At 71.9% G+C, this 56,705-nt stretch carries 49 protein-coding genes (1 of these 49 only partly in view); 22 read left to right on the top strand and 27 right to left on the bottom strand.

Annotated elements, in window-relative coordinates; translation table 11 throughout:
- On the top strand, positions 1 to 161 hold the 3' end of the coding sequence (locus ACFZCY_RS26270; RefSeq protein WP_391178033.1) for an AEC family transporter. Its footprint begins 895 nt before the window's first position; 161 of the gene's 1,056 nt are visible here — the last part of the coding sequence; its start codon lies off the left edge, out of view; its stop codon occupies positions 159 to 161.
- A gap of 122 nt (positions 162 to 283) precedes the next feature.
- Complete coding sequence (locus ACFZCY_RS26265; RefSeq protein WP_391178031.1) at positions 284 to 1,120, top strand: undecaprenyl-diphosphate phosphatase; 837 nt, start codon at positions 284 to 286, stop codon at positions 1,118 to 1,120.
- Positions 1,121 to 1,170: 50 nt separating this feature from the next.
- On the opposite strand, the gene ACFZCY_RS26260 is transcribed toward ACFZCY_RS26265, so the two are convergent.
- Both ACFZCY_RS26260 and ACFZCY_RS26255 read right to left on the bottom strand, forming a co-directional pair.
- A complete protein-coding gene (locus tag ACFZCY_RS26260) occupies positions 1,171 to 2,742 on the bottom strand; it encodes an AbgT family transporter (RefSeq protein ID WP_391178027.1) in 1,572 nt (523 codons plus the stop codon).
- A 5-nt stretch (positions 2,743 to 2,747) separates the two neighbouring features.
- Positions 2,748 to 4,037: an amidohydrolase family protein gene (locus ACFZCY_RS26255; RefSeq protein ID WP_391178024.1), complete on the bottom strand. Its 1,290-nt coding sequence runs from the start codon at positions 4,035 to 4,037 to the stop codon at positions 2,748 to 2,750.
- Between the two features lie 126 nt (positions 4,038 to 4,163).
- Between ACFZCY_RS26255 and ACFZCY_RS26250 the strand changes: the two genes are divergently transcribed.
- From ACFZCY_RS26250 to ACFZCY_RS26230, 5 genes are all read left to right on the top strand, one after another.
- Positions 4,164 to 5,237 (top strand): AsnC family transcriptional regulator, encoded by a 1,074-nt coding sequence (locus ACFZCY_RS26250; protein ID WP_391178021.1) that lies wholly within the window; start codon positions 4,164 to 4,166, stop codon positions 5,235 to 5,237.
- Positions 5,238 to 5,707: 470 nt separating this feature from the next.
- Positions 5,708 to 6,145 carry a hypothetical protein gene (locus ACFZCY_RS26245; RefSeq protein ID WP_391178018.1) on the top strand — a complete coding sequence of 146 codons (438 nt, stop codon included), beginning with the start codon at positions 5,708 to 5,710 and terminating at the stop codon, positions 6,143 to 6,145.
- Positions 6,145 to 6,915 carry a transcriptional regulator gene (locus tag ACFZCY_RS26240; RefSeq protein ID WP_391178015.1) on the top strand — a complete coding sequence of 257 codons (771 nt, stop codon included), beginning with the start codon at positions 6,145 to 6,147 and terminating at the stop codon, positions 6,913 to 6,915. The genes ACFZCY_RS26245 and ACFZCY_RS26240 overlap by 1 nt, the downstream gene beginning before the upstream one ends.
- 130 nt (positions 6,916 to 7,045) lie before the next feature.
- The gene (locus ACFZCY_RS26235; RefSeq protein WP_391178321.1) at positions 7,046 to 7,453 is read left to right on the top strand and encodes a roadblock/LC7 domain-containing protein; all 408 of its coding nucleotides are present in this window, start codon (positions 7,046 to 7,048) and stop codon (positions 7,451 to 7,453) included.
- A gap of 42 nt (positions 7,454 to 7,495) precedes the next feature.
- Complete coding sequence (locus ACFZCY_RS26230) at positions 7,496 to 7,870, top strand: hypothetical protein (RefSeq protein WP_391178012.1); 375 nt, start codon at positions 7,496 to 7,498, stop codon at positions 7,868 to 7,870.
- Positions 7,871 to 7,982: 112 nt separating this feature from the next.
- Here the strand turns inward: ACFZCY_RS26230 and ACFZCY_RS26225 are convergent, their stop codons facing one another.
- Positions 7,983 to 9,110 (bottom strand): DUF5954 family protein, encoded by a 1,128-nt coding sequence (locus ACFZCY_RS26225; RefSeq protein ID WP_391178009.1) that lies wholly within the window; start codon positions 9,108 to 9,110, stop codon positions 7,983 to 7,985.
- Positions 9,111 to 9,297: 187 nt separating this feature from the next.
- On the opposite strand from ACFZCY_RS26225, the gene ACFZCY_RS26220 reads away from it, so the two are divergent.
- From ACFZCY_RS26220 to ACFZCY_RS26205, 4 genes are all read left to right on the top strand, one after another.
- On the top strand, positions 9,298 to 10,635 hold the full coding sequence (locus ACFZCY_RS26220) for a gluconate:H+ symporter (RefSeq protein WP_391178007.1): 1,338 nt from the start codon (positions 9,298 to 9,300) through the stop codon (positions 10,633 to 10,635).
- Positions 10,636 to 10,748: 113 nt separating this feature from the next.
- A complete protein-coding gene (locus ACFZCY_RS26215) occupies positions 10,749 to 11,969 on the top strand; it encodes a cytochrome P450 (protein WP_391178004.1) in 1,221 nt (406 codons plus the stop codon).
- A gap of 5 nt (positions 11,970 to 11,974) precedes the next feature.
- A complete protein-coding gene (locus ACFZCY_RS26210; protein ID WP_391178002.1) occupies positions 11,975 to 12,187 on the top strand; it encodes a ferredoxin in 213 nt (70 codons plus the stop codon).
- 33 nt (positions 12,188 to 12,220) lie between these two features.
- Positions 12,221 to 13,339, top strand: a complete 1,119-nt coding sequence (locus tag ACFZCY_RS26205; RefSeq protein WP_391177999.1) for a SpoIIE family protein phosphatase — start codon at positions 12,221 to 12,223, stop codon at positions 13,337 to 13,339.
- Positions 13,340 to 13,362: 23 nt separating this feature from the next.
- On the opposite strand, the gene ACFZCY_RS26200 is transcribed toward ACFZCY_RS26205, so the two are convergent.
- A complete protein-coding gene (locus ACFZCY_RS26200) occupies positions 13,363 to 13,797 on the bottom strand; it encodes an ATP-binding protein (RefSeq protein ID WP_391177996.1) in 435 nt (144 codons plus the stop codon).
- A 153-nt stretch (positions 13,798 to 13,950) separates the two neighbouring features.
- Here ACFZCY_RS26200 and ACFZCY_RS26195 point away from each other — a divergent pair, with 153 nt between their 5' ends.
- Together ACFZCY_RS26195 and glpK are read left to right on the top strand one after the other, a co-directional pair.
- The gene (locus ACFZCY_RS26195; protein WP_391177993.1) at positions 13,951 to 14,718 is read left to right on the top strand and encodes an IclR family transcriptional regulator C-terminal domain-containing protein; all 768 of its coding nucleotides are present in this window, start codon (positions 13,951 to 13,953) and stop codon (positions 14,716 to 14,718) included.
- 42 nt (positions 14,719 to 14,760) lie between these two features.
- Entirely contained in the window at positions 14,761 to 16,260 is a 1,500-nt protein-coding gene (gene glpK / locus ACFZCY_RS26190; protein WP_391177990.1) for a glycerol kinase GlpK, read from the top strand.
- Between the two features lie 16 nt (positions 16,261 to 16,276).
- Here glpK and ACFZCY_RS26185 read toward each other — a convergent pair whose 3' ends face one another.
- From ACFZCY_RS26185 to ACFZCY_RS26135, 11 genes are read right to left on the bottom strand one after another with little or no spacing between them, the layout of a single operon-like run.
- Positions 16,277 to 17,110, bottom strand: a complete 834-nt coding sequence (locus tag ACFZCY_RS26185; protein WP_391177987.1) for a methyltransferase domain-containing protein — start codon at positions 17,108 to 17,110, stop codon at positions 16,277 to 16,279.
- A gap of 46 nt (positions 17,111 to 17,156) precedes the next feature.
- Positions 17,157 to 17,666 (bottom strand): hypothetical protein, encoded by a 510-nt coding sequence (locus ACFZCY_RS26180; RefSeq protein ID WP_391177984.1) that lies wholly within the window; start codon positions 17,664 to 17,666, stop codon positions 17,157 to 17,159.
- A 5-nt stretch (positions 17,667 to 17,671) separates the two neighbouring features.
- On the bottom strand, positions 17,672 to 18,919 hold the full coding sequence (locus ACFZCY_RS26175; RefSeq protein WP_391177980.1) for an ATP-grasp domain-containing protein: 1,248 nt from the start codon (positions 18,917 to 18,919) through the stop codon (positions 17,672 to 17,674).
- Positions 18,916 to 19,926 (bottom strand): EamA family transporter, encoded by a 1,011-nt coding sequence (locus ACFZCY_RS26170; RefSeq protein WP_391177978.1) that lies wholly within the window; start codon positions 19,924 to 19,926, stop codon positions 18,916 to 18,918. Before ACFZCY_RS26170 ends, ACFZCY_RS26175 begins: the two co-directional genes overlap by 4 nt.
- Positions 19,923 to 21,290, bottom strand: coding sequence for a TrpB-like pyridoxal phosphate-dependent enzyme (locus ACFZCY_RS26165; protein WP_391177975.1), 1,368 nt, complete (start codon positions 21,288 to 21,290; stop codon positions 19,923 to 19,925). Before ACFZCY_RS26165 ends, ACFZCY_RS26170 begins: the two co-directional genes overlap by 4 nt.
- Positions 21,277 to 22,026 carry a transglutaminase domain-containing protein gene (locus ACFZCY_RS26160; protein ID WP_391177972.1) on the bottom strand — a complete coding sequence of 250 codons (750 nt, stop codon included), beginning with the start codon at positions 22,024 to 22,026 and terminating at the stop codon, positions 21,277 to 21,279. The genes ACFZCY_RS26165 and ACFZCY_RS26160 overlap by 14 nt, the downstream gene beginning before the upstream one ends.
- On the bottom strand, positions 22,016 to 23,176 hold the full coding sequence (locus ACFZCY_RS26155; protein ID WP_391177969.1) for an acyl-CoA dehydrogenase family protein: 1,161 nt from the start codon (positions 23,174 to 23,176) through the stop codon (positions 22,016 to 22,018). The genes ACFZCY_RS26160 and ACFZCY_RS26155 overlap by 11 nt, the downstream gene beginning before the upstream one ends.
- Before the next feature lie 12 nt (positions 23,177 to 23,188).
- A complete protein-coding gene (locus ACFZCY_RS26150) occupies positions 23,189 to 23,566 on the bottom strand; it encodes an ectoine synthase (protein WP_391177966.1) in 378 nt (125 codons plus the stop codon).
- Positions 23,563 to 23,832, bottom strand: a complete 270-nt coding sequence (locus ACFZCY_RS26145; protein WP_391177963.1) for a phosphopantetheine-binding protein — start codon at positions 23,830 to 23,832, stop codon at positions 23,563 to 23,565. The genes ACFZCY_RS26150 and ACFZCY_RS26145 overlap by 4 nt, the downstream gene beginning before the upstream one ends.
- Positions 23,829 to 25,184 (bottom strand): AMP-binding protein, encoded by a 1,356-nt coding sequence (locus tag ACFZCY_RS26140; RefSeq protein WP_391177960.1) that lies wholly within the window; start codon positions 25,182 to 25,184, stop codon positions 23,829 to 23,831. The genes ACFZCY_RS26145 and ACFZCY_RS26140 overlap by 4 nt, the downstream gene beginning before the upstream one ends.
- A gap of 1 nt (position 25,185) precedes the next feature.
- The gene (locus ACFZCY_RS26135) at positions 25,186 to 26,541 is read right to left on the bottom strand and encodes an FAD-binding protein (RefSeq protein WP_391177957.1); all 1,356 of its coding nucleotides are present in this window, start codon (positions 26,539 to 26,541) and stop codon (positions 25,186 to 25,188) included.
- A 339-nt stretch (positions 26,542 to 26,880) separates the two neighbouring features.
- On the opposite strand from ACFZCY_RS26135, the gene ACFZCY_RS26130 reads away from it, so the two are divergent.
- Positions 26,881 to 27,891 (top strand): LuxR C-terminal-related transcriptional regulator, encoded by a 1,011-nt coding sequence (locus ACFZCY_RS26130; protein WP_391177955.1) that lies wholly within the window; start codon positions 26,881 to 26,883, stop codon positions 27,889 to 27,891.
- Positions 27,892 to 27,921: 30 nt separating this feature from the next.
- Here ACFZCY_RS26130 and menC read toward each other — a convergent pair whose 3' ends face one another.
- Both menC and ACFZCY_RS26120 read right to left on the bottom strand, forming a co-directional pair.
- A complete protein-coding gene (gene menC, locus ACFZCY_RS26125; RefSeq protein WP_391177953.1) occupies positions 27,922 to 29,043 on the bottom strand; it encodes an o-succinylbenzoate synthase in 1,122 nt (373 codons plus the stop codon).
- Complete coding sequence (locus tag ACFZCY_RS26120) at positions 29,040 to 29,900, bottom strand: chorismate synthase (RefSeq protein WP_391177951.1); 861 nt, start codon at positions 29,898 to 29,900, stop codon at positions 29,040 to 29,042. The genes menC and ACFZCY_RS26120 overlap by 4 nt, the downstream gene beginning before the upstream one ends.
- A gap of 109 nt (positions 29,901 to 30,009) precedes the next feature.
- Between ACFZCY_RS26120 and ACFZCY_RS26115 the strand changes: the two genes are divergently transcribed.
- Positions 30,010 to 31,593 (top strand): helix-turn-helix domain-containing protein, encoded by a 1,584-nt coding sequence (locus ACFZCY_RS26115; RefSeq protein ID WP_391177948.1) that lies wholly within the window; start codon positions 30,010 to 30,012, stop codon positions 31,591 to 31,593.
- On the opposite strand, the gene dapE is transcribed toward ACFZCY_RS26115, so the two are convergent.
- Together dapE and ACFZCY_RS26105 are read right to left on the bottom strand one after the other, a co-directional pair.
- Positions 31,590 to 32,663 (bottom strand): succinyl-diaminopimelate desuccinylase, encoded by a 1,074-nt coding sequence (dapE, locus tag ACFZCY_RS26110; protein WP_391177945.1) that lies wholly within the window; start codon positions 32,661 to 32,663, stop codon positions 31,590 to 31,592. The genes ACFZCY_RS26115 and dapE overlap by 4 nt on opposite strands.
- A complete protein-coding gene (locus ACFZCY_RS26105; protein ID WP_391177942.1) occupies positions 32,660 to 34,174 on the bottom strand; it encodes an amino acid permease in 1,515 nt (504 codons plus the stop codon). The genes dapE and ACFZCY_RS26105 overlap by 4 nt, the downstream gene beginning before the upstream one ends.
- A 534-nt stretch (positions 34,175 to 34,708) precedes the next feature.
- Here ACFZCY_RS26105 and ACFZCY_RS26100 point away from each other — a divergent pair.
- The 3 genes from ACFZCY_RS26100 (at position 34,709) to ACFZCY_RS26090 (ending at position 41,079) form a co-directional block, all read left to right on the top strand.
- Positions 34,709 to 38,659 carry a Pls/PosA family non-ribosomal peptide synthetase gene (locus ACFZCY_RS26100; protein ID WP_391177940.1) on the top strand — a complete coding sequence of 1,317 codons (3,951 nt, stop codon included), beginning with the start codon at positions 34,709 to 34,711 and terminating at the stop codon, positions 38,657 to 38,659.
- A complete protein-coding gene (locus ACFZCY_RS26095) occupies positions 38,656 to 40,044 on the top strand; it encodes a M1 family aminopeptidase (protein WP_391177937.1) in 1,389 nt (462 codons plus the stop codon). Before ACFZCY_RS26100 ends, ACFZCY_RS26095 begins: the two co-directional genes overlap by 4 nt.
- Before the next feature lie 123 nt (positions 40,045 to 40,167).
- Positions 40,168 to 41,079 carry an endonuclease/exonuclease/phosphatase family protein gene (locus tag ACFZCY_RS26090; protein WP_391177934.1) on the top strand — a complete coding sequence of 304 codons (912 nt, stop codon included), beginning with the start codon at positions 40,168 to 40,170 and terminating at the stop codon, positions 41,077 to 41,079.
- A 48-nt stretch (positions 41,080 to 41,127) separates the two neighbouring features.
- Here the strand turns inward: ACFZCY_RS26090 and ACFZCY_RS26085 are convergent, their stop codons facing one another.
- From ACFZCY_RS26085 to ACFZCY_RS26060, 6 genes are all read right to left on the bottom strand, one after another.
- The gene (locus ACFZCY_RS26085) at positions 41,128 to 42,414 is read right to left on the bottom strand and encodes an alpha-L-fucosidase (protein WP_391177931.1); all 1,287 of its coding nucleotides are present in this window, start codon (positions 42,412 to 42,414) and stop codon (positions 41,128 to 41,130) included.
- Between the two features lie 33 nt (positions 42,415 to 42,447).
- A complete protein-coding gene (locus tag ACFZCY_RS26080) occupies positions 42,448 to 43,326 on the bottom strand; it encodes an ABC transporter permease subunit (RefSeq protein WP_391177929.1) in 879 nt (292 codons plus the stop codon).
- A 46-nt stretch (positions 43,327 to 43,372) separates the two neighbouring features.
- Positions 43,373 to 44,299, bottom strand: a complete 927-nt coding sequence (locus tag ACFZCY_RS26075) for an ABC transporter permease subunit (RefSeq protein ID WP_391177927.1) — start codon at positions 44,297 to 44,299, stop codon at positions 43,373 to 43,375.
- A 143-nt stretch (positions 44,300 to 44,442) separates the two neighbouring features.
- Complete coding sequence (locus ACFZCY_RS26070) at positions 44,443 to 45,729, bottom strand: extracellular solute-binding protein (RefSeq protein WP_391177924.1); 1,287 nt, start codon at positions 45,727 to 45,729, stop codon at positions 44,443 to 44,445.
- A 400-nt stretch (positions 45,730 to 46,129) separates the two neighbouring features.
- Positions 46,130 to 46,822, bottom strand: coding sequence for a response regulator (locus ACFZCY_RS26065; protein WP_391177921.1), 693 nt, complete (start codon positions 46,820 to 46,822; stop codon positions 46,130 to 46,132).
- 36 nt (positions 46,823 to 46,858) lie between these two features.
- Positions 46,859 to 48,082 carry a histidine kinase gene (locus ACFZCY_RS26060; RefSeq protein ID WP_391177919.1) on the bottom strand — a complete coding sequence of 408 codons (1,224 nt, stop codon included), beginning with the start codon at positions 48,080 to 48,082 and terminating at the stop codon, positions 46,859 to 46,861.
- Positions 48,083 to 48,284: 202 nt separating this feature from the next.
- Here ACFZCY_RS26060 and ACFZCY_RS26055 point away from each other — a divergent pair, with 202 nt between their 5' ends.
- Positions 48,285 to 49,061 (top strand): methyltransferase, encoded by a 777-nt coding sequence (locus ACFZCY_RS26055; RefSeq protein ID WP_391177916.1) that lies wholly within the window; start codon positions 48,285 to 48,287, stop codon positions 49,059 to 49,061.
- 12 nt (positions 49,062 to 49,073) lie between these two features.
- On the opposite strand, the gene ACFZCY_RS26050 is transcribed toward ACFZCY_RS26055, so the two are convergent.
- Positions 49,074 to 52,604: a CHAT domain-containing protein gene (locus tag ACFZCY_RS26050; RefSeq protein ID WP_391177913.1), complete on the bottom strand. Its 3,531-nt coding sequence runs from the start codon at positions 52,602 to 52,604 to the stop codon at positions 49,074 to 49,076.
- Positions 52,605 to 52,771: 167 nt separating this feature from the next.
- On the opposite strand from ACFZCY_RS26050, the gene ACFZCY_RS26045 reads away from it, so the two are divergent.
- Both ACFZCY_RS26045 and ACFZCY_RS26040 read left to right on the top strand, forming a co-directional pair.
- Positions 52,772 to 53,140, top strand: a complete 369-nt coding sequence (locus ACFZCY_RS26045; protein ID WP_391177910.1) for a CATRA system-associated protein — start codon at positions 52,772 to 52,774, stop codon at positions 53,138 to 53,140.
- Entirely contained in the window at positions 53,124 to 54,695 is a 1,572-nt protein-coding gene (locus ACFZCY_RS26040; RefSeq protein ID WP_391177907.1) for a CATRA conflict system CASPASE/TPR repeat-associated protein, read from the top strand. Before ACFZCY_RS26045 ends, ACFZCY_RS26040 begins: the two co-directional genes overlap by 17 nt.
- Positions 54,696 to 54,699: 4 nt before the next feature.
- Here the strand turns inward: ACFZCY_RS26040 and ACFZCY_RS26035 are convergent, their stop codons facing one another.
- Positions 54,700 to 55,806, bottom strand: a complete 1,107-nt coding sequence (locus tag ACFZCY_RS26035) for a DUF3533 domain-containing protein (RefSeq protein ID WP_391177904.1) — start codon at positions 55,804 to 55,806, stop codon at positions 54,700 to 54,702.
- 82 nt (positions 55,807 to 55,888) lie between these two features.
- Here ACFZCY_RS26035 and ACFZCY_RS26030 point away from each other — a divergent pair, with 82 nt between their 5' ends.
- Positions 55,889 to 56,554, top strand: coding sequence for a TetR family transcriptional regulator (locus ACFZCY_RS26030; RefSeq protein ID WP_391177900.1), 666 nt, complete (start codon positions 55,889 to 55,891; stop codon positions 56,552 to 56,554).
- Positions 56,555 to 56,705 lie beyond the last annotated feature (151 nt).

Genomic DNA, 56,705 nt, shown 5'->3' with positions numbered 1-56,705 from the left:
CGCAGACGGCCCTGATCCTGGCGTTCCCCGTCTCCCCGGTGCCGATGATGCTCGCGTCACAGCACGTCAAGGACGAGGAGCACCGCATCGCCTCCTCCGTGATCATCAGCATCGTGCTGGCGTTCGCCTCACTGCCGCTGATGATCAACCTCACCGGCTAGCGGGGGCGGACCCCGGTCCATGGCCCGTCGGTGCGCACTCAGACCGCGCCCCGGCGGGCCATCTGCCTGAGAGGTGGCCGTGCTACAAAGAGGGGCACTTCGTCAGCACAGGGATGGCACCATTGAGCGCGATCAGTACCGGTCAGGCCGTGATCCTCGGCGTCGTCGAGGGGGTGACCGAGTTCCTGCCCGTCTCCTCCACCGGCCACCTCAAGATCACCGAGGGGCTGATGCACATCCCGGTGGACGACAAGGCCGTCGTCGCCTTCACGGCCGTCATCCAGGTCGGCGCCATCGCCGCGGTGCTGCTCTACTTCTCCAAGGACATCGTCCGCTTCGTGAGCGCTTGGGCCCGGGGCATCGCCAACCGGGAGCTGCGCGACCGGCACGACTACAAGTTCACCTGGTGGGTCATCTATGCCACCCTCCCCGTGGTGGCCGTCGGCCTCGCCGCCAAGCCGCTGATCGAGGGGCCGCTGGCGTCCCTGTGGGTGGTGGCCGGATCGCTGATCGTGGGCAGCGGGCTGATGTGGGCGGCCGACCAGATGGGCCGCCACAAGCGCGGCGAGGACGACACCTCGCTCAAGGACGCCATGCTGGTCGGCGGCTCGCAGATCCTCGCGCTGCTCTTCCCCGGCTTCTCCCGCTCCGGCGCGACGATGTCCACCGGGCTGATCCTGGACTTGGACCGGGTGGCCGCCACCCGGCTGTCGTTCTTCCTCGGCCTGCCCGCCCTCACGGGTGCGGGGCTGTACGAGTTGAAGGACGCGCTCGGCGGCGGGGTCGCCGCGACGCCACTGGTGGTGGGCACGGTCGTGTCGTTCGTCGTGGCGTACGCCTCGATCGCCTGGCTGCTGAAGTTCGTCGCCAAGCACTCCTTCAACGCCTTCGTGATCTACCGCGTCGTCGTGGGCGTCCTGCTGTTCGGCCTGCTGGGGACGCACGTCCTTACGCCCTGACCATGCGCGAGGCCCCGGGCGGGTCGCCCGGGGCCGTTCGCGAGGATCGATTACTTCAGGCCGATGGCCGCGCCCGGGCCCAGCGGCAGGTCGAATCCGTAGAAGATCCCCAGGATCGCCAGCCACACCGCCAGGAACGGCACCACGAAGATCGCGAGCCGGGAGATGAGGGTGCCGAGCCGGGCCTCCGGCTCGTACTGGCGGACCATCGCCAGGATGAGCAGCAGGTAGGGGTTCATCGGGGTGAGGGCGCCGGTGGCCGAGTCGCCGATGCGGAAGGCGGCCTGGCTGAGCGCCGGGCTCATGCCCATCAGCATGAACGCGGGGATGAAGACGGGCCCCACCAGGGACCACAGCGCGGAGCCGGAGACCACGACGAGGTTGAGGCAGGAGGCCATCAGGACGAACGCGATGATGGCCCAGAAGCCCGTGACGCCCGTGGAGTTGAGCAGCGCGGCGGCCTTCACCGCCAGCAGCACCCCGACGTTGGACCAGTTGAAGAGCGCGATGACCTGGGCGGCCACGAACATCATGACGATGTAGCCGGACATGTTCTTCACCGAGTCGGTCATCGCGGTGACCACGTCCTCGGTGCCGGTGAGCTTCTTCACCGTGAAGCCGTAGGTCAGTCCGGCCAGCAAGAAGGCGCCGAACAGTACCGGGACGATGCCGTTGAGGACGGGCGAGGGGACGAACGCCCCGCCGTCCCCGCGCAGCGGGGCCCCGGGCGGCAGCCACAGGGCGAGGACCGCCGCCAGATAGGCGCCCACCACGAGCGCGGTGGCCAGCAGGCCCTTGCGCTGCACCGGGGTGAGGGCCAGATCGTCCGCCTCGGGCGCGCCGTCGGCGGGCTCGTACGGCGTCAGGCGCGGTTCGAGGACGCGGTCGATGAGGAATCCGCCGAGCAGTCCGAGCACGATGCTGCTGGAGGCGGTGAAGAAGTAGTTGATGAGCAGGTGGATGTGGAGCCCGTCGGCGGCAGACAGCACCGAGGCCGCCTGCTGGGTGATGCCGACGTAGAGGGCGTCGAGCGAGCCGATGGTGAATCCGGCGGCGTAGCCCGCGGTGACACAGGCGAAGCCGCCGATGAGGCCCGCGACGGGATGGCGTCCGGCGCTTCTGAACACCATGGCCGCCAGCGGCGGGAGCACGATGGCGCCGACATCGCTCATCATGTGGGCCTGGCTGGCGACGATGGCCACCGCGTACGGGAGCACGGCGCGCGGGACCCGGGCCAGGGTGGCCCGCATGACCGTCTCCAGCAGGCCGGTCCGCTCCGCGAGCCCGACCACCATGATCAGCACCAGTACGGCGCCGATCGGCGGGAAGGTCGCGAAGTTGGGGATCAGGTTCTCCAGCAGCCAGCGCAGCCCCTCGCCGGTGAACAGCCCGCCGATCTGCTTGGTGGTGTCGGTGCCGGGGACGGTGACGGAGACGCCGCCGAGGGCGAGGCCGGAGGAGACGACGGCCAGGAGCGCGAAGAGCCCGCTGAACAGGACGATGGGGTTGGGGAGGGCGTTGCCGGCGCGCTCGATGAGGGAGAGCACACGGTCGAAGGGGCCTTGGGGCGGGGGACTGGGAGTGGCGCTGTCCGGTGCCGGGAGACCGGTGAGTGAGCGCATGGGGGCTACCTTCCGGTTGGAGCCGCCGGGAGCAGCTGGTCCTTGCGGACGATGCCGTCCTGGATGACGCACGAAATGTTGGCGGGGTCGCCGAGGACGCCGATGTCGGTGAGCGGATCGCCGTCGCACAGGATCAGGTCGGCGGTGCGGCCCGCGGTCAGGGTGCCGAGCCGGTCGTCCACACCGAGGAGTTCGGCGGCGGTGCGGGTGCCGGCGACGATGGCGGCCATGGGGTCCATGCCCAGGTCCACCAGGTAGCTCAGCTCCATCAGGTTCTGGCCGTGCGGGCAGACGGCGGCATCGGTGCCGAGCGCGATGCGGGCACCCCGCTCGATGGCGCGGGCGATGTTCTCCTTGGTGATGCCGGACCAGCGGACCTTCTTCTGGTAGTGGAACGGCGCCATGGTGTCCTTGTTGATGCCCGCGTACACGGTGGAGAGGGTCGGGACGACGAAGGTGCCGCGCTCCCCCGCCATCTCCAGGGCCTGGTCGTTCAGGCCGTAGCCGTGCTCGATGCTGGTGACGCCGCCGCGGATGGCGTTGAGGATGCCCTCGGTGCCCTGGGCGTGGGCGGCGACCGGCTTGCCACCGTGGCGGCGGCACTCGTCCACCACGGCCCGGATCTCCTCCTCCAGCAGCCCTTCGTCCTCCGGCTGGTCGTAGGGGCTGCCCATGCCGCCGGTGGCGCAGATCTTGACCAGGTCGGCGCCCGCGCGCAGCACCTTGCGGACGGCGAGACGGGATTCGTCCACGGTGTCGGCGATCTCGGACATCGCGCCGCCGCTGAGGTCGGTGCCGTCGGGCAGGCGTACGTCGGCGTGGCCGCCGGTGTGGCTGATGATCCGTACGGCGGTGTGCAGCCGGGGGCCGGTGATCCGACGGCTCTCCACCGCGGTGCGGTAGCCCGCGGAGAGTCCGCCCAGGTCGCGGGCGCTGGTGATGCCCGCGTCGAGGGTCTGCCGCATGCGTGTGGCGGTGTCGAACGTGACCAGCACCGGGTCGAGTTCGCCACGGCGGCCGGGCGGGGAGGCGTGCGCGTAGGCGAGATGGGTGTGGCAGTCGAAGAAGCCGGGGAGGACGGTGCGGCCCCCGGCGTCGATGACGCGGTACCGGGCGGTGTCGCCGCCGGGCGCGGGGGGCGCGGCCGCGGCGGGTCCGGCGTAGGTGAGGGTGCCCTCGGCGTCGCTGATCACGACGGCGTCGGTCACGGGGGACGCTCCGGTGCCGTCGATGAGGGTCGCGTTCTCGATGCGCAACGCGGTCCGGACGGTTTCGGGGGCCAGCTGATCCTTCATGGGATCGGGTTCACTCCTCGCATGCGGAAAACAGGTAAGGAGCAGTGTTGGGTCGGCGCGTTTTCCGCGTGTTACGGTGCAGCATTCCATCGAGAATCGGCCACCGAGCGCAGGAATCAGCCACCCATGGACACGCAGTTTTCCGCCGGGCACCCGCCGGACGAGCTGGACGAACTGGACCGGGGGGTGGTGCACGCCCTGCAGATCCACCCCAGGGCCCCGTGGACACTGGTCGGCGATGTCCTCGGTGTGAACCCGGTGACGGCCGCGCGGCGCTGGCACCGGCTGGAGGACGCGGGCCTGGCCTGGGTGACCGCCTATCCGCGGCTGTCCGACGCGCGCATCGTGGTGACCGCCGTGGTGGAGATCGACACCGATCCCGGGGTGGGCGAGGAGGTGGCCGAGGCGCTGGCCGCCGACCCGGCGGTGGCGAACCTCAAGCTCACGGCGGGCAGCCGGGACCTGGTGGCCTCCGTGCAGACCGCGGACCTCGGGGAGCTGGCGCGCCTCGGCACGGTGCTGTTCCGGGGGCAGCCAGGGGTGCGGGCGACCCGTACCCATGTGGCGACGGCCGTACCGACCGAGGGCAGCCGGTGGCGGCTGCGCAGCCTGGACGCGGCGCAGTGCGCCCGGCTGGAGGCCGCGGCGGCCTGTCCCGCGCCCGAACCGGCCCAGGGCTCGCCGGGCCGGGACGCGCTGGACGCGCGGCTGCTGGAGTTGCTGAGCACCGACGGCCGGATGTCCCTGCGGGACCTGGCGGCGGGCGCCCACGCGCGCCCCACCACGGTGCGCCGCCGGCTGGGCGTGCTGCTGGCCTCCTGGGTGAGCCTGCGCTGCGATCTGGCCCGGCCGCTGTCCGGCTGGCCGCTGTCCGCGGTGTACTTCGCGTCCGTACCGGCGCGGCATCTGCGGGAGACCACCCGGGTGCTGGCCGGGATGCGGGAGGTGCGGTCGTGCTCGATCACCGCCGGTCCGCACAACGTGGTGATCGATGTCTGGCTGCGCGCGATGAGCGATGTGCACGGGTTCGAGGCGCATGTGGCGCGGCAGGTGCCCCATCTGGCCATCGACGACCGCTCGGTGGTGCTGCGCACGGTGAAGCACATGGGGCGGCTGCTGGACCGGGACGGACGCTGTGTGGGCGTCGTCCCGCTGCGCCAGCTGCAGGAAACGCGGCGCGTGGCGGACGACGAGAACTGAGCGTCGGGATTCGGTCAGCTCAGCGCGCGGGAAGCGCCCGGCGCCTATCCACCTGTCATATGCCTACGTAGGACAATCACATGATGCGTCTCCCCCGCAGTAACCCAGAAGAGCCTGTTCCCGCTACGCCCGGCCCGGCCCGGCGATGACCCTGCGCGGTCGCGCCACGGGCGGTGCGGCGACCGCGTAGGCCCGGGCCCCCCGCGTACGGACGGCCGCGGCGTGGCAGCGAACGGCCTGGTCCGGCCGGTGCGCCGGGCGGTGACCGCCGCACCGGCCGCTCCCCCGCCGCGCCGCCGCCGAGGCCCGGCGGGACGCGAGCACCCACAAGGGCAGCGGACCTTACTACACGGCGTACGCGGTTTCGGCCCATCGACAGATTTCACCCCCATCCGCTGAACCGTGCGTAACCTCTCCGTCACTGGCGAAGCCCCCGGGTGCGCCACGGGCAACGCAGGAGGGGAGACCGCATGCCCGGAATCGACGAATGCCTGCTCGACGCCATGACGGTGAACGGCGCGCGCGGCGCCGCCGTGATCGAGTGGACCAGCGGGCTCGCGCTCGGCATGGTCGGCGAGACACGCGACGGCGACCCCGAGGCCACCGCGGCGGAGACGGCCGAATTGGCCCGCATGGCCGCCGAACAGTCCGCGTTCGCGGCGCTCGAGCCGCGCGGCGAGGGCGACGGCGCCGGCGAGGGCGGGGAGTACGATGACGGCGGGGCGCCCGGGGATGCGCCCGTGGAAGACCTGATCGTCACCACCCGCACCTGCTACCACCTGCTGCGCTTCGTCGACACCGCCTTCGACAGCGGTGTCTTCTTCTACCTGTGGCTCGACCGGCGCGAGGGGAACCTGGCGCTCGCCCGGCTGCGGCTGCGCGATCTGGCGCAGCGGCTGGCGCTCTGATGAGACCCGGTCCCGCACCCCGTCTCACCGAACTGGCCGCCGAGCGGGCCAGCGGCGCCCTGCTGTGCGACGCGGGCACCGTTTATCTGGCGGACGGGGAGGTCGTGCACGCGGAGAGCCCGCTGGCCCCGGGCCTGGAGGTGCTGCTCACCACCGGCGGGCGGCTGACCGCCGACAGCTGGCGGGAGGCGGCCGGCCACCCGGCCGCCGCCGGGCGGGTCGGCCGGTTCCTCGTGGACAGCGGGCGGCTGACCGACGCGGAGCTGGAGATCTGCCATCTGGGCGCGCTGTTCGACGCGGCCTGGTTCGCGCTCGGACCGGGCAGCGGACCGCGCGGCTTCCAGCGGGGCGCGGCGCACTGGCTCGGCCCGGTGCGCCCGGTGGACGCGGTCGCCGTCGAGCGGGAGATCCGGCGGCGCGGCGAGCTGCTCGACAGCCTGTGGCCGTACCCGCGGGTGGACACCGAGCCGGTGGTGCTGCGCCGCCCGGACGGTCACCTCCCGCCAGTCACCCGCCGCCGGCGCGCGGTGCTGGCGCTCGTCGACGGGGTCCGTACCCCCGTCGGGATCGCCCGGGCGCTGGGCCGTCCCGCCTTCCACACGCTGCTCGACGTACGGCGGCTGGCGGCCGCCGGATACGTCGAGACGCCCCGAGCACCCCGCACCCCCATGCCGCGGGCCCCGGAACCCGGTCCGGCCGCGGTCGACTTCGCCGAACCCGACGCCCCCCTGCTGCGTCGGCTCCGTGACGCCCTGGAGGCACACCTGTGATTCCCCCGACCGCCCCCGCCGCCTCATGCCTCCCGTCGTGAGACGCGCCCTGCGGCAGCGCCCGGACCCGCGGCAGCGCACGGATCCGCGCCGGCGCGCCGACCCGCGACAGCGTGCGGAGAGGAGAGAGCTGTTGGCCGCCGAACCCGAAGTCCTGGACGAGTTGCGCCGATTGCGGGCCCGCGTCATCCATGTGACCGGCGCCCTGGTCGCCACCAGCGACGGTCTGGTGCTGGCCCACGACACGGCCACCATCGAGCCCGAGGGCGTCGCCGCGCTGACCGCCGCGGCCCTCGGGGTGACGCAGTCGCTGGCCGACGCCACCGGCCGGGGCGCCTTCCGTGAACTGCTGGTCCGCGGCGAGGAGGGCTATGTCGCCACGTACGCCGCGGGACCGGCGGCCGTCCTGACCGTGCTGGCGGACGGGCGCGCCAACGTGGGCCGTCTCCATATGGAGGCCCGCCGGTGCGGCGCCCGCGTCGCCGAGCTGGTGGGCGACGCGCTCGGCAAGGCCGAGCAGAGCCGGCCTTCCCTGTAAACACCACTCGAAGAACCATCCATGGAAAGGAACTGCCAGATCATGGCGAACACCCAGACCGCCCTCAAAGAGGCGATGACGTCCATCGAGGGCACCCTCGGCGTCGCGCTGGTCGACTACTCCAGCGGCATGGCCCTGGGCACCCTGGGCGGGGGCAAGGAACTCGACCTGACGGTGGCGGCCGCGGGCAACACCGACGTGGTCCGCGCCAAGGTGCGCACCATGGAACAGCTCGGCCTCAAGGACTCCATAGAGGACATCCTGATCACCCTCGGCACCCAGTACCACCTGATCCGGCTGCTGAAGGGCCGGAACAGCCAGGGGCTCTTCCTGTACCTGGCGCTGGACAAGAACCGGGCCAACCTGGCGATGGCCCGCCACCAGTTGCGCAGGATCGAGGGCGACCTGGAGGTCTGACCTCCGTCCCGGGCGCGGGGCGACAGACGGATGACGGCATCCCCTGTCGCCCCGCTCGACGACTGTCCGCCCGCGGTCCAGGAGCGCCGCTGCCACCTGACACCGCCGGTGCTCAGCGGCCCTCCTGGCGCGCCTTGCGGCGGGCCTCCTCCTCGTTGAACAGCTCGGCCAGCTTCCGGGTGTGCGCGTCGAGTTCGATGTGGTTGTCTTCGTCTTCGTCGTCGTCCTCGTCGTCGGTGAGCAGGCCCTGTTCGCGGAGCTGCTGGTCGTGGAGTTTGATCGGCGGCTGCGGATCCCAGTCGGAGGGCCGGGGGCCCTCGGGGCCGTCCGGTCCGATCCGTACCAGGCGCTCGACGCGCACGATCCTGAACAGCCGCCCGAGCACCCGCAGTTCATCGCCCCGGTCGGCGTCCAGCCGGTCCGCCGCGGCCGTGTAGGGTGCGCGCTCGGCGGGTTCGAGGCCGAGCTTCCACGGGATGAGGACACGCATCTCCAGCGCCAGGGTGTCCCGTGCGCCCTGGGGCGTGGTGGACGTCCCCGTACAGTCGGACCGCCACTCCCCGGCCGCCTTCTCGACCGTCATGAACGTCGGCGGCAGCAGTACGCCTCCCGGGTGGGTGTCCGCCGCCCGCAGGCAGTCGTCGCGCACCTCCTGGGGGACGCTGCCCCGCTTGGGCAGCATCGACAGCAGTTCGAGCTTCAGGATGCCGTCGGACACACCGGTGGCGGTCACCGGGTCGATCACGAACCCCGAGGTGGGGTCGGGTGCCTTGTGGGCCTCCCCCGGCGGCGCCGGATCCAGGTCGGTGATCCGCGGCGGCTCGGGCCCCTGCGGGCCGGAGCGGAGGAAGCGCTCGGCCCGGACCACCCGGAACCGGCTGCCCAGGACCGTCATCTCGTCGATGACCTCCCAGTCCATCCGCTCCGCGGCCGCCATGCACTCCTCGTGGGCCGCCCGGTCACCGGTGGCCTCCGCCTCCTGCGCCATCTTGCGGAACTGACAGCCCATGCCCTCCCGGGCGTCCTGCGGCGCCAGCCCCGAGAAGGGCGACACCAGCTCCCAGCCGCCCTGTTCACACTCCCGCACCACCCCGAACACCGGGCCGCCGGCCGAAAGGATCTCCGGATACACCTCCCGCGACCGCCATGCCTCCACATCCGCCACCGCCGCCACCGGCGCCTCCGGCGCGGCCACCCGGACCGTCCGATAGGCGGGGACGTTCTCGCCCTCTTCCGTCATGGGGCCAGCATGAGCACATACAAGCCGCTAGCGCGACAGAACGGCTGAAAGTCCATCCGACCGTGGGACGAGCCCTTGCGACCCCCTCAACAACAAGGTGGCGCACGCTTATTGACCTGCCGTCCGGCGCCAACCTAGCCTCCATCTCCATACGTAGACCGAGTACACATACGTGGAGCGGGGTCGCATGCCACTTGTCATCGTCGGGATCAGCGTCCTGAGCCTGCTGTTCCTCATGACAAAGCTGAAGCTCAACGGCTTTATCGCGCTGCTCCTGGTGGCGGTCGGCGTCGCGCTGGTGCAGGGGGTGTCGCTGGAGAAGATCCCGGATGTCCTCGCGGGCGGCATCGGCGACCAGATCGGCGACACGATGATCGTCATCGGGCTGGGCGCCATGGTCGGCCGGGTCATGGGCGACTGCGGCGCCGCGCAGCGGATCGCGGGCAAGCTGGTCGACACCTTCGGGCTGCGCTGGGTGCAGGTGGCCATGGTGGTGACCGCGATGCTGATCGGCGTGACGATGTTCTACGAGGTGGCCTTCGTCATCATCGTGCCCATCGCGTTCACCATCGTCCGCGTCACCCGGGCGAACCTGCTGTGGGTCGGGCTGCCGATGTCCATCGCCCTGTCGACCATGCACAGCTTCCTGCCGCCGCACCCGGGACCCACCGCGGTGGCCGCGACGTTCGACGCGTCGGTCGGACTGACCCTGTTCTACGGCCTGTTCTTCGCCGTACCGTTCGGCGCGCTGATCGCCCTGGTGTGGCCGCGGCTTCCGTTCGTCCGCCGGATGAACCCCGAGATCCCCCAGGGCCTGGTCACCGAGCGCACCTTCAGCGACGAGGAGATGCCCGGCATGGGCTGGTCGCTGTCGGTGGCGCTCTTCCCGGTGGTCCTGATCGCCGGGGCGGCGGTGTACGACATGGCCGTGCCCGACTCCAACCCGGCCCTGCCGCTGGTCACCTTCATCGGCTCGGCGCCGATCGCCCTGCTGCTCACCCTGCTGCTGGCGCTGTGGGCGTTCGGCCCGCGCATCGGACGGGGGCTCGCGGAGGTCAGCAAGTCGTGCAACTCGGCGGCCCAGGCGATGGCGATGATCCTGCTGGTGATCGGGGCGGGCGGCGCCTTCAAGGGCGTCCTGGTGGAGGGCGGGATATCCGACTACATCAAGGACCTCACGGACGGCTGGCCGGTATCCCCGATCTTCCTGGCGTGGCTCGTCGCGGTCATCCTCCGGATCGCCCTCGGCTCGGCGACGGTCGCCGTCGTCACGGCCGCCGGGGTGGTTCAGCCGATGCTCGACGGCAGCGGGGTCCATCCCGAACTCATGGTGCTCGCGGTGTCCTGCGGCTCCATCGCCTTCTCCCATGTGAACGACCCGGGCTTCTGGATGTTCAAGGAGTACTTCAACCTCTCCGTCATCGATGCCATCAAGGCGCGCACCACGTACACCACGGCGCTCGCGGTGCTCGGCCTCGGCGGTGTCCTGGCGGTCGAGGCGAGCCTGGACGCGCTCGGCCTGTGACACCTTCGGCCCGTGACGCCCTCAGGCCGGTGACACCCTCGGGCCACGCCGAGTAGTTCCGCTTTATACCGATTACGCTCGAATAGGAAGGGCTGGTGGAAGGGAGCGCATCCGTGTCCGTCACCTCATCGGGACCGTCCCCGGTCTCCTTGCCCAGACATCGCGGCTGCCCGTTCGACCCGCCCGGTGCGTACGGGGCGCTCCGCGAGCGGCGGAAGGCCGCGCGGCTGGCCTTTCCGGACGGAAAGGCGGGCTGGCTGCTCACCGGCTACGAGGACGTGCGCGAGCTGCTGGCGGACGACCGGTTCAGCTCGGACCGTGTCCGGGCCTCGTCGCCGGTCCGGGCGTTTCCGGTCCGGGAGGACGATCCGCGCCGGCTGGGCTCGTTCATCGGCATGGACCCGCCCGAGCACACCCGCTACCGGCGGCTGCTCTCCCGGTGGTTCACGGTGCGGCGGATGCGGGAGCTGCTGCCGCGCATCGAGGGGATCGTCACGGACCATCTGGACGCGATGGAGCGCACCGGCCCGCCCGCCGATCTGGTGCGGGCGTTCGCCCAGCCCATCCCGTCCCTGGTGATCTGCGAGCTGCTGGGGGTGCCGTACGCCGACCGGGCCGCCTTCCAGGCGTGGTCGGCCACCCTGTTCCGGATCGACGAGGACGAGGAGAAGATCTTCGCCGCCCGGGACGCGGTGTGGGACTACATGCGGGATCTGGTGGCGGCCAAACGGCGGCGGCCGGACGGGGCGCTGCTGTCCCGGCTGGTCCACGACGCGGACCCGGCGGCGGCGTTCTCCGACGCGGAGCTGACCGGGGTGGGCCTGCTGCTGCTCATCGCCGGGCATGAGACGACGGCGAACATGCTGGCCCTGGGCACCTTCGCCCTGCTGTGCCACCCCGAGCAGGCGCGGCTGGTGCGCGAGCGGCCCGAGCGGACCGATGACGCGGTCGAGGAGCTGCTGCGCTATCTGACCATCGTCCAGTTCGGCACGGTCCGGGTCGCCCGGGAGGACGTGGAGATCGCCGGGGCGCGGGTGCGGGCCGGGGAGACCGTGGTCGCCTCGATCGCCGCCGCCAACCGGGACCCGGCCCGGTTCCCCGCCCCCGACGGCCTGGACATCACCCGCGACGCCACCGAGCACATCGCCTTCGGCCACGGTGTCCACCAGTGCCTGGGCCAGCACCTGGCCCGGATGGAGATGCGGACCGGCTACCCGGCGCTGCTCCGGCGGTTTCCCACCCTGCGGCTGGCGGTGCCGGTCGAGGAGGTGCCGCTGCGGGACGACATGCTCGTCTACGGAGTCCACCGGCTCCCCGTCACCTGGGAAGGGTGAGCGTGATGCGCGTCGAGGTGGACCGCGCCCGGTGCCGGGGCGCCGGGCAGTGCGCCCTGCACGCACCGGAGCTGTTCGACCAGTCCGAGGACGACGGCATGGTCGTGGTCCTGGACGACCGCCCCGCGCCCACGCTGCGCGCGAAGGCCCGGCTGGCCGCGCGGCTCTGCCCGAACAGCGTCATCCGTGTCGTGGGCGACGAGCCGGACGAGGGCTAACGCACCGTGCGCTCCAAGGAGCCCAGGAGCGTGATGGCGCAGACCCGGAACACGCTGCCGGGCGTGCCCGCTCCCCCGGCCTGGCTGCGCTGGCTGCCGGTCCTCTATGTGGCGGCGATCCTGGCGATCGAGCCCGTGACCCCCGTCCAGTGGCCGGTGAGCTTCCTGCTCATCGCCCTGCCGGTGGTGGCCGCGTTCACGCTCGGCCCGGCCGGGGTCGCCGGTGTCACGCTGTTCACCGTGGTCTTCGAGGGGGTACTGGCCGGGACCCCGTGCTGCGCGGGCCGCAGCGTCGGCTATCTGTGGGACCGCCACTACGTCGCCTCGTACCTCTCCACCGCCCTGGTCGGCGCCCTCGGCACCGCGCTGGCCGCCCACCGCGAGCGCCAGGAGAAGCAGCTGGTGCACGCGGCCTCGGTGACCGAGGCCCTGATGCGCACCCTGCTGCGGCCGCTGCCGCACGAGGTCGGCCATGTGCTGACCGCCGGGCTCTACCGCCCTGCCGAGGCCGGGACCATGATCGGCGGTGATCTCTTCGACATCCGCGCCACCCGGACCGGGGAACGGGCCATCATCGGCGATGTCCGGGGCAAAGGACTGCAGGCGGTCCGGACCGTCGCCGATGTGCTCGGCGGCTTCCGCCAGGCCGTCTACGAACCCGGGGATCTGCGGCAGGTCTCTGCCCGGCTGGAGAGCCGGATGGCGCGGGAGGCCGCGGAGATCCCGGACGACGAGCTGTTCGTCACCGCCGCGCTGATCGAGTACGACCCGCTCGCGCACCGGCTGACGGTGATCAACCACGGGCACATCGAGCCCATCCTGATCTCCCGGGGCGAGGTGATGACGCTGAGCGGGCCGCCGTCCCTGCCACTGGGCCTGGGCTCACTGGCGAACGAAAGCCCGGTGCCCGTGCACCACCGCTTCCTGCGCGGCGATGTGCTGCTGCTGTGCACCGACGGGCTGATCGAGGCCCGCGATGTGACGGGGGCCTTCTACCCCCTCCTGGACCGGCTGCGCACCCGGTTCGCCGAGACCCCGCCCCCGGAGCCCATCGACGTCATCGAGTTCCTCAACACGGATCTGCCGGCCCACGCCCGGGCGCTCAACGACGACGTCGCCGCCCTCGCCATCTCCCCGCACGAGCGCCAGTGAACCGGGCCGCCGCCGCGCACCGGTCAGCCGACGGGCAGCTCCGCCCACCGGGTGACGACTCCCCCGCGGCCCGGGTGGGTGCCGTGGCGGGCCGAGAGCGCGGTGACGATGCCGAGCCCGCGCCCGTGTTCATCGGGCTCGATCTCCTCCGCCGAGCCGGGCCCGCTGGGCACCGGCCCGCCGTCGGTGACCGCGATGTGCAGGGTGCCGCACTCCTCGGCCTCGCTCCAGCGCAGCCGCAGAACGGCCGGGGGCAGGGCGTGCAGAACCGCGTTGGTGATCAGCTCCGAGACCACCAGCAGCGCATCCTCCAGGGTGTCGGCAGCCAGCCCCCAGTCGGCCAGCAGCGCGTGTGCCCGCCGCCGCACGGTGGCGACGGCCTCATGGAGATGCGGCACCGGAAAGTGATGATCGACGTATGCGCCGCCGGTCCAGGGAACGGTCAGCTGATCCGTCATATCTCCTCCTTCCGGATGGTCCGCCGGTCCTGTTCCTCATGTCCTGGTACGGACGCTATGGGCGACGACCGGCGGGGTCAACGAATCCTGGTCGGCATTACCGAACGTTCCCGCCCGGGGGTGAACGCATGCCCGAAGAGCTACGATCACGTCATGGCCGGCCCGGTGCAGTCCATCGAGCGGGCGGCGGCGATCCTGCGGCTGCTCGCCCAGGGCTCCGGTCGGCTCGGACTGGGCGAAGTGGCCGCCTCACTGGGCCTGGCGAAGGGCACCGCCCACGGCATTCTGCGCACCCTGCAGAGCGTCGACTTCGTCGAACAGGACAGGGCCACCGGAAAGTACCAGCTCGGCGCGGCGCTGCTGCACCTGGGGACCAGCTACCTCGACATCAACGAGCTGCGGTCCCGCTCCCTCAACTGGGCCGACGCCCTGGCCGCCCGCAGCGGGGAGGCGGTCCGCCTCGGGGTGCCGCTGGAGGGCAAGGTGCTCATCGTCCACCATGTCTTCCGGCCCGACGACACCTTCCAGACCCTGGACGTCGGCTCGCTGCTGCCGCTGCACGCCAGCGCCCTGGGCAAGGTACTGCTGGCGTTCGGGGCGACGCCGGTGGAGCCGCTGCTGGAGGCGGAGCCGGAAACCTACACGCGGCACACGCTGGTCTCCCCGCAGGCGCTGAACCAGGCGCTGGGCGAGATCCGGGAGGCGGGCTGGGCCGCCGCGGTCCAGGAAACCGTCATGGGTGAGGCGGACATCGCGGCACCGATACGCGGCCAGGGCGGCCTGGTCGTCGGCGCCGTCGGGGTGTCCGGCACCGTGGAACGCGTCTGCGACAGCAAGGGCCGGCCCCAGCCGTCACTGGTCGGCCTGACCCGGGACGCCGCACGGGCCATCTCCCGCGACCTCGGCGCGGCCCGCTGGTGACCCCCATGTCCTGCTCGTATCCGCCCGAAGGCAGGCAAGGCCATGGTTGAACGCTATGTGATGTCCATCGACCAGGGCACCATGTCCACCCGGTGCATCCTCTTCGACCACCAGGGACGGCTGGCGTCCGTCGCCCAGCGGGAACACCGGCAGCACTACGCCAGGCCCGGCTGGGTGGAGCACGACCCCACCGAGATCTGGTCCAATCTGCGGCGGGTGGTGCCGCAGGCGCTGCGCGACACGGGTGCCGGTCCCGAACAGATCGCGGCGATCGGCATCGCCAATCAGCGCGAGACCACCGTGGTATGGGACCGCCGTACGGGCCGTCCCGTGGGCAACGCGATCATCTGGCAGGACACCCGCACCGACGCGCTCGTGCAGGAGCTGCGGCGGAGCACCGGTGACGACTTCTTCCTCGACCGCTGCGGGCTCTCCCCCGCCACCTACTTCTCCGCGCCCCGCATCCGCTGGCTGTTCGACCACGTCGAGGGGTTGCGGGAGCGCGCGGAGCGCGGCGAGGTGCTGTTCGGCACGATGGAGAGCTGGCTGATCTGGAACCTCACCGGCGGTCCCTCCGGCGGCCTGCACATCACCGACGCCACCAACGCCAGCCGCACCATGCTGATGAACATCCGCACCCTCACCTGGGACGACGAGCTGCTGTCGTACTTCGGCGTGCCGCGGGCGATGCTGCCCGACATCCGCCCATCGGCCGAGGGCTACGGAGTGGCGAAGACGGTGCTGCCGGGCGTGCGGATCGGCGCCGCCCTCGGCGACCAGCAGGCGGCGTTGTTCGGGCAGACCTGCTTCGCGCCCGGCGAGGCCAAGTGCACGTACGGCACCGGCAGCTTCCTGCTGCTCAACACCGGCACCCGCCTGGTCCGCTCCCGGCACGGGCTGCTCACCACCGTGGGCTACAAGGTCGGCGACGAGCCGCCCGTCTACGCCCTGGAGGGGCCGATCGCCGTCACCGGCTCGCTGGTGCAGTGGTTCCGCGACCGGCTGGGTCTGATCCACAGCGCGCCGGAGATCGAGACCCTGGCCCGCAGCGTCGAGGACAACGGCGGCTGCTACATCGTGCCCGCCTTCTCGGGCCTGTTCGCCCCGCACTGGCGCAGCGACGCGCGCGGTGTCATCGTCGGGCTCACCTCGTACATCACCAAGGGCCATCTCGCCCGCGCGGTGCTGGAGGCCACCGGCTGGCAGACCCGGGAGGTCGTCGACGCCATGAACGCCGACTCGCCCGAGCCGCTGAAGGCGCTGAAGGTCGACGGCGGCATGACGGCGAACAATCTGCTGATGCAGTTCCTGGCCGATGTGCTCGACGTGCCGGTGGTGCGGCCGATGGTGTCGGAGACCGTGTCCCTGGGCGCCGCGTACGCCGCGGGGCTCGCCGTCGGCTACTGGCCGGACCTGGAGGGGCTGCGCCGCAACTGGCACCGGGCCGGGCAGTGGATGCCCGCGATGGATCCGGGGCGGCGGCAGACCGAGTACGAGAACTGGCAGCGGGCCGTGCGGCTGTCGTTCGGCTGGCTGAGATAGACGGGGTTACGGGGTCTCAGGGGCGGCGCGCCCAGGCGGAGACCATGGGGGCGGTGGCCAGGTCGAGGCGTCCGGTGGCGACATGTTCCAGGTGCCGGTCGATCTCCTCGTCGGTGGCCAGGCCCGCGGCCACCAGCCGGTCGCGGATCTGCCGCACGGTGGCGGCCTCCAGGACCGCGCAGGCCGGTGAGGCGATGGGGAAGTACGCGTCGGCGCCCACGTCTTCGAGACCGGCCTCGCGCAGCAGCCGGGGCAGGGTGCGCCCGTACGCCAGGTCCGCGCCGCGCGCCGCCATCAGCTCGCGGAAACCGGACCGCAGCCGGTTGGCGAGGCGCTGTTCGGGGCCGGACTCGTCCGGGCACAGCAGTGGCTGGAGCCCCGGGTCGGCATCCTCCAGGAGCAGCCATCCGCCGGGCCGCAGCGCCTGGATCATGCGGCGCAGGGCCTCGGCCCGGTCGGGGACGTGCACCAGCACCAGGCGGGCGTGCACCAGGTCGAAGGGGCCGGGCGGCGGCGGGTCGACGGCCACGTCATGGCGCAGCACCTCGATCACCCGGTCAGGGCCGGTGGCCGTGGTGCGGGTCCAGGACACGTCGATGTCGGTGGCGATCACCTGCCCGGTGGGCCCGACCCGTTCCGCCAGCCCCTCGGGGACGGAGGGGCCGCCCGCGCCGACCTCCCAGCAGCGCATGCCGGGGCCGATGCCGAGCCGGTCGACGTGGCGGAAGGTGCCGGGGTCGAACAGCTCGGCCAGGGCACCGAACCGGGTGCCCGCCTCGGTCTGCCGGTTGTCCAGCAGATAGCCCCGCTCCCCGTCGGCCCCGTCGTTCACGCCGTGCATGTCGTCCATGCCGTAGATCGTGACAGACGGGAAGCGGGAGGGCCGCTTCGAGGGGTCAGACGAGGATGCCGGTGCAGCGGTCCTCGATGTACGCGCGCTTGGCGGCCTCGTCGCGGGCGGAGGTCAGATAGCGGGACCAGGCGCGCCGCTCGTGGGAGGTGGCGTCCAGCTCGACGACCTCCTGGGTGGGGCGGGGCGCGCCGTCGGGGACGGGGTAGGGCTGGAAGCCCGCGTCGTCCTTGAAGTAGAGCGTCTGCCAGAACTCGTTGTTGTTGCGCCAGACGCCGACGAGCACGAAGTACTTGTCGCCGGCTCGGTGGTTGAGGATGAAGCCCAGCTCCCCGCGGAGCCCCAGCCGGCCGGCCGCGGCCTCGTCACGGAGGTATTCGCGGGCCTCATCCCGGACGTCCTTCGCCACTTCCTGGCCGTCGCGGTGGACGTCGTACCACTTGAAGAGGCCGCCGGGCACGGCGAGTTCGTCGCCCGGCACGATGTTCTTCTGGACGTGCTCGTAGTCCGCGGGGATGTCGCCGAGGCCGTCCAGGTGCGGAAGCGCTTGCGTCATGTGTTTCATCCACCCAATCTCGCGTTGTCGGACTGGTACAGGCCGTTCTCTTCGAGCTCGCGCAGTCGGCGGTAGTCCGCCTCCACCTGCGCCTCGTCGTCGGAGCTGAGGTAGAGATAGCCGGGTGAGGTGGCCAGGTCGAGGGTGCGGGTGACCGGTTTGCCCTCCGGGGTGGTGAGCACCATGTCGAGGAACGACGGCAGCGCCCGGACCGGTGCGAAGCCCTCGGCGGTGGGCACGAAGCCGTCGCCGTGGCTGATGAGGTTCACGTAGCGCAGATGTGTCAGCAGCCGGTACGGGGGCAGCCGGTGGCCGGTGATCTCCTCGGGGTGTGCGATGGCCAGGGCGAGCCGTTCGATCTGGTCGGTGCCGATGCAGCGGTTGACGACCTCGGGGAGGTGCGAGCCGCCGAGCCGGGCTCCGGACTCGACCAGCACCGGGCCGTCCGGGGTCATCATGACCTCGGTGTGGGCGGACCCGTTGTGGATCTCCAGGGCGTCCAGGACCTTCAGGACGTAGTCGCCCAGGCGGCGGGCGGTGGGGTCGTCGGGTGGCAGCGGGTGCTCGTAGTCGTTGATGGAGCGGCCGTCGCCCGCCGGGCGCTTGTGGTAGCGCCAGATCTCCACGATGTGGTGAACGCCGTCGCGGCTGACGGTGTTGACGAAGTGCTCGTCACCGTCGAGGAACGCCTGGGCCACCACGGTCCGGTTGCGGCGGCCGTAGCGGTCGGTCTCCGCCAGGATGGTGGCGTGGGCGGCGCGGATCTCGTCTTCCGAGCGGCAGAAGATGACATTGTCCGTGCCGGCGCTGGCGACCGGTTTGAGGACCACCGGCCACTGCCCCAGCGCGCCCGCCCAGCCGACCACCTCGTCGGGGTCCGGGGAGGCGATGGTGTCGGCGGCGGCCAGCCCCGCGTCCCGTACGGCGCGCGCCATCTCGTACTTGTCGCGGCGCGCGGTGGGCCGGGACATGCCGTGGCCGGGGGTGCCGAGGGCGGCAGAGAGGGCGTCGGCGAGCAGCACCCCGGACTCGGCCCCGGCGACCACGAAGGCGACGTCCAGCTCGCGCAGCCGGGCGGCGGTGGCCGCCGTGTCGCCGTCGTGCGCGATGTCGACGGAGAAGTCCTCGGGCCGGTATGCGAGGTGGATGTCCGGGTGTTCGGAGCGTACGTGCACGGATTCCACTCCGTGCCGGGCCAGGGCCTCCGGCAGGAAGCGCCCGATGCCGTAGGCGTCCACGACGGCGCATTTCACTGGCTGTCACCTTCCTTCAGGGGTGTGGTGGCGGCGTGTTCCGCCTCCGGTGGGGCGGCCGCCGCCGCGGTCTGCTGCACGCGCCGGTCGTGGCGGCCGCGCGCGAGGGTGCCGACGCCGACGAGGGCGGTGATGGCGATGATGCTGACCAGAGTGAGGAGGGAGGTGTGGAGCCGCTGGTCGGGCAGTTGCAGCAGGAACGCGAAGAGCGGGGAGAGGGTGCACAGCAGCGAGGCCGTGATCGGCTCGGTGTGTCTGATGCCGACCTGGATCAGATAGAGCGGCAGGCCCACGCCGATGACCGCGATGATGGCCGCGGGCAGAAAGACCTCGCCGACCTGCGGATTGTCGCTGATCGCGGTCATCGCCCAGGTCACGGCGATGGTCAGGAAGAAGCGGACCGACAGGACGGACTGCGGGACCAGACCGGCCTCGCTGAGCCGCTTGGAGTAGATGACGTTGGCGGTCGAACCGATCCCGGTGAGCAGGGTCAGCCCGATGCCGAGGAACGCGTCCGCGGCGCCGACCGAGCCGACGCCGGTCCGGCCGGTCACCGAGCCCCAGACCAGGACGGCGATGACGGCGGTGATGCCCAGCGAGACGGCGGTCTCGGAGCGCAGCACCGCGCTCTGCTTGCGTAAGAGCGGGTTGAGCAGCACGGTGAACACCGGCCCGATGGCCAGGCCCACCACGTTGACCACGGCCGGCTCCAGGTACTTGAGCGCGTACAGCATGGACAGCCAGGTCACCGCGGTCGAGACGTTGATCGCGACGACATCGGCCGAGTGGGTGGTCAGCGGCCGGAAGGTGGCGGCCGCGCCCTGGCGGACCACGTCCAGGCCGATGAAGAACGCGGCGGTCAGGGTGAAGGAGACCGCGGCCATGCTGAGCGGGCTGAGCGACTGGAGCCGGTTTCCGGCGTAGACGTCGACCAGGGCGGTCAGGGCCGCGAAAGCGATCAGGGGGGCGGCCCCCTGGTGGAAGCTGGTGGTGTGACGTTGGGTCATGCATTCCTCAGTTCGGGGATACTCTCCGCTGCGCGTGCGAGTACATCGTCGTCGAGAACGTCGTCCTCGAGGGTCCCCGCGAAGTACTTGTCGTAGGCGACGAGGTCGAAGTGACCGTGTCCGGAGAGGCCGAAGAGGATCGCCCGGGACTGTCCCTCCTCGCGGCAGCGGATCGCCTCGTCGATGGCGACCCGGATCGCGTGGGTGGACTCGGGGGCGGGCAGGATGCCCTCGTTGCGCGCGAAGGTCACCCCGGCCTCGAAGCAGCCGGTCTGCCCCACGGCGACGGGCTCGATCAGCTTGTCCTCGACGGTACGGCTGATCAGCGGGCCGATGCCGTGCGCCCGCAGGCCCCCGGCGTGCACGGGCGGGGGTACGAACGCGTGGCCGAGGGTGTGCATCCGGAACAGCGGGCCGACCTCGCCGGTGTCGGAGAAGTCGTACGCGATCCGGCCGCGGGTGAGGGTGGGGCAGGAGGCGGGCTCGACCGCGATGATCCGTACGTCCGGGCCGCCGCGCAGCTGGGCGCCGAGGAAGGGGAAGGTGAGGCCGGCGAGGTTGCTGCCGCCGCCCGCGCAGCCGACCACGATGTCGGGGTAGTCGTCGGCCAGTTCCATCTGCCGCACGGCCTCCTGGCCGATCACGGTCTGATGGGCGAGGACGTGGTTGGCGGCGCTGCCGAGGACATAGCCGAGGTCCGGGTTGGCCAGCGCGGTCTCCAGCGCCTCGGAGGTGGCGATGCCCAGGCTTCCCGGGGAGTCGGGGTCGGCGGCGAGGACGGCCCGCCCGGCGGCGGTCTCGGGGCTGGGGCTGGGCACGCACACCGCGCCGTAGGCTTCCATCAGCGCCCGCCGGTAGGGCTTCTGCTGGAAGCTGACCTTGACCATGTAGACCTTGGCGGTCATGTCGAAGAAGGCGGCGCTGAGGGCGGTGGCGCTGCCCCACTGGCCGGCGCCGGTCTCGGTGATGAGCCCGGTCTTCCCGGCCTGCTTGTTGTAGTACGCCTGGGCGATACCGGTGTTGGGCTTGTGGCTGCCCGCCGGGGAGACGCCCTCGTACTTGTAGTAGATGCGGGCGGGGGTGCCGAGCGCCTTCTCCAGCCGACGGGCCCGGTACAGCGGCGAGGGCCGCCACATGGCGTAGATCTGGCGGACCGGCTCGGGGATCTCGAACTCGCGCTCGGTGCCGGTCTCCTGCTCGATGAGCGGCTCCGGCATGGTCTGCGTCATCTCGTCGGGAGTGAGCGGCTCGCCGGTGGCGGGGTTGCGGGCCGGAGCGAGGGGTTCACCCGGCAGGTCCGCGGCCAGGTTGTACCAGGTGGTGGGGATGTCCTTCTCGTCCAGCTGGAACTTAACCCTGTCCACGGTGGGATCCTCCGGTCGTGTGGTCTGCGATGGGGTCGGCTGTGGGGGCGGCTGTGGGATCGGCATCCGCCTCGTTGACGAGCGAGCCCGCGGCGGTGGTGTGCGACCCGGCGAACAACCGCGGGTGGGCCTCGCGGATCCCGCCCACGACGGTGTCGTAGGGAACGTCGTCGAACTCGCCGCGCAGCTGGAGGAACTCCATATGGCGACGGCCCGCCTCGTCGAACGGGTGGTAGACGCTGTCGGACCGGCCGTCGAACTCCAGCGGCTTGATCCGGTACAGCCGGCACAGCAGCTTGTTGAAGACCGGGGTGGCCTTCAGCCACTGACCGTCCAGGTGGACGGAGGACCAGCTGTGGAAGCGGAAGATGTCGCCGCCGACCAGCTGCCGCAGCCGTTCGGAGGCCAGATGGTTGCGTACGTCGCCGTAGACGATCCGGCTGGGGATGCCGACGGAGCGCACCGCCGCGGCGTACACGATCGACTTGTGCACACAGAAGCCGAAGCCCCGCTCGATGATGGAGCTGGCGCGCAGTCCGGTGCGGGAGAGGTCGGCGCCGTAGACCTCGTAGCGGATGCCGTCGCGGACCGCGTAGTAGAGCGCGACGGCACGCTCGATGTCGGTCAGGGCATCGGGGCCGTCGGGCAGCGCGGTCTCGACGAACTTGGCGACCACCGGGGACTGGTGGTCGAGGAATTCCGTCGGTTCGATCAGTCGGTCCAGGTCATTTCCCACGGTTCAGCCCCATCAGGGTCGCGATGCGCTGCTGCTGGATTTCGGTCGTACCGGAGTAGATGGTGCCGGCGACCGCGTTGCGCACTTCCTTTTCGAGGCCGGTCTCGGTCATGTAGCCGTATCCGCCGAAGATCTGGACGGCGTGGAGCGCGGAGCGCACATTGGCCTCGCTGGTGACCAGTTTGCTGATGGCGATGTCGACCGAGACGTTCTGTTTGGCCAGGAGCTTTTCCGCGGTGTCGTAGAGCCATTTGCGTGCGGTCTCGACGTCGATCCGCATCTCGACGAGCTTGTTGGACACGGACTGGTACGCGCCGATGTGCTGCCCGAACTGGGTGCGGCCGCGGGCGTATTCCACACACTGGGCGAGCCGGTGCCGCATTTCCCCGGCGTTGATGACGAAGGAGCAGAGGATCTCCCACTTCATCACATGGTCGAGGATGAGGAATCCGGAGCCCGCCCGGCCGATGATCCGGTCGGACCCCACGCGGACGTCGTCGAGGAAGACTTCACACAGCGGGGACGTGCGCAGCCCCATCTTTCCCATGGGGTTGCCGATGGTGAGGCCCGGGGTGTCCCGGTCCAGCAGGAAGGCGGTGATGGCTGCCGGGTTGCCGGGCGGCCCGGTGCGCGCGTAGACCACGATCAGATCGGCGATGGGGCCGTTGCTGATGAACGCCTTGCTGCCGTTCAGCACGAAGCCGTCCGCGCCTGGGGCGGGGTCGGGGACGGCCGAGGTGCGCATGCCCATCACGTCCGAGCCGCCCCCGGGTTCGGTGATGGCATGGGCGCCGATGGCCGTCCCGGCGGCGATCCTGGGCAGGTAGCGCTCCTTGAGCGCGGCCGAGCCGAACCGCTGCAGCGGGACTCCGGCGCTGACGATCTGGGTGGACGCGGAGAAGTTGAGCCCGGCGTCCCGGCAGCTCTCGCCCAGGCCCTCCAGGACGTACATGGTGGTCAGCAGGGACTGGCCGAGGCCGCCGTGCTCGGGCGCGAAGGGCAGGGCGAACAGGCCGGTGTCGGCCAGCCGTTTCCAGCCGTCGCGGGGGAAGGTACCGGTGCCGTCGCGTTCGATGTGGCCGTCGCTCAGAACGGGGCCCAGGGCGACGACGGCGGCGCGCAGGGCGCGCTGTTCGTCGTTCCACTCCATGGGGATCCCGTTCTAGTAGTGGGAGAACTTGTCGCCGTCCAGGGTGTGGCGCTCGTCCCCGCTGAGCGGCGGGTTGAACACGCTGATCAGCTCGAGGTCGGTGTGCGGGGCGGCGATCAGGAAGTGCGCGTCGTGCTGGTCGAGGGCGTACATCATGCCGGGGCGGATCTCGAAGCTCGCGGCGCCGTCGGCGGTCATCACCTGCCCCTCGCCGGAGACGCAGTAGCACGCCTCCAGATGGCGGCGGTATTCCAGACGCGATTTCGTGCCCGCCTCGACCACCGTGCGGCAGACGGTGAATCCCATTCCGTCGCTCGCCAGCAGGTAGCGGTGACTGGTGCCGTTTCCCCAGTCGACGACCTTTACTTCATCCATGGCGCGGACGATCACTGTACCAATCCCCCGTTCTTGGCTTTCTCGATAAATGCGCTGATCGCGTTCACCGAACGGAAGTCGTCCGGTGCGATCTCGACGTCGTCGATGTCGATGTCATAGCGGTCACCGACCCAGCTGATGAGCTGGAGCAGGCCGAGACTGTCCACCAGACCGTTGTCCAGCAGGTCGTAGGACGGGTCGAGTTCTTCGGCGGAGACATCGGGTGCGTAGGTGGTGACGATGAATTCCCTGATGGCTTTGGACGATGCGGTGCTGATCACTCGTTCCCCTTCTGCGGGTTCCGCAGGTCTTCCTTGATCCGGTTACGGCTGACCTTTCCGGTGGACGTCAGGGGCAGCGGTTCATCGGTGATCCGGAAGGCCGACGGGACAGCCGCCCGCGTCAGCCGCTCGGAACAGTGCTTGCGCAACTCCAGGCCGCCCAGAGGCCCCGGATGGCGGTGGACGACGGCGTGCAGCCGCTGCCCGGCCTCGGGGTCGGGAAGGGCGATGACCGCGGCCTCGGCGACGCGGTCGTGTTCGAGGAGGACCCGCTCGACCTCCTCGATGTTGACCCGTACGCCCCGCACCTTGACCTGGAAGTCGGTGCGGCCGACGAGCACCAGGGCGCCGTCCTCGCCCCGGGACACCAGGTCGCCGGTGCGGAACCAGCCGTCCGCGAAGCGCTCGCCAGGGCCGTCCTCGTGCAGATATCCGCTGGTCTGGAAGGGTGTGGCGACCAGCAGCTCACCGTCCTCGATCCGGGTGCGCACCCCGGGCAGCGGGCGGCCCAGCGGAAGCACCTCACGGCCGGCCACCTCGGTGGCGTCGGCGGTATGGAGGAAGCTGTCGTTGGTCTCGGTACAGCCGTAGACGTTGTGGTAGGCGGCCTTGGGGAAGAGCAGCGGCAGCGCCGCCCGGACCCGCGGCGGGGCATGGTCCCCGGTCAGCAGCACATGGCGCACGGAGCCGAACTCCGTACCGTCCGGGGCGGCTTCGGCGAGCAGCCGGAAGAACATCGGCACGGCCTGCACCACCTGGGGCTCGGTGGTGGCGAGCAGATCGAGCAGATGGCGCGGGGTGACGGCCCGGGCGGGGTCGACCAGCACCGCTGTGCCCCCGGCGCGCAGCGTGGCCCAGATGTCCAGCAGGCACAGGTCGAAGTTGAGCGGCGCGTAGTTGAGCACGCGGGTCCCCGGCGCGATGCCGAACGCGGTGGCGGCCCACTCGGTGAAGCGGTCCACCGCGTCACTGCCGATCGGCACCAGCTTGGGGACACCGGTGGAGCCGGAGGTGGTGAGCAGCAGTGCGGTGCCCTCGGGGGGCGGGGCCTTGCGGACCCGCCCGGTGAGCAGCTCGCGGGTCACCTCGCCCAGGTCGGTGGAGAGCAGCAGGGCGGGGCGGCCTGCGAGCAGGCAGGCGAGGATCCGTGCGATGGTCCGCGGCGTTTTCTCCGCCCGCAGCACCGCCACTCCCCCGGTGTCGCCGTCGCCGTCGGACGGGTCGGCGGTGCGGGCGGCCTCGGCGAGTTCGGCGTAGGTCACGGTGCCGTCGCGCCACAGCAGGGCGGGGGCGGTGGGCCGCCGCGCGGCATGGGCCAGGACGGCACCCCCGAGTGTGCGGGGGTCCGCCATGTCAGGCGCCGGCCGGGGCGGCACGGCGTTCACCGCGGAAGAGGTTGCCGGGGTCGTACGCGCGCTTCACCCGCGGCAGCCGGGGGTCTCCGGCGGGGGCGGACTCGTCGTCCTCCGGGGCGTAGTTGGCGTAACTGCCCGCGTAGTGCCATTCCCCGAGAGAGGCGACCGTGCCGCGGGACCAGGCGATGTTGTCGGCGTCGTCGGCGGGGTCGGTCCAGGAGGCCCAGGCGGCGAGGAAGAAGGGCGCCTCCCGGTGCGGAAAGGCGGAGGTGGCCGGGTCGACGTCGGTGATGGCGCCGCGCAGATACTCCAGGTCGATCGAGGAGAGCCGGGACGGAGTGGCGCGGGCAGCCTCGACGACGCGTTCCAGGACGCCGTCGGTGAGGTCGGTGAGATAGCACGCCTTGGTGAAATAGCGCCGCCCGGCGGGTGCGGCCTCGTTCAGTTTCGACTGGAGGTCGTAGTACGAAATCGTTTCCTCGTTCTGGGCCGCGGGCGGAACGGCGGCGTAGATCTCGGCGCTCTGCGCGACGCTCTCGGGTATGTGCGCGGAGCAGGCCACCGCGAGTTCCAGGACCGGCTCGCCGCGCAGTTCCGCGGGAATCGCCTCGCCGTCGCCCGCGAACTGGAAGGAGCCGAAGACCCGCAGATCGTCGAGCTGCTTCACGGTGAAGTCCCGGAAGGCGCGCAGCGCCGCCGGGGCGTCCTTCAGCGGGTACAGGGCGGTGCGGTAGAGGATCGGGCCGACCGGCCGCAGCCGCAGCCGGAACCTGGTCACCACGCCGAAGTTGCCGGCGCTTCCGCGCAGCGCCCACAGCAGGTCCTGGTGTTCGGTCTCCGATGCCTCGACGATCGAGCCGTCGGCCAGGACGACCTCGGCGCCCAGGATGTGGTCACAGGTCAGGCCCCATTTGCGGGTGATCCAGCCGTAGCCGCCGCCGATCGCGAGACCGGCCAGCCCGGTGTGGCCGACCACTCCGGCCGGGCAGCCGAGGTCATGGGGGGCAGTGGCCGCGTCGACGTCCTTCAGCAGCGCGCCGCCGCCGGCCTCGGCCGTTTCGGCATCCGGGTCGACGGTGACCTCGCGCAGCAGCGAGAGGTCGATGAGCACCGCCTCGTCGGCGATGGAGGTGCCCGCGACGTTGTGGCCGCCGCCGCGCACCGTCACCGGGAGCCCGGCCCGGCTCGCGTACGTTACGGCGGCACTGACATCGGCCGCACCGAGGGGACGTGCGATCAGCGCCGGGCGGCGGTCGTGCATTCCGTTCCAGATGCGCCGTGCCTCGTCGTAACCGGGATCACCGGGAAAGACGAGCGGCCCGGTGAAGGCGGCGCGAAGTGCCGCTGTATCCATGCACTCTCCCCATACGCGGGTCCGGCTTCCGGTGTGCCGGAAGCGGTGGAACGTCCTCGTCGGCCGAAGAGGTCCGGTACCTGCGCGTCTTCGGGTCAGCCCCAGCCGGTGTCCTCGTCGGCTACGGGCCCCCCGCCTCCCGACACCTCATATGTGAGCGGGCGGCAGACGCGGTTGATCTTCATCTTTTTGTGAACTTTCTGTGTCGTGCAGCGGGTATACCGCCAGATCCAGTCATTAAGCGGCCAACAGGCTCACAATCGCACTGCGCTCAGTCAGGATCGAGCGCGCAAGGGCGACGTGTTCACGCACGTCGTATACACGAGGGGTGAGTTTTCTATGACCATTACGGATAAAGCAGGATTCCCGGCGACGCTGCGCCTCACCGACGACGCACTGCAGGCCTACGCCTACGCCGTGGACCGGATCCGCTTCTATCCCGAGGAACTCGCCGAAGCCACCGGTCTCGACGCGGAGGCGGCCGACCGGGCCATCGGGGAACTCCAGGCGCTCCGGCTGCTGGCGAGAGTCCTGGACAGCCCTCGTGAACTGACCCCGGTGCCGCCGGAATCCGCGGCATCCCAATTGCTGCCCCCCATGGAAGAGGAGTTACGCCGACGGGAGCTCGCGGTCGACGCGATCCGCTGCCAACTGCGGGCCCTCGTCCCCCAGTACGAGGGCGGGGCCGCCCACCGCCGCCGCGCCGAGGGCGTCGAGCTGATCACCGATCTGACGTCGGTGCGCGGGGTGATCCAGGACGCGGCCCGGCGCTGTGTCTCCGAGGTGCTCACCATCCAGCCGGGCGGCGGCCGGCGCACCGAGGTCCTGGAGGAGGCCATGGCACGGGACGAGGAGATGCTGGAGCGCGGTGTGTCGATGCGCACGGTCTACCAGCACACCGCGCGCTACAGCCGGCCGACCCTCACCTACGTCGACCGGGTCACCCAGCTCGGCGCCAAGGTCCGGACCTCCGAGGACAGACTGCGCCGCATGCTGGTCTTCGACCGCATCGTCGCCGTCATCGAGGTCCAGGACGACTCCGAGGCCGCCCTGGTGATCCGTGAGGCCAACATCATCGAGTTCATGCGGGCCGTCTTCGACCAGACCTGGCTGCGGTCCGTCCCCTTCGCCTGCGCCATCTCCCGGGAACAGGCCAAGGCCATTTCGGACCAGCTCCGCCAGGCCATCACGAGCCTGCTGGCCGAGGGCCTGAACGACAAGGCCATCGCCCGGCGGCTGGGCATGTCGGAACGCACCTGCCAGCGCCACATATCCGAGATCATGGCGCACATCGGCGCGAAGAGCCGCTTCCAGGCGGGCTATCTGCTGCGCGAACTCGAACAGGCCTGACCGGGCGCCGGGCCCCGGGCCCGGCGCCCGCTACAGCTTCCGGGCGCCCCCGTACAGCACTCGGGTGGAGGTGGTGAAGCGGGCGAGGGTGTCCGGCAGCGGGGAGATGCCGATGCCGGGCGTGGTGGGCACTGGCAGATGGCCGTCCACCAGGACGAACGGCTCGGTGATGTCCTCGGCGAAGTACCGCTTCGAGGCCGAGGTGTCGCCGGGCAGGGTGAATCCGGGGAGGGCGGCGAGGGCCAGGTTGGGGGCCCGGCCGATACCGGTCTCCAGCATGCCGCCGCACCACACCGGGACGCCGTGGGCGGTGGCGATGTCATGGATGCGGCGGGCCTCCGTATAGCCGCCGACCCGGGCCGGTTTGACGTTGATGACCCGGCAGGCGTCCATGGCGATCGCGGAGGCGGCGTCGCTCGCGGTGTGGATGGACTCGTCCAGGCAGACCGGGGTGGTGAGCCGCCGCTGCAGCCGGGCGTGGGCGTGGAGGTTGTTCTCCGCCAGCGGCTCCTCGATGAGCAGCAGGTCGAAGGCGTCCAGCTTCCGCAGGTGGGGGGCGTCGGCGAGGGTGTACGCGGTGTTGGCGTCGACTTGCAGGGGCAGCGCGTCGCCGAATCGCTCGCGTACGGCGCGCACCGGCTCCACGTCCCAGCCCGGCTCGATCTTGAGCTTGATGCGGACGTACCCCTCGTCCAGGTACTTCTCGACGTCGTCGATCAGCTCGGGGAGGGAGTTCTTGATGCCGACGGAGACGCCCGCGGGCACCCGGTCGCGGACCGAGCCGAGGAAGGTGGCGATCGGCATGCCGTAGGCGCGGAGTTCGGCGTCCAGCAGGGCCGTCTCCACGGCGGCCTTGGCCAGTTCGTGCCCCTTGACAGCGGCCATGGCGGGCGCTACGGCCGCCGTCGTCGGCTCGGGGAGAGCGGCGACGCGGGGCAGCAGGAAGTCGCGGATCACGGTCTCGGCCCCGGCGACGAACTCGGAGCAGTACAGCGGCTCCGGGTCGGCGGCGAACTCGGACCAGCCCTCGGCCTCGTCCGTGACGACACGCAGCAGGAAGGTGTCCTTGCTGGTCATCGTCCCGAAGGAGGTACGGAAGGGGGTGACGAGTGGAAGGGCGACATGGAGCAGTTCGACGCGTTCGAGCCTCATGGCCGCGGCTCCTCGGGGGTGTTCGCGGGGTTCGGGGTGAGCAGATACCAGCCGTCGCGGGACATCGACGTCGCGCGCAATCCCTCGGCGTACGCGCCGGTGAACACCTCCCGCACGGCGTGCCGCCAGCGCAAGCCCAGGGCGGGGTCGGCGGCGCGCAGCGCGACGATGTCCTCGGGCACCCGGCACCACAGCCGCCGGTCGTCCCGTACGGCGAGCGGACCGCCGTCGGGGGCCCGGCGGACCTCGGCGGCGCGATCCCGGGCCGCCTCGTCCCCGGTCTCGTCGGCCGTTCCGGGGGTGTTCAGGTCCCAGGCGGCGGTGAGCCGGTCGCTCTCGTCGCCGTCGTTCACCCCGTCGTTCATCGGCCCGTACAGGTCGACCAGATACTCGGACCCGACGGCGCCCAGCTTGACCAGGTTGAACCGGGCGTTGCGGCGCACCAGCGGGTCGAAGGTCCAGCGCATGACGCGGGCGCCGCGCTCCAGCGCCCAGAGCCGCTGGGCCTGCTTGAGCGCGAAGCCGACCCCGCGGTCGGACGCGGTGGCCGCCGCCACGAACGAGTACGCGCCGCGGTCGGCGGGCGGTCCGAAGACGGCGACCGCCGCCCCCGCCAGCCGCTCACCGTCCGGCCCGGTGCCGTACGCGGCGTGCACCGCGCCGCCCGCGTGCACGAGGCTGTGCAGCACCTCGCTGGGATAGGGCGGATTGGTATGCGGCAGCTGCCATACGTCGGCGAGGAAGTCGGCCACGGCGCGGATCCCGGCCACATCGTCCACGGTGCGGACGCCGACCCCGGCGGTGTGGGCGGCGGCGGACGCGAGCGCACCGGCGTCCATCGTCACTGCTGGTGTCATGGCACCGAGTCTCCCGGGCCGCACCCGGGCACCCCTTGTCCAGGCGCACAAAGACGTCCTAGGGTCCTGTGACAATCGGCCAATCACCAATGATCGGGGCACCGCACCCATGGACGCCCGCACCCTCGGGGACATCCTCACCGTTCTCGGCGAACCCACCCTGCGCCCGCTCACCCCGACCGCCGGTCTCACCGCGCCCGTCACCGAGGTGCTGCTGTACGACGCCCACGCGCCGCTGCCCTCCCGAGCGCCCGGCGCGCTGCTGCTGGCCGTCGGAGTGCGGGCGGAGGCCGCCGGGCCGCTGGTGCGCCAGGCGGGCGCGGCCGGTATGGCCGGGGTCGTGGTGCGCGGCGCGGCGGGGCCGGTCGCCGTGGCGGAGGAGTGCGGTACGGCGCTGCTCGCGGTGGACGAGGACGCCGCCTGGCACCACGTCCATCTGCTGCTCGCGCAAGGCCTCGGGGCGCGGCCGTCCCCGGCGGGCGACGGGGCCGCGCTCGGGGATCTGTTCTCGCTGGCGGGCGCGGTGGCGGCGGCGGTGGGCGGCGCCACCGTCATCGAGGATCCGCGGCAGCGCGTCCTGGCGTACTCCACCGTGCCCGGGCAGCCGGTCGACGAGGCCCGGCGGCAGGGCATCCTGGGCCGTCAGGTGCCGGACAGCCCCGAGAACACCGAGCAGTACCGGGAGCTGTTCGCCGCCCGGGGCCCGGTCCGGCTCGCCGCCCTCGGCGAGGGCGAGCTGCCACGGCTGGCCGTCGCCGTCCGGGCGGGCGGCGAAACCCTCGGCTCCCTGTGGGTCGTGGACGACGGAACGCTCGCCCCCGACGCCGGGGCGCAGCTCGCCCAGGGCGCCTCCACCGCCGCCCTCCTGCTGCTGCGGGCGCGGGCGGCGGCCGAGCTGTCCCGGCATCTGACCGGCGATCTGCTGCGCCGCCTGCTGGACGGCACCACCGAACCGGCCACCGCAGCCCAGCGCCTGGGCCTCGCCCCCGGCGCCCCGCTGCGGGTGGCCGCCTTCGCCCTGGACTCGACGGCCGTGGACCCCGCGGCCTCCGCTCCGGACGGCGAACAGGCCGCGCTGCGGCTGCTGGACCTCGTACGGCTGCAGTGCGAGGCCCGGTACGGGCGGCAGGCCTGTGTGCTGGTCGACGGGGTGGTGTACGCGCTGCTGCCCGGGCCCGCCGGGGAGCGGCAGCGGCGGTTCGCGGAGGACATCGTGCGGCGCGCCGGGCAGGCGCTGCGGGTGCCGGTGCGGGCCGGGCTCGGCGAGGTGGTGCCGGACCCGGCGGAGCTGCCCGGCTCGCGGAAGGACGCCGATCTGGTGCTGCGGGTGCTCCGGCCGGACGAGACGGTCGCGGCCGTGCACGAGGTGCGGGCCCGGGCCGTCCTGTTCCGGCTCGCCGAAGTCCTCGGCGAGCGGCGTGAGCTGGCGGCGGGGGCGTGGCGGAAGGTGCTCGCGTACGACGACGGCCACGGTACGGTCTACGCCCGCACCCTGGTGTGCTGGCTGGACGCGGGCTGCGACATGGCCCGGGCGGCGAAGCTGCTGGCCGTGCACCCCAACACCTGCCGCTACCGGCTCCGCCAGGTGCGCTCCCAGCTCGGCATCGACCTGGACGACCCGGACGAGCGGCTGGTGCTGTGGCTTCAGCTGCGGACGCTCGCAGGTTTGCGCGGCACCGGGGCCGGCGGCTAGCCGCTCAGCCAGTCCGCGAGCCGCGTCTCGCACTCGCGCAGCTGGGCCAGGGGGACGTACTCGCCCGGGGTGTGGGCCAGGGACGGGTCGCCCGGGCCGTAGTTGAGGGCCGGGGTGCCGAGCGCGGTGAAGCGGGCGACGTCGGTCCAGCCCAGCTTGGGCCGGGGCACCGCGCCCACCGCGGTCACGAACGAGGCGGCGGCGGGGCGGTCGAGGCCGGGGAGGGCGCCGGGGGTGACCTCGGTGACCTCGACCTCGTACTCGGGGAAGAGGTCCCGTACGTAAGCTTCAGCGCGCTCGGGGCCGCGGCTGGGCGCGAAGCGCAGATTGACCGTGATCACGCAGCTGTCGGGGACGACGTTCTCGGCCACCCCGGCGCGCACGGCGACGGCGCTCAGCCCCTCGCGGTACTCCAGGCCGTCGATGACGACGCGTTCGGCGCTGTGCTCGTCCAGGCGCCGCAGGACGGTGGCGGCGCGGTGGGCGGCGTTGACGCCCTGCCAGGCGCGGGCGGTGTGCGCGCGAGCGCCGCGCACGGTGATGTCGGCCATCAGCATGCCCTGGCAGCCCGCCTCGACCCCGGCGTCGGAGGGTTCCATGAGGATCGCGAGGTCGGCGTGGAGCAGTTCGGGGCGGGCCGCGGCGATCCGGGCAAGGCCGTTGCGGTCGCCGGAGACCTCTTCGCAGGCGTAGAAGATATACGTCACGTCGTGGACCGGGGCGGTGAGGGTGGCCGCGAGCCGCAGCGCCACCGCGACGCCGCCCTTCATGTCGCAGGCGCCGAGCCCGTGGAGCCGTTCCGGGTCCAGGCGGGCGGGCAGGTTTCCGGCGGCGGGGACGGTGTCCAGATGGCCCGCGACGATCACGCGCCGGTCGCGGCCGAGACTGGTGCGGGCCACCACGGAGTCGCCGATCCGCTCGACCGTCAGATGCGGCAGGGCGCGCAGCGCGGTCTCGACGGCGTCGGCGAGCACCGCCTCCTCGCCGCTCTCGGACGGGATGTCGACCAGCGCGCGGGTGAGCGCGACGACATCGGCGGCCGGATCGAGAACAGTCGCGGGTGTGGTCATGACGCGGTCTCCTGAACGGTCTTCTCCTCGGTGGCGGTCCGGCCCAGCGCGGAGTGGCGGATGCCGTAGAGCCCGTAGACGGCGAGCCCCGCCGCCATCCAGGCCCCGAACGCGATCCAGGTGTCGGCGCCGAGCCCGTACATCACGTACACGCAGGCGGCCACTCCGAGCAGCGGTGTCAGCGGCGCGAAGGGCACCCGGAAGCCGCGGGGCGCGTCCGGGCTGCGCCGCCGCAGGATCAGCACCGCCAGGTTGACCAGGGCGAACGCGAAGAGGGTGCCGATGCTGGTGGCGTCGGCGAGGGCGCCGAGCGGAATGAGCGCGGCGAGGACCGTGACGAAGGCGGTGACGATGACGGTGCCCGCGCGCGGCACCCCGGTGCGCGGATGGACGGTGGAGAACAGCGGGGGCATCAGCCCGTCGCGGGACATCGCGAAGAGGATGCGGATCTGGCCGTACTGCACGGTCAGCACGACGCTCGTGGTGGCGATGACCGCGCCGATGGACAGCAGGACGGGCCACAGGTCGCCGCCGCCGACGGAACGCAGCAGCACCTGGCTCAGCGTGGCCTCGGTGCCCGCGAACCGCTGCCAGGGCATCGCCCCGACCGCGGCCAGCGCGACCGCGCAGTACAGGGCGGTGACCAGGGCGAGCGAGAGGATGATGGCGCGCGGCAGGTCGCGCTGCGGGTTCTTCGCCTCTTCCCCGGCCGTGGACGCGGCGTCGAAGCCGATGTAGGAGAAGAACAGCGAGGCGGCGCCCGCGGTCATCCCGGCGGTGCCGAGCGGGAAGAGCGGGCGGAAGTTCCCGGCGTGGAAGGCGGTGAAGGCGACCGCGCAGAACATCACCAGGACGACGACCTTCACCGTCACCATGACGGCGTTGGCGACCGCGCTCTCCCGTGCCCCGCGCAGCAGCACCACCATGGCGAGGACGACGATCACGGCGGCGGGCACGTTCAGCACCCCGCCGTCGCCCGGCGGGGCGGCGAGCGAATCCGGCAGCGTCCAGCCGACGGTGAGCTGGAGCAGTTCGTTGACGTACTGGCCCCAGCCGACCGCGACCGCGGCCACCGACACGCCGTACTCCAGGATCAGACACCAGCCGCAGACCCAGGCCACCAGCTCGCCGAGGGTGGCGTAGGTGTAGCTGTACGAGGACCCGGCGCCCGGGATCATGCCCGCCAGCTCGGCGTACGACAGCGCCGAGAACAGCGCGGTGACCCCGGCGACCACGAACGACACCACCACCGCCGGACCGGCCTCGGGGACCGCCTCGCCCAGCACCACGAAGATCCCGGTGCCGAGGGTGGCGCCGACGCTGAGCAGCGTGAGCTGGCTCAGCCCCATGGTGCGCCGCAGCGGGCCGCCGCTCGCGTCGGCGACCAGGCCCGCCACGCTCCGGCGCCTCGTCAGCTTGTTCTCACCGTGCACCGACCCGCTCCTTCCGCTGCCGCATGGCCCCTGATGATGCTCCGGCCGGGTGGGCGCGGGGGTGCGCGCATCGGCCAAGATGCCGGGGAACCGTTTGAACGATCGGCCAAGCGACGCCCCGCTGCGGGCAGTGGCCGGATATGGTCCGCCCGGCCCGGGGCCGCTGTGAGTCCGGACACACGATCACCGGCCGCCGCGAAGGGGTGCGACGTGCCCCCCACCGCAGCCGGGAAACCGGCTCCCACCAGGCATGTTGCACGAAGGACGGCGGCGGGTGGGGGCGGCGGGGGCACCGGGTCGCGCGGCCACGGCCGGGGCCGCGGGCGCTCCGTAACGCCGGGGCCTGCTGTTAACGCTGGGTAAACTGCCTGCTCGGCGTATGCGGCGCCGGTTCGGTTGGGGGGGCGGAACAAGCCCGTCCTGCCATCGGTGGCCGCGGATTCGGGTCGGCCGTTGAAGGGCCGCGCCGAGTGTTCGCCCTCGCGGCAGCCTTCGGCCGCGAGCGGGTGTTCGGGACCCGGCTCAGTGTGGAGCCGGTATGGCAGAGGCCGATGGTCCGGTGGTCCGGACGGTGTCGCCGAACTCTCGGTCCACCGATGCCGGAGAGGCCGGATGACTGTAGTAGACGAGTCCCAGACGCTGATCGACCCGCTGCCCGCACCCGCCGCGGAGCCCGCGGCACCGCCCGCCCTGTTCCCGGGGAACGGCACCCACGCCGAGCGCACCCTCATGGACGTCCTCGGCGAGACCGCCCGCCGCCACCCGAACGCCCCCGCCGTCGACGACGGTACGGCCGCGCTCAGCTACCGGGCGCTGCTCGCCGAGGTGGACCGGGTGCGGCGGCGGCTGGCCGGGGCGGGCGTCGGCGTCGGCGACCGGGTCGGCATCCGCGTCCCGTCCGGGACCGCCGACCTGTACGTCGGGATCCTCGCCGTGCTGGCCGCCGGCGCGGCCTATGTGCCGGTGGACGCCGAGGACCCGGACGAGCGGGCCGAGCTGGTCTTCTCCGAGGCCGGGGTGAGCGTGGTGCTCGGCGCCGGGCTGGAGATGACGGTGCGCGCCGAGCCGCACGGCGGCCCCGGCCGCCCGGGGCCCGGCGACGACGCGTGGATCATCTTCACCTCCGGATCGACCGGCAAGCCCAAGGGCGTCGCCGTCACCCATCGCAGCGCGGCCGCCTTCGTGGACGCCGAGGCCGGGCTGTTCCTGGCCGACGAGCCCATGGGCCCGGGGGACCGGGTGCTGGCCGGTCTGTCGGTGGCCTTCGACGCGTCCTGTGAGGAGATGTGGCTCGCGTGGCGCAGCGGCGCCTGTCTGGTGCCCGCGCCCCGGTCGCTGGTGCGCACCGGTGTCGACCTCGGGCCGTGGCTGGTCGAGCAGGAGATCACGGTGGTCTCCACGGTCCCCACGCTGGCGGCGCTGTGGCCGGTGGAGGCGCTGGACGACGTACGGCTGCTGATCTTCGGCGGTGAGGCGTGCCCGCCGGAGCTGGCCGAGCGGATGGCGGTCGAGGACCGTGAGGTGTGGAACACCTACGGCCCGACCGAGGCCACCGTCGTGGCGTGCGCCGCGCAGCTGACCGGCGAGGGCCCGGTGCGGATCGGGCTGCCGCTGGACGGCTGGGAGCTGGCGGTCGTGGATGCCCGGGGCGAGGTCGTACCCATGGGCGAGGTCGGTGAGCTGGTGATCGGCGGGGTCGGTCTGGCCCGCTATCTCGACCCGGCGAAGGACGCCGAGAAGTACGCCCCGCTGCCGGCGCTGGGCTGGTCGCGGGCGTACCGCAGCGGTGACCTGGTGCGCGCCGAGGAGGAGGGGCTGCTGTTCGTCGGCCGGGCCGACGAACAGGTCAAGCTGGGCGGCCGCCGCATCGAGCTGGGCGAGGTGGACGCCGCGCTGCAGGCGCTGCCGGGCGTGGCGGGCGCCGCGGCCGCGGTGCGGACGACGAAGGCGGGCCACCAGCTGCTGGTGGGGTACGTCGTGCCCGAGGAGGCCACCGCCGAGGGCGGTTTCGACCAGGCGGAGGCGCTGGACCGGCTGCGGGAGGTGCTGCCCGCCGCGCTGGTGCCGCTGCTCGCGGTGGTCGGCACGCTGCCCACCCGTACCTCCGGCAAGGTGGACCGGGCCGCGCTGCCCTGGCCGCTGCCGGGCGTCGGCGCGGCCGGTCCTGCGGACGCGCTGACCGGGACCGAGAGCTGGCTGGCCGAGCTGTGGGGCGAGGTGCTGGGCACCCCGGCGGGCGGGCCGGACGCCGACTTCTTCGCGGCGGGAGGCGGCAGCCTCGCCGCCGCCCAGCTCGTCTCGCGGATCCGGGACCGCTACCCCAGCGGCTCGGTCAGCGACATCTACCAGAACCCGCGGCTGGGCGCGCTCGCCCGGACGCTGGACACGATGCGCGGCGAGGCGACGGCTCCGCGCACCGTACGGCCCGTGCCCCGGCGCACCGGGGTCGCGCAGACACTGCTGACGCTGCCGCTGCTGACGGTCGCGGGGCTGCGCTGGGGCGTGGCCGCGGCCGCGGTCCTCAATGTGCTGCACCTGCTCGGTTCCGCGCCGTGGGCGCCCACCGTGTCCTGGTGGTGGGTCCTGGCCGGCTGGCTGCTGTGCGTATCGCCGCCGGGCCGGATCGCGATCGCCGCGGGCGGCGCGCGGCTGCTGCTGCGGGGGCTGAAGCCGGGCACGTACCCGCGTGGCGGCGGCGTCCATCTGCGGCTGTGGACCGCCGAGCGGCTGGCCGAACTGAGCGGTGCCACCGGTCTGTCGGGCAGCTGGCTCACCCACTACGCCAGGGCGCTGGGTGTGCGGGTCGGCCCGGACGTCGATCTGCACGCGCTGCCGCCGGTGACCGGCATGCTCAAGCTCGGCAAGGGCAGCGCGGTCGAGCCCGAGGTCGATCTGTCCGGCCACTGGCTGGACGGCGACTGCTTGCGGATCGGCCGCATCCGCATCGGCGCGGGCGCCACGGTCGGCGCGCGCAGCACCCTCTTCCCCGGCGCCCGGATCGGCAAGCGCGCCGAGATCGCCCCGGGGTCCGGGGTGACCGGTGCGGTGCCCGCGGGGCGCCGCTGGGCGGGCGTACCGGCCGCCAAGTCCGGCAAGGCGGCGCAGCACAGGGCCGAGGACCGGCCGCCGCGCACCCGCCGCTGGGCCCTGGTGTACGGGGTCACCTCGCTGGGGCTGACCCTGCTGCCCGCGCTGGCGCTGCTGCCCGCGCTCGCCGTCCTCGCGCTGTTCGCCCGGGGCACCCGCGGCGCGGGCCCGGCGCTGCTCCACGCGCTGGCCGCCGTGCCGCTCGCGACCGTGGCCGGGATGGTCTGCTACGCGCTGCTCATCCTGGCCGGGGTGCGCACCCTCGGCATCGGCCTGCGCGCGGGGCACCATCCCGTGCACGGGCGGATGGCCTGGCAGGCGTGGGCGACCGAGCGGCTGATGGATATGGCGCGGGTGCATCTGTTCCCGCTGTACGCCAGCCTGTTCACCCCGGTGTGGCTGCGGGCGCTCGGGATGAGGGTCGGCCGCGGGGTCGAGGCGTCCACCGTGCTGGCGCTGCCGTCGATGACGACGGTCGGCGACGGCGCGTTCCTCGCCGACGACACCATGGTCGCCTCCTACGAACTGGGCGGCGGACGGCTGCGGATCGCCGAGTCGCGGGTCGGCAAGATGGCCTTCCTCGGCAACTCCGGCATGGCCGCGGGCGGCAGCTCGGTGCCCAAGCGCGGTCTGGTCGGGGTGCTGTCCGCCGCGCCCAAGGGCGCCAAGGCGGGCAGCTCGTGGCTCGGGATGCCGCCGATGAGGCTGCCGCGGGCGGCCGAGGAGGGCGACCAGAGCCGTACGTACCGTCCGGCGCGGCGGCTGAAGTGGGCGCGCGGCGCCGTCGAGCTGTGCCGGATCGTGCCCGTCATGGGCGGCGCGGCGCTCGCGGTGCTGGTGCTGGCCGCCTTCGGGGCGGTCGCCGGGCGCTGGGGGTTCCCGGCCGCCCTGGCGGGCGGCGGGCTGCTGCTGTTCGCGGGCGGTCTGGTCGCGTGCGTCGTGGCGGTGCTGGCCAAATGGCTGCTGGTGGGCCGGTTCCGGGCCACCGAGCGCCCGCTGTGGAGCTCGTTCGTGTGGCGCACCGAGCTGGCGGACACCTTCGTGGAGGTGCTGGCCGTGCCGTGGCTGGCCGGGGCCGTGTCGGGGACGCCGCTGATGAACTGGTGGCTGCGGGGGCTCGGCGCGCGCATCGGGCGCGGTGCCTGGTGCGAGACGTACTGGCTGCCCGAGGCCGATCTGGTGCGGATCGGCGCCGGGGCGAGCGTGAACCGGGGGTGCGTCGTGCAGACCCATCTGTTCCACGACCGGATCATGCGCATGGACGAGGTGGTGCTGGAGGAGGGTGCCACCCTGGGCCCGCACGGCATCGTGCTGCCGGGCGCCACGGTCGGCGAATGTGCCACGGTGGGTCCGGCGTCGCTGGTGATGCGCGGCGAGACGCTGCCCGCGGGCACCCGGTGGCTCGGCAACCCGATCGCGGCGTGGCAGCCGGACAAGGAGCGGGACATGCGGAAGACGGAGGACACGGCGAAGTGAGCAGGGGCAAGGGCGGCCGGGAGCGGGGCGCGCCCGGCGGCGTGGCGGGGGCGGACCGGTCCGGGGACTCGTATCTGCCCGGGCACGGCAACGGCGGCTATCGGGTGACCCATTACGACCTGGAGCTGACCTGCCGTCCGAGCACCGGCCGGGTCTCGGGCCGGGCCCGGATCTCGGCGGTCGCCGAGCCGGGCGCGGCGGGCGAGCCGCTGTCCGGGTTCAGCCTGGACCTCGGCGCGTTCCGGGTCGACGGGGTGCTGGTCGACGGGGTCCGCGCGGCCCGCTACACCCACCGGGCGGACAAGCTGCGCGTCCGCCCGGCGCGCCCGCTGCCCGCCGGGGCACCGTTCACGGTCGAGGTGCGGTACGTCGGGGTGCCGCGGCCGGTGAAGACCCGGCACTGGGGCGACCTGGGCTGGGAGCAGCTGGAGGACGGGGCGCTGGTGGCGGGCCAGCCGATCGGCGCGCCGTCCTGGTTCCCGTGCGACGACCATCCGGCGGACAAGGCGTCGTACAGGATCGCGGTGACCGCGCCGTCGCCGTACACGGTGGTCGCGGCGGGCACCCTGGAGTCCCGTACCTCGGGCGGCTCCACCACGACCTGGGTGTACGAGCATCCGGCGCCGATGTCCACCTATCTCGCCACCGTCCAGATCGGCCTGTACGACCGGGTCGAGCTGACCGACGCGGCGGTGAGCGCGGTGCCCCAGCGGGCGGCCGTACCGCCGCGGCTGCGCGACCGCTTCGACCACGACTTCGCCCGTCAGCCCCGGATGATGGCCGCCTTCGAGGACCTGTTCGGCCCGTATCCGTTCGACGAGTACGCGGTGGTGGTGACGGACGACGAGCTGGAGGTGCCGGTCGAGGCGCAGACGCTCTCCGTCTTCGGCGCCAACCACGTCGACGGGCAGCGCGGCTGTGAGCGGCTGGTGGCCCATGAGCTGGCCCACCAGTGGTTCGGCAACAGCCTGAGCGTCGCCGACTGGCGCCACATCTGGCTGAACGAGGGCTTCGCCAAGTACGCCGAGTGGCTGTGGTCGGAGGTCTCCGGGGGCGCCCCGGCCGCCGTCCACGCCACCCGCGCTCACGCCGCGATGGCGGAGCAGCCGCAGGATCTGCTGGTCGCGGACCCGGGCATGCCGCGGATGTTCGACGACCGGGTCTACCAGCGGGGCGCCCTGACGCTGCACGCGCTGCGCACGGCTCTCGGGGACGACGCCTTCTTCGCTGTGCTGCGGGAGTGGACGGCCGCCCATCGCCACGCCACGGTCACCACCGAGGAGTTCACCGCGCTGGCCGGGCGCCATGCGGCGCGGCCGCTGGACGAGCTGTTCACCGCGTGGCTCTACACCCCCCGGCTGCCGGAACTCCCCCTCTCCCGCTGAGGGTTCGGCACGCGGCCGTATCCCTGGAGGACTCCTTACGTTTCAACTCATGGCTCCCGCAGGCCACTTCATTCCCCCCGGACGGCCTGATACTGGTGTCAACGCCGGACCCTTGGAGGAGCCATGCCCGCACCTCTGTTCAGCCGTCGCCACGGGATGCGCGCCGCGGCCGCCGCGGCCCTCGCCCTGCCGCTCGCCACCCAGCCCGAGGCCCGGGCCGATACCACCGGGGGCGGCTCGGCCTTCCCCGTGAGCGGCTCACAACTGCACACCATGACCTTCAACCTGCGCTACGCCGGCGACACCCCGCCCAACTCCTGGGCGCAGCGCCGCCCGGTCATGCGGGAGCTGCTGCGCCGTGCCGAGCCCCATCTGCTGGGCACCCAGGAGGGGCTGTACGGCCAGCTGCGCGACATCGCCGCCGACCTCGGCCCGCGCTACGACTGGCTGGGGACGGGACGGGCGGGTGGCAGCCGTGACGAGTTCATGGCCGTCTTCTACGACACCAGACGGCTGGAGCCGCTGGAGTACGACCACTTCTGGCTGTCCGACACCCCGTATGTGATCGGCTCCAACACCTGGGGCGGCGCCGTAGTGCGCATGGTCACCTGGGTGCGCTTCCACGACCGGTCCACCGACCGGCAGTTCTACGCCCTCAACACCCATCTCGACCACATCAGCCAGTACGCCCGGGAGCGCGCCGCCGGGCTGATCAACGCTCGGCTCGCCGGGCTGGACCCGGCCCTCCCCCGCATCGTCACCGGGGACTTCAACGTGGCCGCCCACGGCAACGCCGTCTACGACACCCTGCTGAAGGGCGGCTCCCTGACCGACGCGTGGGACGCCGCCGACCGGCACAGCAAGCTGTACGCGACCTTCCACGGCTACAAGCCGCTGGTCCCCGACGGCGACCGGATCGACTGGATCCTCACCTCACCGGGCGTACGGACCCGCTACGCCGCGATCGACACCTACTCCCGGGACGGCCAGTTCCCCAGCGACCATCTGCCGGTGCACGCCGTGCTGGAGCTGTGAGCCTGCACGCCCCCGCCGCTCACCGGGCGGCGGGGGGCGCTGCACGCGTCAGGCGTCCTCGCGGAGGAAGAGTTCCACGACCGGCACCGCGACATCGGGCCGGACCACCGGCAGCGACAGGGTCAGGGTCCCCGGGGGCTGGCCGCCGAGCGTGGTGTTCTGGGCCGTGGCCGACGGGTCGATCTCGCGGTAGTGGATCTCGGACGCGTCGTGCAGGAACTGCGCGTACTCGACCTTGCCTCCCAGGCCGGGGAGGTGCACATGGGTGAAGGGCCAGGCGAAGAGGTGGAGGTAGAGGCGGTTGCCGCGCTGGGTGTAGCGGGTGTCGACGGGTGCCTCGTAGACGGATGGGCCCGCGCCGCGGATCGAGCGCTCGTGGTGGGACATCCACCTCCCGATGCCCTCCAGCGTGGCCACGGCGGTCGGGTCCAGATCGCCGCGCCCGGTGGGCCCGACGTTCAGCAACATGTTGCCGTTCTTCGAGACGCCGTCGATGAGCATCCGGAGCAGGAGTTCGACGCTCTTGACGTTGAGGTTGTCGCGGTCGTAGCCCCAGCTGCCGTTGAGGGTCTGGCACGCTTCCCACACCACCGGCTCGCCGTCGACCTCCATGGCCTTGTCAGGCTGGTACTGCTCCGGTGTGACGAGGTCACCGGGGATTTCGAGCCGGTCGTTCACGATGATCCCGGGCTGGAGGCGGCGGGTGAGCCCGAGCAGTTCCTCCGAGCCCCACTCCTCGGCGCCCTTGGCGTTGAAGACCTCGCTGTGCCTGCCCCGCTTGTACGAGAAGTCGTAGAACAGGTAGTCGATGCGGCCGTAGTTCGTCAGCAGCTCCTCCACCTGGCCGTGCAGATACGCGCGGTACCGGGCCATGTCGCGGCCCTCGTTGAGCCGCTCGATCTCCTCCGGCGGGTCGTCGCGACGCGGGTGGAGGCCGTCGACGACGAAGTCGGGGTGGTGCCAGTCGATGAGCGAGTGGTAGAAGCCGACGCGCAGCCCCTCGGCGCGCACGGCCTCGACGAACTCGGCGACGAGGTCCTTGCCGATGGGGGTGTTCATCGAGGTGTAGTCGGTCAGCTTCGAGTCCCACAGGCAGAAGCCGTCGTGGTGCTTGGTCGTGAGCACCACGTACTTCATTCCGGCCTGCTTGGCGGCGCGGGCCCAGGCGCGGGGGTCGTACAGGTCCGGTTCGAAGTGGCGGAAGTACCGGTCGTAGTCCTCGTCCGTGATCCGCTCCCGGTTCTTCACCCACTCGTGGCGGGCCGGGAGGGCGTAGAGCCCCCAGTGGACGAACATGCCGAAGCGGTCCTCGGTGAACCAGGCGGGGATGGCCATGGATGCGGATTCCTTTCGGATGAGGCTCAGGGGTCAGCGGCCGCCGAGGCCGCTGGTGACAATGCCGCGGACGAGATGCTTCTGGAGCAGGATGAGGATGATCACGGTGGGCAGCATCGAGATGACCGAGGCCGCCATGACGAGGCCCCACTCGCTGCCCTGCTGGCCGAAGAACGCCTGCAGGCCGAGCGGGATGGTGGCGTGCGCGTTGACGTCGTTGACGATGACCAGCGGCCACAGGAACGAGTTCCAGTAGCTGATGAAGGTGAAGACCGCGAGCACCGCGAGAGTGGGCCGGGCCAGCGGGACCATCACCTCGAAGAAGGTGCGGACGGTGCCCGCGCCGTCGACGCGGGCGGCGTCGTCGAGTTCCTGCGGCACGGTCAGGAAGAACTGGCGGAGGAGGAACGCGCCGAGGGCGGTGAACGCCCACGGGATGATGAGCGCCTGGAAGGTGTCCACCCAGCCCAGGTTCTGCATCATCACGTACATCGGGATGACGAGCACGTCCTGCGGGATCATCAGCGTCGCCAGGAACAGCATGAACACCAGGTTCCTGCCGCGCCAGCGCAGCCGCGAGAAGGCGTAGCCGCTGAAGGCGGCGACCGACACGTTGATGGCCGTTCCGACGGCGGCGACGACGAAGCCGTTCAGGATGAAGCGGCCGAACGGCTGGTAGCTGAAGACGTCGGTGTAGTTCTGCCAGCGGAGTTCCGAGCCCCAGAGCGTGGGCGGGGTCGTGAACACGTCCGCGTCGGGCTTGAGGCTCGTCGTGACCATGTAGATCAGCGGCGCCAGGAAGATCAGCGCGATGAGGCACAGGATCGCGTAGCCGATGGCCTGCCGCACCCGCGGGACGAACCCTGCGGTCCGGGCGGGCTGTACGCGCCTGCCCGCGCTGTGGCGTCCCACATGACCTCCGATGACCCGTCCGGCCGGCCGGACCATCCGCGTACCGCTACTCATAGTGCACCCAACGCTTCTGGCCGAGGAATTGGACCGCCGTGATGCCGAGAATGATGACGAAAAGCACCCACGCGCCCGCCGAGGCGAGGCCGAGCTGCTGACTCTGGAAGCCGGTGTTGTAGATGTACTGGACGAGGGTTTCGGTGGCCGTTCCGGGACCGCCCTTGGTCAGCAGGAAGGGCTGCACGAACACCTGGAACGACGTGATGAGCGTCATCATCGTGGCGAAGAAGATGGACGGCGAGATCGCCGGGAATTTGACGAGCCAGAAGGTGCGCCACGCGTTCGCCCCGTCGAGTTGCGCCGCTTCGAGCTGATTCTCCGGCACCGCGTCGAGCGCCGAGGAGAAAATGAGCATGTTGTAGCCGAATCCGGCCCAGACGCTCATCGTGACGACCGCGATCATCGCCCACTGGTCGTCCGCGAGGAAATTGGGGGCGTTCACCCCGATCGTCGACTTGAGCGTCGCGTCGATGAATCCGTCGGGCTGGTACAGCATGCGCCAGACGACGGCGTTCGCCACGAGGGGGGTGATCGTCGGGATGAAGAACACCACCCGGAAGACATGGCGGTGCCGGATGCGCGGGGTCAGCCAGGCCGCGAGCCCGAGCGAGACCACGAGATTAAGCGGTACGTACAGCACCACGTACAGCGCCGTGTTGCGCACCACGACCCAGAAGATCGGGTCCGAGAACAGTTTGCTGTAATTCGCGAATCCGCTCCATGAACGCTCGCCGATCATCGGCCAGTTCATGAAGCTCACAATGAGGGACGCGAGGATGGGGACCACGGTGAACAGCGCCAGCCCCACCGAGTGCGGGGTGGCGAACGCCGCTCCCCACCAGGACCGCCTGCCGATCTCCCGGCCCTTTCCCTCCCGTTCCCCGCCCGCCTCGACCGGGCCGCCCGCGCCTGCCACGGGTACCGTCGCGACTGCCGCCTCGGCCAGGGTGGACTTGTGCGCGACGGACCGCCGGGGCACCGATTTCTGCATTCCGTGACCTCTTTCGTCCCCGCCGTCGGCGGGCGCCCTCACCGGCGCCCGCCGCTGCGTCACTTGCCTCACTGTCCGAGCTGGCTCGCGATGGACTTCATCGTCTGCGCGCCCGACTGCTGGCCGTTGACGGCCTGGATTCCGTACTGCGCGAACAACTGGCCGAGCTGATCGCCCTGCTTGGTGCTCGGCAGCGGGGTCGAGGCCTTCTGCGCCGTCTTCAGGACGTTTTCGACGCCGTCGATATGCGCGTTGTCGTACCAGGCCTGCTGCGCCGCGGTGCGCCCGGGGAACGCCCGGCCCTGTTCGGCCAGCGACTGGAGTACCTTCTGGCTCGTCATCGTCTTGACGGCCTTGAAGGCCTCATCGGGGTACTTGCACTGCTTCGAGACGCCGAAGCCGGACCCCGCCGAGAAGGTCGACGGCCCGCTGGAGGTGCCGACCGGTATGGTCGTCACGCCGATGGGGAATTTCACTTTCCCCTTCTGGCTGAGCAGCGACCACGGCCCGTCGGTGTACATACCGACCTTCTTGGAGACGAAGTCGTTGGACGCGGCCGAGGTGTCCGAGCTGGCCTGGGTGGCGACGCCGTCCTTCACGAGCGAGGAGAGCCAGTCGAGGCCCTTCGCGAACTTCGCGTTCGACGTGTCGAGCGTGCCGCCGTCCTTGACGACCCGGCCGCCGTTGTAACCGAGGATCATCGATTCGAGGTTCATGTCCGCGATCGTCGAGGCGAACATCTTCTTGCCCGCCGCCTTGAACTTCGCCGCGGCCGCCTTGAAGTCGGCCAGGGTCCAGCCGGGCTTCGGCTCCTTGGCCCCCACCTGCTTGAACAGGTCCTTGTTGTAGAAGAGGAGCATGGGCCCGGTGTCGTACGGCAGGGCGTACAGCTTGCCGTCGACCTTCATGCCGTTGAGGGCGGTGCTGTCGAATTCCGACAGATTGACGCCGTCCTTCTTCGCGTAGGAGTCGAGCGGCAGCATGACGTCCGTGTAGTTCGCGGCGCGGATACTCTGAATGCTGACGATGCACGGCGCGCTTCCCGCGCTGAGCTGTGTGCGGAGCTTGGTGAAGTAATCCTCGAACGGCGCGCCCTGAATGCCGACCTTCGCGCCGCCGTCCTTCTTGACCGCGTCGGCGACCTTCTGCCAGGCCGCCTTGTCCGCCGAACCGGCGATCCACATCGACCAGGTGAGCTTGTCCTTCGACTGGCCCGATGTGCCGCCGCCGGAGGAGCATCCCGACAAAGTGAGACCCAGTGCGGCAGCCGCCGCGGTGGCACTCACGAGGAGTCGTCTTTTCATAGCAGTGTCCAGTTCAATTTTCGTGCTCACATGGACGTACTCCGGCAGCACGGAATGCGCGTGCGGATGCTGGAGAGAAGCCGCCGATCACGGCGGCGGGAGTGGGGCGTGGCGGGATGGGGGGAATTCAGCAGCCGAATAAGACGGGCGCGGAGTATCCGGCGACCGTCTCATCGTGCGCTCGCGGCGTGCAGAAACAGAAGCCCCTGACCGTCACTGTTGTGATCCGACCCACTGTGACTCCTTCGGCCGGTCCCTCTTACCAGGACGCATCGGCATCAGAACATCCGATGTATTGGGGTGTCAAGGCGTCGTACGGCCCTATTTCCCCGGCATTCGCCCCCTCGGCGAGGAGTCAGAGTTTGGATGTCTCTTGGGGGCGTCGCCCGACCCCGGCGAAGGCCGCCGGCGGCGGGCAGAACATCCGATGTGTTCCTGGCGGGGTGAGTGATCAGCCCAGCAGCCGGCGCTCGGTGGCGACGGCGACCGCGCCGGCCCGGGTGTCCACGCCCAGCTTGCCGTAGATCCGTCCCAGGTGGGTCTTCACCGTGGCCTCGCTGATGAAGAGCGCACGGGCGATCTCCCGGTTCCCCAGCCCCCGGGCGAGCTGCTGGAGGATGTCCCGCTCACGCTCGGAGAGGGTGGGGCGGGGTGTGCGCAGCTGGGCCATCAGCCGGTCGGCCACCGGCGCCGACAGCGCGGTGCGCCCGGCCGCCGCGTTCCGTATCGCCGCGAACAGCTCCTCCGGCCGCTCGGCCTTGAGCAGATACCCGGTGGCGCCGGCCTCGATGGCCCGGGCGATGTCCGCGTCGGTGTCGAACATGGTGAGCACCAGCACCCGCGGGGCCGCTTCGTCCGGCGCCGCCCCGGCACTGGAGGCCCGCGCACGGGAGGACCACGCGCCGGAGGCCAGTCGGCGGGTGGCCTCCACACCGTCCATGCCGTCCCCGAGCTGCAGATCCATGAGCACCACATCGGGCCGTACGCGCGCGGCCATGGCCAGCGCCTCCTCGCCGCTGCCCGCCTCTCCGACCACCTCGATGCCCGCGGTGCTGGACAGCAGCGCGAGCAGCCCGGCGCGCACCACGGCGTGGTCGTCGCACAGCAGCAGCCGGATGGGCGGGGTGGCGTCGGTCGGGGTCATGGTGTGGCGGTCCTCCGTGGGCGAGTGTGTGGGACGTCAGGGGGCGAGGGTGGCGAGGGGGACGGCCGCCGATACGACGGTGCCCTCGCCCCGGGTGGATTCGACGGTGAGCGTGCCCCCGAGCTGGCGTGCCCGCACCCGCATGGCGGGCAGCCCGTGGCCCCGCTCCCGGTCGCCGTCCGGGGGCCGGGGGCGCTCGGGGTCGAAGCCGCGGCCGTTGTCGGCGATGTCCAGGGAGATCTGGTCGTCCAGCCAGGTCAGGGTCAGTGCGGCGCGGGTCGCCCAAGCGTGTTCCCGCACGTTGGCCAGGGCGCCCTGCGCGATGCGCAGCAGCGCGGCCTCGACCCGCTCCGGCACCGGGCCCGGCACCCCGTCGAGCCGGAAGCCGACGGTCAGCCCCTCGCCGCACTCCCGGTCGGCGAGCGCGCGCAGCGCCTCGGCGAGGGTGCGGTCGGCGAGGTCGGCGGGGGCCAGGTCGTGGACGAACCGGCGGGCCTCGGCGAGGCTGCGGGACGCGATCTCGGCCGCGTCCCGCATATGGCGGCGGGCCGCGCCGGGGTCCGTCCCCCAGGTGCGGTCTGCGGCCTGGAGCAGCATCCGCTGGCTGGACAGGCCCTGCGCGAGAGTGTCGTGGATCTCGCTCGCCAGCCGCTGCCGCTCCGCGAGGATGCCCTCCCGTCGCTCGGTGGCGGCCAGATCGCGCCGGGTGCGGACCAGGTCGTCGATCAGGAGGCGCTGCCGGGCCGCCTGGCGCTGCAGATGGACCAGGACGGCGGTGGCGACGGCGCTGATGGCCAGCGGGGCGATCACCACGTTCGGGTTGAGCCCTTCGTGGGACAGCCGCAGCTCGGTGGCGACGACCAGCACGGTGAGCACGGCCGCCAGCGGCACCGCGGTGCGCACCGGCAGCGTCTGCAGTCCGGTGAACAGCAGCGGCATGGCACACCAGGTGGCGCTCGGGGCGAGGGCGAGCAGACCGGCCCAGACCGCCGACACCGCCCCCAGCCAGGCCAGATGCCGTGTGCTCGGCCGGGCGCCGGGGCGTGGCGCGGGGGCCAGGAGCCGCCCGAGTACGTACAGCAGCCCGAAGGCGGCGAAGAGGGCGACGGCGTATCCGGTGTGCGCCTGGTCGTGGTCGCGGGTCAGGAAGCGGATCAGTGAGGAGCCGAGCAGTATGAGGAAAGCCCCGTCCATGACCCACCGGAGCCACCGGGCGTCCGGATCGTCCCACTCGGCTTCCGTCACGGGAGCCTTCCCCATCACCGCACCTTCCGTCGCACGTCCCCGCAGCCAGTCCTATTACGGGGTGCCGCGCTCCGCATCATCCGATCGGCTGACCCCGGCATCGCCCGAACCGCCTCCGGGAGGTGGCCGGTCCGCCGACGCCGGCGGCCGTCACCCGCACGGATGCTGAGTCCAGGGGCCGCGACACACACCCCGCATACCAGGGAAAGGATCTTCCATGCCCGCCAAGAACGTCACCGTCAACCGCGCCAGGCTCGGCCACCGCGTCTCGTACGCGCTCCGCCACCCCGAGCGCGTACCGCGCCATCTGGTGCGGGCCACCCGGGACGCCTGGCTGCGCTACCGCTGGCCGGACCACGTCTCGTACTACCGCGCCGTGATGCGTTCCGACACCCGGGCCGACCCCGACGCGGCGGTCGGCAGCCGTAATCGGGAGCGGTGGCTGGCGCTGGGCGCGATGCAGTTCGACTATCTGCTGAAGCACGGGCTGCGCCCCGAGCACCGCATGCTGGAGATCGGCTGCGGCAATCTGCGCGCCGGGTGGCGCTTCATCCGCCACCTCGACCCCGGCCACTACTACGGCGTCGACATCTCCCCCGACATCCTGGTCGCCGCGCAGGACACCCTGGTCCACACCGAGCTGCAGGACCGGCTGCCCACCCTCACCCCGGTCCGCGACCTGACCCTGCGCTTTCTGCCCGAGGCGCACTTCGACGTCGTCCACGCCCACAGCGTGTTCTCCCACTCCCCGCTGCCGGTCATCGACGAGTGCCTGGCCAACGTGGGCCGGGTGCTGGCGCCGGGCGGCTGGTTCGACTTCACCTTCGACCGCACCGAGGGCGAGGAGCACCAGGTCCTGCGGGAGGACTTCTACTACCGCACCGAAACCCTGATCGACCTCGCCAAGAAGCACGGCCTGGCGGCCCGCTTCATGGAGGACTGGGAGGAGCTGCCCCACGGCCAGTCCAAGATCCGCGTCACCCACGGCGGCTGAGCCCGTGGGCACTCACATGCCGACGTGGATGTGGGCGGCCCACAGCAGGGGGAGCCGGGGGTACGCCTGCCGCATGCTGTGGGCGGCCCGGTGGACCGCCCCGGCGATGTCGCGGTCCTCCGGCGGGCGGCGCAGCAGATCGGCGTAGATCAGCCGGGCCGTCTTCGGGGCCACCCGGTCGTTGGCCGTCCAGAGGGTGCCGATGACATGCGGAAATCCGGCGAGCTGGAAGGCGGCCGAGATGTGCACGGCCTCGTCCATCAGCCGGCGCCCCGGCTGTGAGGTGCCGCAGGCGGAGAGGTAGGCGAGTTCGGCGACGGGCAGACGGAGTGCGGAGAGGTGGCGCACGTCGAACGGCTTGTCCTGGTGGTCATGGAGGAGCAGCAGGCTGCTGGAGGGGTCGTCGAAGCGGCTCTGGGCGTGGCAGGCGAAATGGGCCCAGGTGGTGTCCCGAAGTGCGGCGTCGACCCGGTCGCGGGTGGCGTCGGGCCCGGTCAGGACGGTGGCGTCGGAGAGCAATGTGGTGAGCACGTCGGCCTCGTCGCGGGCGCCCGGCAGGTCGGCGTCGCCCGGAGTGCGGGGCATCGACACGACGAGCGGCCGGGGCCGTCCTGCCTGTGCGCCCGTACGGCGGCGGCCGCGGACGTGGGTGAGGGCACGGATGGTCGGGGTGTAGGAGGAGATGGCCCGGTCGAGGACGGTCCGGCCCTCGGTGTGATGGTGGCCCGCGGCGTGCAGTGGCAGGTAGCTGAGCGGGCCGACCGGCGACCACCACAGTCGTGGCCACGTCTCCTGAGGGCCGGGTGACCGGGTGAATTCCAGTGCCGTCAAAACGGGCTCGGCGATCGTGTCCCACAGTCGGCCCAGGATCACTTCGAGGGCATCATTGGCGACGCTCTGGCTCACGTCCAGCGTGCCCACGAAGATGTTCACCCACTCGACGACATCATCGAGTGTGAGGTCCGGCAGCGGGATGTGCCGCACTCCCGCCGTGGTGAGGGCGAGGGCGTCGCAGCGCCACTGGCTGACGTTGATGAGGACGACCGGGCCGTCCCGTACGGCGTCCCTGAGCTGCGGAAGCGTCGGTGGCAGCAGGAACGGCGCGAAGCCGGGCAGTGCCCGGATCTCCTTGATCAGCGCCTCCAGCCCGCTGGCGTGCTCATGCCGTCGATCACTCGGCACCTGGTCCCCGGTTTCGAGTTCGGCGCTGAGCCACTGGAAGCGGTCGGCGAGCCCGGGGTCCCGTTCCCGGAGGGCGCTCAGCGCGGTACGGGCCGACAGGGCGCGGTCGAGCAGGACGCCCCTCCCCTGCTCCAGCAGGGTCACCGCACGCTCCGGATCACCTGTCTCCAGGGCACAAGCGGCGGCGCTCGCGGCCAGTCCGTCGTAGCGGGTGAGCCAGTGCTCGGCGTCGTTGCGCCCCAGGAACTGGGTGACGAGCAGGGGCAGCAGTTCGACCGCCTTCGCGTATCCCTTCAGCGCCTGCTCGGTACGCCCTTTCGCCATCGCGAGCCGCCCGGCGTGCAAGCCCGCCTCGACGCGTACCGTCGGAGCCGCGCCCGACGGAGTGGCCGCGGCCAGGTAGGCGTCGAGGGCTTCGGTGAGCGTCCCGGGGTCACCGGATGCCTGGTGGAGGGCTGCCAGGGCCTGGCCCAGCATGAACAGTTGCCGGGCGCGCTGGGGCTCCGCCTGGGGGAATGCCAGGGCACGACGCGACGCCTTCACGGCTTCCTCGGCCGACGCCCGGTCACCGGTGCGCCCGTAGCGCACCAGGAGCGGGGCGACGAGGTTCGTCAGATAGTAGGGGTCGATGTCCGCGGCTCTGCGCGCGACCTTGATGGCCTCGTCCAGGACCGACGGGTCCTCCTTCTCGTCCTCGGCCAGTACGGCCAGCGCGGCACCGAGCTTGGTGAGCTGCCCCACGTTGCCCGGGTTCGCTGCCACGCTCTCCCTGCCGAGGACGACGGCCTCCTCCAGGAGGTTCCGGTCTCCCGACCTCTCGTACTTCAGGCGTAGCGCCTCTACGAGTCCGGACAGCAGACCGGAATCCCGCCCACCGCCGGGTACAAGGCCGTGGCGGCAGAGGTCGATCGCCTCGTCCAGGGTTTCCAGGTCGCCCGTGTGCTCGTACCAGTCGATCAGCCCGTTGACCTGATGCACGACCCGTCGTCCCCGGTCCGGGTGGTCGGCCGGGGTCTCGGTCATCGCCCGGCGCCCCACGGCGATGACCTGGTGCAGGACCTCCTGGGTGCCGTACTGACCGTAGCTCAGCAGGAGCGCGTAGCTGAGCAGGTGCAGATATTCCACCATCCGCGTATGTCCCTCGGGCGTCCGGTCGACTGCCTCGCGGAAGACCCGCACGGCCTCGTCGAGCACCGGCAGTTCGTGGGTCTCCTCGAACCAGGCCTGAAGCGCGCCGCCGAAGACTCCGAGCCGATGGGGCCGCCTGGGGTCGTCGGCCGGTGTGGTGTCCACCGCGCGCCGGCCGACTTCGATGGCCTCGGCGAGCAGGGCCTTGTCCTGGGTGCGGTTGAACGACGTCTTGAGCGAGGACGCCAGGTTCGACAGATACAGCGGATGGGCGGGGTGGTCCTCGCCGGTCAGCGCTACCGCGCGGCGAGCCGTCCGCAGTGCCTCGGTCTCTGCCGCCGAATCCCCTGTCAGGCCGGCCCATTTGTGCAGCGCGGCACCGAGGTTGGACAGATACATCACCAGATGGGGATGGTCCTGGCCGGCCGCGTGCACGGCGCCACGGCCGGTGGTGACGGCATCTTCGAGGAACGTGATGTCCGCGGTGCGCCGGAAGGCGTCCAGCAAGGCGTTGGAGAGGTTGCTCAGCGCCATGGGGGAGCACGGGTCGGCGGCGGCCGACCGGCGCCCCCTGTCGATCGCCTCGTGGAGGGCGCTCAGCTCCCCGGTCCGCAGATACCAGTCGCGGAACACACTGCCGAGTTGGGACTGTACGGCCGCCCACCCGGCGTGGCCGGGAGGCAGCGCGTCCACCGCACGCCGGGTCGCCTCCACCGATTCCCACAGCGGGCTCGGGTCCTCGACGTGGTCGAACGCGCTCGACAGCAGCGTGATCAGCAGGATCACCTTGTTCGCATAGCCAGGGTGGTGGGGAGACATCCGGGACACCGCGGCGCGCAGATCGCTCAGCGCCTGGGTGATCCGCCCCGGTTCCAGATCCGCCAGGAGATGACGGAGTTCCGTTTCGCTGATCTCGTCCCACTCGTCGGGCGACCCCGGTTCGAAGACGGAGCGCAGGGCCTCCGGCACGCCCTGCGGGTCCGCCTCGTACACCGGGCGCAGCAGTTCCTCGGCCAGGCGCAGCTCCGACTCGTCGTCCAGCAGCCCGTACCGGTGCCAGAAAAACCAGCCTACGGCGCGCTGTACTTCGACGTCGCCCAAGGGGTCGTTGCGGGCGGCGAACAGCTCGGCTACCTCGCGCTTGGCGTCGGCGCCCAGGACTTCCCGCGGGTCAGCGGTGGCGGCGAACCGGTCCAGCCGGGCCCACAGCGCCGTCAGCAGCTCGGATCTCACCGTCCGATGATGGCCGACCGCACGGGCCGCGACCGCGGTCCGGAGGGTGGGAGGCGGCAACCTACGACCGCGGATGGATCAGCTGCACGATCGGCCTCCCGGCTGCCCGGCGCAGGGAAAATACTCACCGTCATCCCTTTTAGCCCCGATGCCAGTAGCTTGGGGACATGGGAGTGTCGGAGAGGGGCCGGGGCACGGCGGAGTCACGTGAGGGCGCCGTGGCGGCCCTGTCGGGGGTCGCCGGGCTCGTGCTGCCGCGCGCGGACTGGGCGCATGTGGAGCGCGCGCTGGGGGCGATGGAGGCGGCCGTGCGGGCCGGGGACGCGCGCGCCTTGGGCGTGGCGACGGGGCAGTTGGAGCTGGTGGGGCCGTCGCGGGTGCGGCTGCGCGCGGGCGAGGAGGGCGACGGGCGCGAGCCCGCGCCGCCCGAGGTCCTGGACCGGCTCAACCGCCTGGTGCACGCCCTGCGGAGCGGGGCCGATGACGACGACCTCGACCTCACGGAGGGCGCGCCGGCCGGTGGTGACCCTCACTGACCAGTCGCTCGTCGTCCACCTCTTCGTGGCCACGACCGGGCCGCGCCGCAGCGCGTCGTACCGGCGGCTGCGGGAGGTGTGGGCGGCGTGCGGGCCGCAGCTCGGGATGACGCACCCCGTCGCAGCGACGGGGCTGCCCGACACGCTCCCCGAGGAGCTGGGCGAGCTGCCGGCGGCCGGGGCGGTGGCAGCGCGGCGCGACCGTGCGGGGGTGGCGCAGGCGGTCCTGCGGCGCCATCACGATCTTCTGTGTCTGTCGGTGGCACTGTCGCCCGCCGCCGGTGAACAAGGCTCGTGGGAGGCCTGGGACCGGCGGTGGACGCGGATCGCCGATGGGGAGCGGGGGTGGGTGGTCGGCGAGGCGCGGCTGTTCGTCGCCTACCGCGAGACGGCCGGAGCGGGGCCGGTGAGCGCGCGGGAGCTGACGGAGGCGATACGGGCCGAACTGCCCCTGCCACTGGGGCCGGGCGTCGCGGTGGCCCGCCCCGCGGTCACCCTGTGGGAGGCCACCGGCGAGTCCCCCACGCGGCCGTCGCGGCGCTTCGTCGCGGTGGCGGACGACGATGGCGACGGCCCTCGGGACACCGAGCACTGGCTGTGGAGCCAGGGCGGTGGCGCACCGCCACCGTTCGCCCGCTATCTGGCGGACGCGGCCAAGCTGCGGTACGAGATGCGGGTGCACGGCGCGCACGACAGCGATCTCGCGTCTCCGGCGGGGCCGGTCGTGGACGGTGCCCTGGCGGCCCTGGATCGCGAGGGCCCCGATAACGGCACCCCGGACGACGACGCGCGGGCGCACGACCGGGGCGAGGAACTCGCGCGGTGGCGCACCCGGTTGCTGGCGCTCACCGCGGGCTCCGCGGGCCTCACCCAGTGGATCACCAGGGTCAGGGAGATGCGCACCACGGTGCGGATCGCCGAGTCCAACATGCGCGCCCAGCGGGATGCCGCGGGCGTCCCCGTGGGCGGCCACGGCCCGTTCGCCGAAGACCTCGCGCTCGCCGCGTGGTTCGTGCAGCGGCTGTCCGACGGCCTGGTCTATCTGGAGGCGGACCGGGAGCGCGCCCGGGACGCCCTGACGGCCCTGACCATCGAGGCGGAGCACGCCCTCCAGCGGCGCAGGGAGCTGACGCAGCGCCAGGAGGCCGCCGCCCAGCAGCGGCAGAGCAAGGTCAATCTGCTGCAGAGCGCGTTCCTCGGCGCGGTCCTCATGGTGCTCGCCGCGATCCAGAGCTTCGCGTACAAGGTCCCGTTCCTGCCGCCTCCGGCGGTGCCCGCCCTGATCGCCCTGCTCGGCGCGCTCGCCCTGCTGCTGGCCACGCTGGTGCTGTGGCTGGCCACCCCGCCGGAGAGCCGGGCACCGGCCCGGCTCGGCTCGCTGCTCGCCGGGCTGGTGGGCGCCACGGCCGGATGGCTGGCCGCCACGGTGGCCGTGCACTCGGCCACCGGCCGGGCCGCGCCGGTCGCGCTGACCTGGGCGGTGGCGCTTCCGGCGTTCGGCTGCGGATGGCTGGTCATGCGGCGGCGGCTGCACGCGGACGACGCGCAGGCCTAGCGGCTCAGCCGGCCACGGGTTCGGCCGCGCGCCGTCGGCGGATCAGGGTGACGCCGAGGACGCTGACCAGCGCGCCGCCGAGGGCGTAGGCGGTCAGCACCGCCAGGTTGGCGGTGATGCCGTGGCCGGCGAAGTAGATCACGTGGCGTACGGCATGAGTCGCGGCGCCGTTGGGGAGGGCGGGGCTGAGCGCCCGCCAGAACGGGGGCAGCAGCTCGGGGCCGTAGGCGCCGCCGGCGCTGGGGTTGCCGAGGACCACGAACAGCAGCACCGTGACGCCGATTCCCAGGACGCCGAACAGCACCTGGAAGGCGATCGTCATGGCGGCTGCGCCGAAGACGACCAGGGCTCCGATCGCCGACAGGGCGAGGAAGTGGCCGCTCAGCGCGCCGAGCAACGGGCCCACGATCGCCGCGCCGCCCAGGCCGGACAGCACCGCGTACGGGACGGCCGCCAGCAGTCGCCGCCCGGCGCCGCGCGCGGTGGCCGGGCGGGCGCCGAGGGACACCCCCAGCAGCGCGGCGAACAGATACCCGCCCACCGTCCAGCCCACCACCAGGTAGAAGCTGCTCAGCCCGCGGGCGTCACCCGCCTGCGCGGGAACGGCGTCGACGACGGAAGCGGTGCGGGCTTGGGTCTTCTCGGCCTTCTCGATCACCGTTTCCAGCGCGGTCGCCGTGGAGGCGCCACCGGCGCCGGTGACCAGCAGGGTGTCGGTGCGGGAGCCGGGCTTCACGATCAGCGCACCGCTGGTCTCGCCCGTGCGCAGCCGCTCGCGGGCCGTGGCCTCATCGGTGGCGGTGGCCTTCAGCGGGTGGCCGGGTATCCCGTTGAGCTTCTCCACCACGCCCGGGGCCATCCGCTCCGGTGCCGCGACCGCGATCGGGATGCGGTGCGGCTGGGGGTGGTGGAACGCTCCCACGTACGACAGGACGAATCCCAGCTGGAGCAGCAGCGCTCCGACGAGCATCGCCGCGATGCGCGGCGGGACCGCGCCGCGCAGCCGGGCCCACGATCCCCGGGGCGCCGCGCCCTTGTCCTCCGCCCGGTCCGCGCCCGGCTCCGCGCCGCGCGCCGGGGCCTCCGCCTGGTCCGTATCCACCTGACTCACTGATCCGCTCTTCCTCACTCACCGACGGGTTCGATACACCACTGTATCGAATACGCGAGTGTATCGAACTAGGATGGGGCGCATGACGGAAGCCAGTAACAGCGCGCTCGACCGCCGGGCGCTGCGCAGCGGGCGACGGGCGGACGGCACACCGACGCGCGTCACCCGGCGGCGGGCGGAGACCCGGGAACGGCTGCTGGCCGCGGCGCTCACGGTCTTCGCGGAGCGCGGCTTCGGCCGCGTGGGAATCGAGGAGATCTGCGAGGCCGCCGGGTACACGCGCGGCGCCTTCTACTCCAACTTCGACAGCATCGACGAGCTGTTCTTCGCTCTCTACGAGCGGCAGGCCGCGCTGCAGACGGCCCAGGTGCGGGACGCGCTGGACGGCGCCACCCCCGACGAGGGGCTGCCCGCCCTGCTGGACCGGGTGGTGGGCGCGCTGCTCATCGACCGCGCCTGGGTCCTGGTCCGCACCGACTTCATGCTGTACGCGGCGCGCGACCCGGACACCGCGGCGGCACTGATCCGGCACCGTGAGGCGTTGCGCGAAACGCTCCAGCCGATCGTGACCGCGTTCGTCGACCCCGACACCATGCCGCCTGGGCTGCGCGACCCGGAGTCCCTGACGGCCGCGGTCCTCACCATCCACGACGCGGCGGCGGGCCGGCTGCTGCTCGACCCGGATCTCGGCGCCCTGCGGACCTGGCTGCGCGACATGCTCACCGCGCTCCTCACCCCTCGGCGCTGATCAGGGGGTACGCGTGGGGCGGGTGGCGAGCGTGCTCGCCACCCCCCCCACCCCGGGCAGCCCCCGGCCGCCGCGCGGCGGCCCGCGCGGGGGGTGCGCACCCCCCCGCAGACCCACACCCGGCCCCCCCCCCCCCCGCCCACACCCAAAG

Source organism: Streptomyces sp. NPDC007983 (assembly GCF_042958345.1).
In the GTDB taxonomy this organism is placed as follows: Bacteria; Actinomycetota; Actinomycetes; order Streptomycetales; family Streptomycetaceae; genus Streptomyces.
The sequence above is the reverse complement of the archived record's forward strand: the minus strand, read 5'-3'. Positions and strand labels throughout refer to the sequence as shown.

What these genes read in the sequence shown, in the direction of transcription:
- ACFZCY_RS26255 (WP_391178024.1), bottom strand. Translation starts at nt 4,037, where the DNA reads ATGAAGGATCAGCTGGCCCCCGAAACCGTCCGGACCGCGTTGCGCATC.
- ACFZCY_RS26195 (WP_391177993.1), top strand. Translation starts at nt 13,951, where the DNA reads ATGGCCGGCCCGGTGCAGTCCATCGAGCGGGCGGCGGCGATCCTGCGG.
- ACFZCY_RS26220 (WP_391178007.1), top strand. Translation starts at nt 9,298, where the DNA reads ATGCCACTTGTCATCGTCGGGATCAGCGTCCTGAGCCTGCTGTTCCTC.
- menC (WP_391177953.1), bottom strand. Translation starts at nt 29,043, where the DNA reads ATGAGGCTCGAACGCGTCGAACTGCTCCATGTCGCCCTTCCACTCGTC.
- ACFZCY_RS26250 (WP_391178021.1), top strand. Translation starts at nt 4,164, where the DNA reads ATGGACACGCAGTTTTCCGCCGGGCACCCGCCGGACGAGCTGGACGAA.
- ACFZCY_RS26260 (WP_391178027.1), bottom strand. Translation starts at nt 2,742, where the DNA reads ATGCGCTCACTCACCGGTCTCCCGGCACCGGACAGCGCCACTCCCAGT.
- ACFZCY_RS26240 (WP_391178015.1), top strand. Translation starts at nt 6,145, where the DNA reads ATGAGACCCGGTCCCGCACCCCGTCTCACCGAACTGGCCGCCGAGCGG.
- glpK (WP_391177990.1), top strand. Translation starts at nt 14,761, where the DNA reads ATGGTTGAACGCTATGTGATGTCCATCGACCAGGGCACCATGTCCACC.
- ACFZCY_RS26230 (WP_391178012.1), top strand. Translation starts at nt 7,496, where the DNA reads ATGGCGAACACCCAGACCGCCCTCAAAGAGGCGATGACGTCCATCGAG.
- ACFZCY_RS26055 (WP_391177916.1), top strand. Translation starts at nt 48,285, where the DNA reads ATGCCCGCCAAGAACGTCACCGTCAACCGCGCCAGGCTCGGCCACCGC.
- ACFZCY_RS26180 (WP_391177984.1), bottom strand. Translation starts at nt 17,666, where the DNA reads ATGACGCAAGCGCTTCCGCACCTGGACGGCCTCGGCGACATCCCCGCG.
- ACFZCY_RS26085 (WP_391177931.1), bottom strand. Translation starts at nt 42,414, where the DNA reads ATGGCCATCCCCGCCTGGTTCACCGAGGACCGCTTCGGCATGTTCGTC.
- ACFZCY_RS26225 (WP_391178009.1), bottom strand. Translation starts at nt 9,110, where the DNA reads ATGACGGAAGAGGGCGAGAACGTCCCCGCCTATCGGACGGTCCGGGTG.
- ACFZCY_RS26200 (WP_391177996.1), bottom strand. Translation starts at nt 13,797, where the DNA reads ATGACGGATCAGCTGACCGTTCCCTGGACCGGCGGCGCATACGTCGAT.
- ACFZCY_RS26210 (WP_391178002.1), top strand. Translation starts at nt 11,975, where the DNA reads ATGCGCGTCGAGGTGGACCGCGCCCGGTGCCGGGGCGCCGGGCAGTGC.
- ACFZCY_RS26030 (WP_391177900.1), top strand. Translation starts at nt 55,889, where the DNA reads ATGACGGAAGCCAGTAACAGCGCGCTCGACCGCCGGGCGCTGCGCAGC.
- ACFZCY_RS26185 (WP_391177987.1), bottom strand. Translation starts at nt 17,110, where the DNA reads ATGGACGACATGCACGGCGTGAACGACGGGGCCGACGGGGAGCGGGGC.
- ACFZCY_RS26090 (WP_391177934.1), top strand. Translation starts at nt 40,168, where the DNA reads ATGCCCGCACCTCTGTTCAGCCGTCGCCACGGGATGCGCGCCGCGGCC.
- ACFZCY_RS26170 (WP_391177978.1), bottom strand. Translation starts at nt 19,926, where the DNA reads ATGACCCAACGTCACACCACCAGCTTCCACCAGGGGGCCGCCCCCCTG.
- ACFZCY_RS26130 (WP_391177955.1), top strand. Translation starts at nt 26,881, where the DNA reads ATGACCATTACGGATAAAGCAGGATTCCCGGCGACGCTGCGCCTCACC.
- ACFZCY_RS26205 (WP_391177999.1), top strand. Translation starts at nt 12,221, where the DNA reads ATGGCGCAGACCCGGAACACGCTGCCGGGCGTGCCCGCTCCCCCGGCC.
- ACFZCY_RS26060 (WP_391177919.1), bottom strand. Translation starts at nt 48,082, where the DNA reads ATGGGGAAGGCTCCCGTGACGGAAGCCGAGTGGGACGATCCGGACGCC.
- ACFZCY_RS26140 (WP_391177960.1), bottom strand. Translation starts at nt 25,184, where the DNA reads ATGGCGGACCCCCGCACACTCGGGGGTGCCGTCCTGGCCCATGCCGCG.
- ACFZCY_RS26100 (WP_391177940.1), top strand. Translation starts at nt 34,709, where the DNA reads ATGACTGTAGTAGACGAGTCCCAGACGCTGATCGACCCGCTGCCCGCA.
- ACFZCY_RS26155 (WP_391177969.1), bottom strand. Translation starts at nt 23,176, where the DNA reads ATGGAGTGGAACGACGAACAGCGCGCCCTGCGCGCCGCCGTCGTCGCC.
- ACFZCY_RS26135 (WP_391177957.1), bottom strand. Translation starts at nt 26,541, where the DNA reads ATGGATACAGCGGCACTTCGCGCCGCCTTCACCGGGCCGCTCGTCTTT.
- ACFZCY_RS26120 (WP_391177951.1), bottom strand. Translation starts at nt 29,900, where the DNA reads ATGACACCAGCAGTGACGATGGACGCCGGTGCGCTCGCGTCCGCCGCC.
- ACFZCY_RS26115 (WP_391177948.1), top strand. Translation starts at nt 30,010, where the DNA reads ATGGACGCCCGCACCCTCGGGGACATCCTCACCGTTCTCGGCGAACCC.
- ACFZCY_RS26045 (WP_391177910.1), top strand. Translation starts at nt 52,772, where the DNA reads ATGGGAGTGTCGGAGAGGGGCCGGGGCACGGCGGAGTCACGTGAGGGC.
- ACFZCY_RS26065 (WP_391177921.1), bottom strand. Translation starts at nt 46,822, where the DNA reads ATGACCCCGACCGACGCCACCCCGCCCATCCGGCTGCTGCTGTGCGAC.
- dapE (WP_391177945.1), bottom strand. Translation starts at nt 32,663, where the DNA reads ATGACCACACCCGCGACTGTTCTCGATCCGGCCGCCGATGTCGTCGCG.
- ACFZCY_RS26245 (WP_391178018.1), top strand. Translation starts at nt 5,708, where the DNA reads ATGCCCGGAATCGACGAATGCCTGCTCGACGCCATGACGGTGAACGGC.